The 45,536-nt window shown below is 64.8% G+C and carries 41 protein-coding genes, 3 tRNA genes and 1 pseudogene; 30 read left to right on the forward strand and 15 right to left on the reverse strand.

Features of this window, described 5'->3' with window-relative positions; genetic code table 11:
• Nucleotides 1-105 (forward strand): annotated as a pseudogene (locus tag Q0082_RS16935) (IS5/IS1182 family transposase); the annotation flags it as partial.
• On the opposite strand, the gene Q0082_RS16940 reads toward Q0082_RS16935, so the two are convergent.
• From Q0082_RS16940 to Q0082_RS16955, 4 genes are all read right to left on the reverse strand, one after another.
• Nucleotides 95-544: a hypothetical protein gene (locus tag Q0082_RS16940; RefSeq protein WP_298194789.1), complete on the reverse strand. Its 450-nt coding sequence runs from the start codon at nucleotides 542-544 to the stop codon at nucleotides 95-97. The pseudogene Q0082_RS16935 and the gene Q0082_RS16940 sit on opposite strands and share 11 nt — an antisense overlap.
• Nucleotides 545-678: 134 nt before the next feature.
• A complete protein-coding gene (mfd, locus tag Q0082_RS16945; protein ID WP_298194790.1) occupies nucleotides 679-4,176 on the reverse strand; it encodes a transcription-repair coupling factor in 3,498 nt (1,165 codons plus the stop codon).
• 20 nt (nucleotides 4,177-4,196) lie between these two features.
• Nucleotides 4,197-4,502, reverse strand: coding sequence for a succinate dehydrogenase assembly factor 2 (locus Q0082_RS16950; RefSeq protein WP_298194791.1), 306 nt, complete (start codon nucleotides 4,500-4,502; stop codon nucleotides 4,197-4,199).
• Nucleotides 4,503-4,572: 70 nt separating this feature from the next.
• Complete coding sequence (locus Q0082_RS16955) at nucleotides 4,573-4,974, reverse strand: host attachment protein (RefSeq protein ID WP_298194792.1); 402 nt, start codon at nucleotides 4,972-4,974, stop codon at nucleotides 4,573-4,575.
• 142 nt (nucleotides 4,975-5,116) lie between these two features.
• Between Q0082_RS16955 and recG the strand changes: the two genes are divergently transcribed.
• Together recG and Q0082_RS16965 are read left to right on the forward strand one after the other, a co-directional pair.
• Nucleotides 5,117-7,186, forward strand: a complete 2,070-nt coding sequence (gene recG / locus Q0082_RS16960; RefSeq protein ID WP_298194793.1) for an ATP-dependent DNA helicase RecG — start codon at nucleotides 5,117-5,119, stop codon at nucleotides 7,184-7,186.
• A 17-nt stretch (nucleotides 7,187-7,203) separates the two neighbouring features.
• On the forward strand, nucleotides 7,204-7,656 hold the full coding sequence (locus tag Q0082_RS16965) for a DUF3429 family protein (RefSeq protein ID WP_298194794.1): 453 nt from the start codon (nucleotides 7,204-7,206) through the stop codon (nucleotides 7,654-7,656).
• A 49-nt stretch (nucleotides 7,657-7,705) separates the two neighbouring features.
• Here Q0082_RS16965 and Q0082_RS16970 read toward each other — a convergent pair.
• The 3 genes from Q0082_RS16970 to Q0082_RS16980 all read right to left on the reverse strand — a co-directional run bounded on the left by Q0082_RS16970 (nucleotide 7,706) and on the right by Q0082_RS16980 (nucleotide 9,754).
• Nucleotides 7,706-7,782, reverse strand: a tRNA-Pro gene (locus Q0082_RS16970).
• 117 nt (nucleotides 7,783-7,899) lie between these two features.
• Entirely contained in the window at nucleotides 7,900-9,432 is a 1,533-nt protein-coding gene (locus Q0082_RS16975; RefSeq protein WP_298194795.1) for a methyl-accepting chemotaxis protein, read from the reverse strand.
• The gene (locus Q0082_RS16980; protein ID WP_298194796.1) at nucleotides 9,425-9,754 is read right to left on the reverse strand and encodes a hypothetical protein; all 330 of its coding nucleotides are present in this window, start codon (nucleotides 9,752-9,754) and stop codon (nucleotides 9,425-9,427) included. The genes Q0082_RS16975 and Q0082_RS16980 overlap by 8 nt, the downstream gene beginning before the upstream one ends.
• Before the next feature lie 108 nt (nucleotides 9,755-9,862).
• Here Q0082_RS16980 and thyA point away from each other — a divergent pair, with 108 nt between their 5' ends.
• The 4 genes from thyA to Q0082_RS17000 all read left to right on the forward strand — a co-directional run bounded on the left by thyA (nucleotide 9,863) and on the right by Q0082_RS17000 (nucleotide 14,494).
• On the forward strand, nucleotides 9,863-10,825 hold the full coding sequence (thyA, locus tag Q0082_RS16985) for a thymidylate synthase (protein ID WP_298194797.1): 963 nt from the start codon (nucleotides 9,863-9,865) through the stop codon (nucleotides 10,823-10,825).
• A gap of 99 nt (nucleotides 10,826-10,924) precedes the next feature.
• A complete protein-coding gene (locus Q0082_RS16990) occupies nucleotides 10,925-12,214 on the forward strand; it encodes a thiamine pyrophosphate-dependent enzyme (protein WP_298194827.1) in 1,290 nt (429 codons plus the stop codon).
• A complete protein-coding gene (locus Q0082_RS16995; RefSeq protein WP_298194798.1) occupies nucleotides 12,193-13,242 on the forward strand; it encodes an alpha-ketoacid dehydrogenase subunit beta in 1,050 nt (349 codons plus the stop codon). The genes Q0082_RS16990 and Q0082_RS16995 overlap by 22 nt, the downstream gene beginning before the upstream one ends.
• A gap of 4 nt (nucleotides 13,243-13,246) precedes the next feature.
• Nucleotides 13,247-14,494, forward strand: a complete 1,248-nt coding sequence (locus Q0082_RS17000) for a dihydrolipoamide acetyltransferase family protein (RefSeq protein ID WP_298194799.1) — start codon at nucleotides 13,247-13,249, stop codon at nucleotides 14,492-14,494.
• Here Q0082_RS17000 and Q0082_RS17005 read toward each other — a convergent pair.
• The 6 genes from Q0082_RS17005 to Q0082_RS17030 form a co-directional block, all read right to left on the reverse strand.
• On the reverse strand, nucleotides 14,491-14,979 hold the full coding sequence (locus tag Q0082_RS17005) for a hypothetical protein (protein WP_298194800.1): 489 nt from the start codon (nucleotides 14,977-14,979) through the stop codon (nucleotides 14,491-14,493). The genes Q0082_RS17000 and Q0082_RS17005 overlap by 4 nt on opposite strands.
• A 172-nt stretch (nucleotides 14,980-15,151) precedes the next feature.
• Nucleotides 15,152-15,228, reverse strand: a tRNA-Asp gene (locus Q0082_RS17010).
• Nucleotides 15,229-15,330: 102 nt separating this feature from the next.
• On the reverse strand, nucleotides 15,331-15,555 hold the full coding sequence (locus Q0082_RS17015; RefSeq protein WP_298194801.1) for a DUF2842 domain-containing protein: 225 nt from the start codon (nucleotides 15,553-15,555) through the stop codon (nucleotides 15,331-15,333).
• 11 nt (nucleotides 15,556-15,566) lie between these two features.
• Nucleotides 15,567-16,163: a 5-formyltetrahydrofolate cyclo-ligase gene (locus Q0082_RS17020; protein ID WP_298194802.1), complete on the reverse strand. Its 597-nt coding sequence runs from the start codon at nucleotides 16,161-16,163 to the stop codon at nucleotides 15,567-15,569.
• Nucleotides 16,164-16,406: 243 nt separating this feature from the next.
• Complete coding sequence (locus tag Q0082_RS17025; protein ID WP_298194803.1) at nucleotides 16,407-16,739, reverse strand: cell division protein ZapA; 333 nt, start codon at nucleotides 16,737-16,739, stop codon at nucleotides 16,407-16,409.
• Entirely contained in the window at nucleotides 16,736-16,939 is a 204-nt protein-coding gene (locus tag Q0082_RS17030; protein WP_298174800.1) for a hypothetical protein, read from the reverse strand. Before Q0082_RS17030 ends, Q0082_RS17025 begins: the two co-directional genes overlap by 4 nt.
• Before the next feature lie 161 nt (nucleotides 16,940-17,100).
• Here Q0082_RS17030 and tkt point away from each other — a divergent pair, with 161 nt between their 5' ends.
• From tkt to thiE, 6 genes are all read left to right on the forward strand, one after another.
• The gene (tkt, locus tag Q0082_RS17035; RefSeq protein ID WP_298194804.1) at nucleotides 17,101-19,083 is read left to right on the forward strand and encodes a transketolase; all 1,983 of its coding nucleotides are present in this window, start codon (nucleotides 17,101-17,103) and stop codon (nucleotides 19,081-19,083) included.
• 23 nt (nucleotides 19,084-19,106) lie between these two features.
• Nucleotides 19,107-20,114, forward strand: a complete 1,008-nt coding sequence (gene gap, locus Q0082_RS17040; protein WP_298194805.1) for a type I glyceraldehyde-3-phosphate dehydrogenase — start codon at nucleotides 19,107-19,109, stop codon at nucleotides 20,112-20,114.
• Nucleotides 20,115-20,159: 45 nt separating this feature from the next.
• A complete protein-coding gene (locus tag Q0082_RS17045; RefSeq protein ID WP_366522576.1) occupies nucleotides 20,160-20,588 on the forward strand; it encodes an MOSC domain-containing protein in 429 nt (142 codons plus the stop codon).
• Entirely contained in the window at nucleotides 20,585-21,781 is a 1,197-nt protein-coding gene (locus Q0082_RS17050) for a phosphoglycerate kinase (RefSeq protein WP_298194806.1), read from the forward strand. Before Q0082_RS17045 ends, Q0082_RS17050 begins: the two co-directional genes overlap by 4 nt.
• Nucleotides 21,782-21,883: 102 nt before the next feature.
• Nucleotides 21,884-22,780: a fructose bisphosphate aldolase gene (locus tag Q0082_RS17055; RefSeq protein ID WP_298194807.1), complete on the forward strand. Its 897-nt coding sequence runs from the start codon at nucleotides 21,884-21,886 to the stop codon at nucleotides 22,778-22,780.
• Between the two features lie 229 nt (nucleotides 22,781-23,009).
• Nucleotides 23,010-23,639, forward strand: a complete 630-nt coding sequence (gene thiE, locus Q0082_RS17060; RefSeq protein WP_298194808.1) for a thiamine phosphate synthase — start codon at nucleotides 23,010-23,012, stop codon at nucleotides 23,637-23,639.
• Nucleotides 23,640-23,644: 5 nt separating this feature from the next.
• Here thiE and Q0082_RS17065 read toward each other — a convergent pair whose 3' ends face one another.
• Nucleotides 23,645-24,034 (reverse strand): hypothetical protein, encoded by a 390-nt coding sequence (locus Q0082_RS17065; protein WP_298194809.1) that lies wholly within the window; start codon nucleotides 24,032-24,034, stop codon nucleotides 23,645-23,647.
• A gap of 120 nt (nucleotides 24,035-24,154) precedes the next feature.
• Here Q0082_RS17065 and efp point away from each other — a divergent pair, with 120 nt between their 5' ends.
• The 12 genes from efp to Q0082_RS17125 all read left to right on the forward strand — a co-directional run bounded on the left by efp (nucleotide 24,155) and on the right by Q0082_RS17125 (nucleotide 37,004).
• On the forward strand, nucleotides 24,155-24,718 hold the full coding sequence (gene efp / locus Q0082_RS17070) for an elongation factor P (protein WP_298194810.1): 564 nt from the start codon (nucleotides 24,155-24,157) through the stop codon (nucleotides 24,716-24,718).
• Between the two features lie 5 nt (nucleotides 24,719-24,723).
• Nucleotides 24,724-25,548 (forward strand): inositol monophosphatase family protein, encoded by an 825-nt coding sequence (locus Q0082_RS17075; protein WP_298194811.1) that lies wholly within the window; start codon nucleotides 24,724-24,726, stop codon nucleotides 25,546-25,548.
• Between the two features lie 36 nt (nucleotides 25,549-25,584).
• A tRNA-Leu gene (locus Q0082_RS17080) sits at nucleotides 25,585-25,668 on the forward strand.
• A gap of 66 nt (nucleotides 25,669-25,734) precedes the next feature.
• The gene (gene radA, locus Q0082_RS17085) at nucleotides 25,735-27,102 is read left to right on the forward strand and encodes a DNA repair protein RadA (RefSeq protein ID WP_298194812.1); all 1,368 of its coding nucleotides are present in this window, start codon (nucleotides 25,735-25,737) and stop codon (nucleotides 27,100-27,102) included.
• A gap of 11 nt (nucleotides 27,103-27,113) precedes the next feature.
• Nucleotides 27,114-27,737, forward strand: coding sequence for a CvpA family protein (locus Q0082_RS17090; protein WP_298194813.1), 624 nt, complete (start codon nucleotides 27,114-27,116; stop codon nucleotides 27,735-27,737).
• Nucleotides 27,734-28,153, forward strand: coding sequence for an iron-sulfur cluster assembly scaffold protein (locus Q0082_RS17095; protein WP_298194814.1), 420 nt, complete (start codon nucleotides 27,734-27,736; stop codon nucleotides 28,151-28,153). The genes Q0082_RS17090 and Q0082_RS17095 overlap by 4 nt, the downstream gene beginning before the upstream one ends.
• 194 nt (nucleotides 28,154-28,347) lie before the next feature.
• Nucleotides 28,348-29,973, forward strand: coding sequence for an MFS transporter (locus Q0082_RS17100; protein ID WP_298194815.1), 1,626 nt, complete (start codon nucleotides 28,348-28,350; stop codon nucleotides 29,971-29,973).
• Nucleotides 29,963-31,021 carry an alanine racemase gene (gene alr / locus Q0082_RS17105; protein WP_298194816.1) on the forward strand — a complete coding sequence of 353 codons (1,059 nt, stop codon included), beginning with the start codon at nucleotides 29,963-29,965 and terminating at the stop codon, nucleotides 31,019-31,021. Before Q0082_RS17100 ends, alr begins: the two co-directional genes overlap by 11 nt.
• Before the next feature lie 88 nt (nucleotides 31,022-31,109).
• Nucleotides 31,110-31,670, forward strand: a complete 561-nt coding sequence (phaR, locus tag Q0082_RS17110; RefSeq protein WP_298194817.1) for a polyhydroxyalkanoate synthesis repressor PhaR — start codon at nucleotides 31,110-31,112, stop codon at nucleotides 31,668-31,670.
• 53 nt (nucleotides 31,671-31,723) lie between these two features.
• Nucleotides 31,724-33,274 (forward strand): aminoacyl--tRNA ligase-related protein, encoded by a 1,551-nt coding sequence (locus Q0082_RS17115; RefSeq protein ID WP_298194818.1) that lies wholly within the window; start codon nucleotides 31,724-31,726, stop codon nucleotides 33,272-33,274.
• Nucleotides 33,275-33,349: 75 nt separating this feature from the next.
• Nucleotides 33,350-34,672, forward strand: coding sequence for a M20/M25/M40 family metallo-hydrolase (locus Q0082_RS17120; protein ID WP_298194819.1), 1,323 nt, complete (start codon nucleotides 33,350-33,352; stop codon nucleotides 34,670-34,672).
• A gap of 37 nt (nucleotides 34,673-34,709) precedes the next feature.
• Nucleotides 34,710-37,004, forward strand: a complete 2,295-nt coding sequence (locus Q0082_RS17125; protein WP_298194820.1) for a VacB/RNase II family 3'-5' exoribonuclease — start codon at nucleotides 34,710-34,712, stop codon at nucleotides 37,002-37,004.
• A 6-nt stretch (nucleotides 37,005-37,010) separates the two neighbouring features.
• Here Q0082_RS17125 and Q0082_RS17130 read toward each other — a convergent pair whose 3' ends face one another.
• The gene (locus Q0082_RS17130; RefSeq protein WP_298194821.1) at nucleotides 37,011-37,520 is read right to left on the reverse strand and encodes a universal stress protein; all 510 of its coding nucleotides are present in this window, start codon (nucleotides 37,518-37,520) and stop codon (nucleotides 37,011-37,013) included.
• 245 nt (nucleotides 37,521-37,765) lie between these two features.
• Here Q0082_RS17130 and Q0082_RS17135 point away from each other — a divergent pair, with 245 nt between their 5' ends.
• From Q0082_RS17135 to Q0082_RS17155, 5 genes are all read left to right on the forward strand, one after another.
• Complete coding sequence (locus tag Q0082_RS17135; protein ID WP_298194822.1) at nucleotides 37,766-39,085, forward strand: pyruvate dehydrogenase complex dihydrolipoamide acetyltransferase; 1,320 nt, start codon at nucleotides 37,766-37,768, stop codon at nucleotides 39,083-39,085.
• Nucleotides 39,086-39,151: 66 nt separating this feature from the next.
• Complete coding sequence (gene lpdA / locus Q0082_RS17140; RefSeq protein ID WP_298194823.1) at nucleotides 39,152-40,564, forward strand: dihydrolipoyl dehydrogenase; 1,413 nt, start codon at nucleotides 39,152-39,154, stop codon at nucleotides 40,562-40,564.
• A gap of 10 nt (nucleotides 40,565-40,574) precedes the next feature.
• A complete protein-coding gene (locus tag Q0082_RS17145; protein WP_298194824.1) occupies nucleotides 40,575-41,777 on the forward strand; it encodes an NAD(P)/FAD-dependent oxidoreductase in 1,203 nt (400 codons plus the stop codon).
• Nucleotides 41,778-41,886: 109 nt separating this feature from the next.
• Nucleotides 41,887-44,079 carry a M10 family metallopeptidase gene (locus Q0082_RS17150; RefSeq protein WP_298194825.1) on the forward strand — a complete coding sequence of 731 codons (2,193 nt, stop codon included), beginning with the start codon at nucleotides 41,887-41,889 and terminating at the stop codon, nucleotides 44,077-44,079.
• Nucleotides 44,080-44,252: 173 nt separating this feature from the next.
• Nucleotides 44,253-45,404: a calcium-binding protein gene (locus Q0082_RS17155; RefSeq protein ID WP_298194826.1), complete on the forward strand. Its 1,152-nt coding sequence runs from the start codon at nucleotides 44,253-44,255 to the stop codon at nucleotides 45,402-45,404.
• Nucleotides 45,405-45,536: the final 132 nt, after the last annotated feature.

A 45,536-nucleotide genomic window follows, 5' to 3' on the forward strand; every position in this document is an offset into this window, starting at 1 on the left:
CTCAAGGACTGGCGACGCATCCATACCCGCTACGACCGATGCGCCCACACGTTCATGTCCGCCATCTGCATCGCCGCAACCGTCATCTTCTGGCTCAATCAATGAGTCCTGAGCCTAGAACGCGCTTTGCTGTCCCACGATGCAAGAATGTTCCACTGATATTCCAGAGTTTTACAAGTTCCTCCTTTGTAAGCTGGGGCACCGGATGATCGCCTAGCCGGACGCCTGTCGGCTCAAACCTGAAGCGTACACCTTTTGGGAAAAAATCTGGGTTGAGGGCCTCTAGCCGAGCAATCAACACGGCGGGTTCGTATCGCTTCTGAATGTTAGTGCCAGTGACATCACCGTGGGCAACCATGCACCCTAATGCTACCGTTTCGCACAATAAACGAAGCTGAAGGTAACAGAACTCTTGGATCATGCGAGGTGCCCAATTTTCGCGATCGTCTATTGCTCGCTCGAGCGAAAATATTCTTATTCTAGCTTCATCCATGAGATTGGCATAAATCTGATGCTCGGCTTTCAGTTTTGGAGCCTCTTTCATGCTTCCTGACTCCAGCCACTAAAATGAAGGCTACCTAGATCTAACCGAACGATTGCACTCAGCTTGACGTTCTCATAGCAAGGGCCCCCAAGTCGGTAAGAGCTGGGAGCTTATCGGTACGATCCAAAGAGAACTCACCCCCGCTTCGCCCGCTTCGCCACCGCGCTAAGCCCCTTCGTCAGCTGCACCAGCCCATTCAGCCGCGCTTCGGGCGTGCCCCATGCGCGGTTGATTACCAGCTTGTTGTCCGGGCGCAGTTTGGCGGTTCCCTTCAACCGGTCGATATAGGCGAAGAGGCCGGCGGGTTCGGGGAAGCTGTCATTGTGGAACGAGACGAGCGTGCCCTTGGCGCCGACGTCGATCTTGGCGATGTGGGCGGCGATGGCCTGGCGTTTGATTTCGATGAGCTTGAGGAGGTTCTGCGTCGGGCCGGGGAGGGGGCCGAAGCGGTCGATCATTTCGGCAGCGAGGGCTTCGACGGCGTCTGCGCCTTCGGCATCGTTCATGCGGCGGTAGAGCGCCATGCGGACGGCGAGATCGGGGACGTAGTTTTCCGGGATCATGATCGGCGCATCGACGGTGATCTGGGGGCTTAGAGCGCTGCGTTCGCGGGCGAGGCCGATTTCGCCGGCCTTGGCGGCGACGATCGCGTCTTCGAGCATCGACTGGTAGAGCTCGAAGCCGACTTCGCGGACGTGGCCGGACTGTTCGTCGCCGAGGAGGTTGCCTGCGCCGCGCAGATCGAGGTCGTGGCTGGCGAGCTGGAAGCCGGCGCCGAGGGAATCGAGGTCGCTCAGCACCTTAAGGCGCTTTTCGGCTACTTCGGAGAGGGCCTGATTTTCAGGATAGGTGAGGTAGGCGTAGGCGCGCAGCTTGCCGCGCCCGACGCGGCCTCTGAGCTGGTAGAGCTGGGCGAGGCCGAAGCGGTCTGCGCGGTGGAGCACGATGGTGTTGGCGCTGGGGATATCGAGGCCGCTCTCGACGATGGTGGTCGAGAGGAGGACTTCGTAGCGCTTCTCGTAGAAGGCGCCCATGCGGTCTTCGACCTCGGTGGGGCTCATCTGGCCGTGGGCGGAGACGTAGCGGATCTCGGGCACGTTGAGGCGGAGCCATTCCTCGAGATCGGGCATGTCGGCGATGCGCGGGACGACGATGAAGCTTTGGCCGCCGCGCTGGTGCTCGCGCATCAGGGCCTCGCGCATGGTGACGTCGTCCCACGGCATGACGTAGGTGCGCACGGCGAGGCGGTCGACCGGCGGGGTCTGGATCGTGGAAAGCTCGCGCAGGCCGGACATCGCCATCTGCAGGGTGCGCGGGATCGGCGTGGCGGTGAGGGTGAGGACGTGGACGTCGGCCTTGAGCTCCTTGAGGCGCTCCTTGTGGACGACGCCGAAGCGCTGTTCTTCGTCGACAATGACGAGGCCGAGCCGCTTGAATTCGAGGCCCTTGGAAAGGAGCGCGTGGGTGCCGATGACGACATCGACGGTGCCGGCCGCAAGGCCCTCCTTGGTGGCGGCAGCTTCCTTGGCGGGCACAAGGCGCGAGAGGCGGCCGACTTCGAGGGGGAAGCCGCTGAAGCGCTCGACAAAGGCGGTGTAGTGCTGGCGGGCCAGGAGGGTGGTCGGCGCGATGACGGCGACCTGCTTGCCTGCCATGGCCGCGACGAAGGCAGCGCGCAGGGCGACTTCGGTCTTGCCGAAGCCGACATCGCCGCAGACGAGGCGGTCCATCGGCTTGCCGCTGGCGAGATCGCCGAGGACGTCCTCGATGGCGCGTTCCTGATCGTCGGTCTCGGCCCAGGGGAAGCGGTCGACGAAGGGGCCGTAGCTGGCGGGATCGGGGGCGAGGGTATCGGCTTCGCGCAGGGCGCGCAGGGCGGCGGTCTGCATGAGCTGGCCGGCGATCTCGAGGATGCGCTCGCGCATCTTCGCCTTGCGGCGCTGCCATGCCTCGCCGCCGAGCTTGTCGAGCTGGATGCCTTCGGCATCGTGCCCGTAGCGCGAGAGGACGTCGAGGTTTTCGACCGGGATGTAGAGCTTGTCGCCGCCGGCGTATTCCAGTTGGACGCAGTCGTGCGGGCTGTCGCCCACCGCGACCGGCACGAGGCCGATGTAGCGGCCGATGCCGTGCTCCATGTGGACGACGAGATCGCCGGTGCCGAGCGCGGCGAGTTCGGCGAGGAAGGCGTCGGCATCCTTGCGCTTGCGCTTGGGGCGCACGAGCCGGTCGCCGAGGATGTCCTGCTCGGTGAGGACTTCGACATCGCCGCTGGAGAAGCCCTGTTCGAGGGGCAAGACGACGGCGGCGGGCTTGCCGGTGGCGGCGGCGCCGAGGGCTTCCTGCCAGGTATCGGCGAGGATCGGAGGCGCTTTGCCGGCATCGCCCAGCAGCGAGGCGAGGCGGCTGCGCGAACCGGCGGAGTAGGCCGCGATGATCGCCTTGTGGCCGCGCGTGGCGAGGGCGGCGAGGTGCTTGGCGGCGGCTTCGTAGATATTGGCGCCGGACGCGCGTTCTGGGGCGAAATCGCGCGGGGGGCCGAAGCCGAAATCGAGGACGCGGGTGCTCTCGGGCTCGGCGAACTGGCTCATGCGGTGGACGGGCCAGCCGATGAGGGCGCGGTCGAATTCGTCGCGGCTGAGGTAGAGCGCGGTTTCAGCGAGCGGGCGGTAGGTGGTGCTGCCGCCGCGTGCGCTGCTTTCGGCGCGGGCCTGGCGGTAGTCGGCGATGTCGGCGAGGCGTTCCTCGGCGGCCTTGGCGGCGGCGGCGTCGAGGAGAATGAGGTCGCCGTCAGAAAGGTGATCGAAGAGCGTGACGAGGCGGTCTTCGAGGAGGGGGAGCCAATGCTCCATGCCGGCGAGGCGGCGGCCGTCGCTGACTGCCTGATAGAGCGGATCGGCGGTGGCGTTGGCGCCGAACAGCTCGCGGTAGCGGGTGCGGAAGCGGCGGATGGACTCTTCGTCGAGCAGGGCCTCGCTGGCGGGGAGCAGCAAGTGCGACTGGACGGGCTGGACCGAGCGCTGGGTGGCGGGATCGAAGAGGCGCATCGTCTCGATCTCGTCGCCGAAGAAATCGAGGCGCAGGCCGTGGGAAAGGCCGCTGGGGTAGAGATCGAAGACCGAGCCGCGCACGGCGTATTCGCCGGAATCGACGACGGTATCGACGCGGGAGTAGCCTTGGCGCTGGACGAGGGCGATCAGGGCGTCGCGGGCGATTTCCTGACCGACGCGCAGCGCACGGACCGATTCGCGCACGCGGAACGGCGTGAGCGTCCGCTGGAGCAGCGCGTTGATCGTGGTGACGAAGAGCTGCGGGCCCTCGAGCGGCTGCTGCAGTGCATGAAGCGCGGCGAGGCGGCGCGCGCTGACCGACATGGCGGGCGAGGCGCGGTCGAAGGGGAGGCAGTCCCAAGCGGGGTATTCGGCGACGTCGAGCTCGGGCGCGAAGAACTGGGCGCTCTGTGTGACGGCGCGCATGGCGGCATCGTCGGCCGCGATGAAGATCGTGCGCTTGGGTGTTTTGCCGGTGGCAGCGGCGCGGGCGAGGTCGGCGAGGACAAGGGGCTGCGCCCCGCGGGCGATCGAAGCGAGGGTGAGCGGCGTCGTGGCCGACAGGATGCGGGACGGATCGGGCATGCGGGAAAAGGGTCGCTAGGTCAGCGCGGGATATCGACGTAGTCGAGGCGGCGCATGGCGTCCATCTCTGCGCCAGCGAAGGCTTCGGGAACAGGCTGGGTGCCAAGCGCCCAGGCCATGACGTCGACGTCGTCTTCCTCAAGCAGGCGCTCGAACCAATCGAGCGCGGCTTCATTCCAGCCTTTGTGGCGCGTGTCGAAGAAGCAGCCGATCATGTAGTCCGCCTCGCGCGTGCCGCGATGCCAGGCGCGGAACTTCATCCGGGCGAGGCGGTGGCTGAGGCCAGAGTCGCCCCCAGAGTCGCTATGCGTGTCGTTGTCGTTCATTCGGGCGCCGATACGCCTTGTGGGCCGGGCGGGGCAAGCGCGAAGCCGGACGCCCGAAAGGACGGCTATCTCAGGCCCGGAGCGCTGCGAGCACTTCGGTGCCGGACCGGCCCACCATGTCCTTGGCGAGTTCGCCCCGCAGAACGGCTGTCAGCTGGCCATGGTAGTGCGGACGCAATTCACCCAACGCGCGCGGTGAGGCGATGATCACGAGATCGTGGATGCGGTGCGCCAGCACTTCAGCATTGAGCCATTGGACGACCGCCGCGCCGTGCTGGGCCTCGATCACCTGGCTGGCCGGATCATGGCCGCTCATATGCCCGTGCTGCCCGCCCGAGGCATGGCCGTGTAGATCGAGCGCGGGCACAGCCTGAGCTTCGAGGACGGGTTCGCTTTCGGTGCCGCTGTTGCGCATCAAGGCAAAGTGCGCGCCATCGACGATGACGACAATGGTTCCGTGGGGGACATGCATCTGCGTGGGTTCCTGCGCTGTGAAGGTTCAGTCTGAACGTTCGAGGGGCCGTGATGGGCCCGGAGAAAGCCCGCATCCATGTGCTTGATCAAATGGTCCGGGGTGTGGCGCTTCGCGGTGGGCGTGACTATGGATGGTGGTGATGCGTCCCGATCTGCTCAATCCGCTGTTTGCCGAGACCGAGGGCCTCAAGGGCGTGGGGCCGGGGCTGGCGCGGCCTTTGGGCAAGCTGGGCCTGACGCGGGTCCGGGACCTTGTCTATCACCTGCCGGACCGGTTCGTGGCGCGGCGAGCGGTCGGCGATCTCGATGAGGCGGCGGTCGGCGAGCAGATCGTGATAGCATTGACGGCGCGCGAACACCGGTCGAGCACGGGGCGCGGGCCTTACCGGATCATGGCCGAGGACGCGCTGGGTAACTACGTGGCACTCGTTTGGTTCGGGCGGGCTTCGTATACGGCAAAGAAGCTGCTGCCGGTGGGCGAGAAGCGCTGGGTGGCCGGGCGGCTCGATCAGTACGGGCAGTCGTGGCAGATCGTCCACCCCGAGCACATTGCCGAGGACAGCGCCGCGCTAGCGGGGACGCTCAACGAAGCGGTCTATCCGCTGACCGAGGGGCTGACGCAGGGACGGATCGGTGCGCTGGTCGGGCAGGCGATGGCGATGGTGCCCGAACTGCCGGAGTGGATCGAGCCGGGACTCCTCGCGAAGGAAGGCTGGCCAAATTGGAAGGACGCGCTAGGGCGGGCGCACAAGGGCGCTGATGCGGTGGCGCGCGACCGGCTTGCCTATGATGAACTGCTGGCGAACAGCCTTGCGCTGATGCTGGTGAAGGCGAGCAACCGGTCGCGGCGGACGGTGCCGCTGCGGGGCGATGGGCGGCTGCGCGAGAAGCTGCGGCTGCCGTTTGCGCTGACGGGGGCGCAGGCGCGCTCGGTGGCGGAGATCGAAAGCGACATTGCGCAGGACGCGCCGATGCTGCGGCTGCTGCAGGGCGATGTGGGTTCGGGCAAGACGGCGGTGGCGCTTCATGCCATGTTGATTGCGGTGGAAGCGGGGGCGCAAGCGGCGCTGCTGGCGCCGACCGAGATTCTGGCGCGGCAGCACGCGGAGACGTTGCAGCGCATGGCGGCGGGGACGGGGGTGCAGATTGCGCTCCTCACCGGCAAGACCACGCAGCGCGGCGGCGCGAAGGCGCGCGAGGCGATCCTGATGGGGCTACTGGACGGCACCATCGATATCGTGGTGGGTACCCATGCCATCTTTCAGGAGAGCGTGAGCTACCGCAATCTCGCGCTTGTAGTGATCGACGAGCAGCACCGCTTCGGCGTCGGCCAGCGGCTGATGCTGACACAGAAGGGCAAGGCTACTCCGCATTGCCTTGCCATGACCGCAACGCCGATCCCGCGAACGCTGACGCTCGCGCAATATGGCGAGATGGAGGTTTCCAAGCTCGACGAGATGCCGCCGGGACGCCAGCCGATCGACACGCGTGTGGTCGCGGTGGAGCGCATGCCGGAGGTTGTCGAGGGGCTGGCGCGGCATCTGGCGACCGGCGCGCAGGCCTATTGGGTCTGCCCGATGGTGCGTGAGAACGAGAGCGCCGATCTTGCCGCGGCGGAAGCGCGCTTTGCCGAGATGCAGTTGCGGTTCGGCGATCAGGTCGTGCTGGTCCACGGGCAGCTCAGGCCCGAGGTAAAGGACGCCGCAATGGAGCGCTTCGTGCGCGGCGAGGCGAAGCTGCTGGTGGCGACCACGGTGATCGAGGTCGGCGTCGATGTGCCCGCGGCCAGCCTGATGGTAATCGAGCAGGCGGAACGGTTCGGCCTGGCGCAATTGCACCAGCTGCGGGGCCGCGTGGGGCGCGGGTCGGCAAAATCGACCTGTCTGCTGCTGCGCGGCGAGGCGCTTTCGGAAGTGGGGCGCGAGCGATTGGCGCTGATGCGCGAGACGCAGGACGGATTTCGCCTTGCCGAGGAGGACTTGCGCCTGCGCGGTGGAGGCGAACTGCTTGGCACACGGCAATCGGGCGATACGCCCTTTCGGGTAGCAGACTTCGAACAGATTGCCCGGCTGCTCCCGCTCGCGCATGACGACGCGCGGCTGCTGATGGAGCGCGATGGCGGGCTGGACTCCCCGAGAGGGCAGGCGGCGCGGGCGCTGCTCTATCTGTTCGAGCGCGATTGGGGTGTGCAGCTGCTGCGCGGTGGATAGTTCTGGAAGGACTGAGTTTGAAGCGTGTTTCTGAAGCAGCCCGGGCGCTGGGCTATGCGGGACTTCTGCCGCAAGTCGCGGCGCTGCTGGCGGTGTTCAAGGGCGCAGAATGGGCATGGACCGCGCTGGCGCTTGCTTATGCCTATGCGGCGCTGATCTTCAGTTTTCTTGGCGGTGTGTGGTGGGGCATCGGGATTGCCCGACCGGAAAGCCCGCGCTGGATTTTCCTTGCCGGCGTCTCGCCCTCGCTGATCGCACTGGCACTGTGGTGGCCGTGGATGGCGGGCTGGAGCTGGCCGGGGCCGGAGCTGATTGCGCTGGGCCTGTGCATTGCCGCATCGCCGCTGGTCGATCTCGCCATCGGGCTGAAGCCGGACGGGTGGCTGGCACTGCGGCGCAATCTCTCGATCGGCCTTGGCGGGCTCAGCGTGCTGATTGGGCTGATGGCGGAGCGTGCTGCAGGCGTTTGAGGAAAGACGGGGCCTGAGGCGGCCCACGCAGCTTGTGATGGAAACGAAGTGGTCGGGGAAAGAGGATTCGAACCTCCGGCCCCTGCCTCCCGAAGACAGTGCTCTACCAGGCTGAGCTATTCCCCGACCGATCGTTCACCTCCGAAAGCCCAAGGATGGGCGCCCGGAAGCAAGGCAGGGGCGCGCTATAGGCGGGGGATTTGAGGGTGACAAGCACCCTTTTGCAGGATTTTGCGCAGCCGCTTAAGCGGCGCGGCTCAGCATGGAGGGCGCGGCCTGCCCGATGCTGGAAATGCGGAAACGGGCGACGAGGTCGCGAAGTGTTTCAGCCTCGCGCATCAGGCTGTGCGCTGCCGCGTTGCTTTCCTCCACCATTGCGGCGTTCTGCTGGGTGAACTTGTCGATCCGGGAGAAACTGGCGTTCACGCTACTCAGGTCGTCGGCCTGCTGTGCAGCTTCCTCCGTAATCTCGCCAATCGCGCCACTGATGTCCGTGATCTGGTCCACGATCCGGCGCAAGGCTGTGCCAGTCTCGCCCACGAGTTCGACGCCTGTGACAACCTGCGCCGACGATGCGTTGATGAGCGTCTTGATCTCGTGTGCCGCATCGGCGCTGCGTTGGGCAAGTGCGCGCACTTCAGTGGCGACCACGGCAAAACCCTTGCCTGCTTCTCCGGCGCGGGCCGCTTCGACCCCGGCGTTGAGCGCAAGGAGATTGGTCTGGAAGGCAATGCCGTCGATGATCGTGACGATCTGAGAGATCTCGTTCGAGGACTGTTCGATCGCGGTCATTGCCGAGACGGCGCGCTGAACCACGGCTCCCCCGATCATTGCGTCATCCCGTGCCGCCGCGGTTGCGCGGTTGGTTGCGTCGGCGCGTTTGGCTGAGTTGCGGATAGCCGCTGAGAGACGATTCGTATCTTCACTGTTTTGGGCAATGGCATTTGCCTGCTCTTCTGTCCGGCGGGCAAGGTCATCTGACGCGGTGCGGATTTCGCCCGAGCCTGTCGCCATCTGGGTTGCCGCTTGGACAACACGGCCAAGCAGGCGATCGAGATCTGCAGCCGCGCTGTTCAATGAGGTCCGCAGCGCTTCATATGCTGGCGGGAATGAGCGTTCGATACGCGCTGCAAGATCGCCATCGGCAAGCGCATCCAGCCGGGTACCGAGTGCTTCGATGACAACGGCCTGTTCAGCGGCGATCCGATTGCGTTCTGCGGCCGATTCTGCCTCCAGTCGCGCCCGTTCTGCATTCGCCAAGGCCTGGTTGACGACGAGACGCGCAACCTGTTCGCACAGAATGACGAGGATGGCTGTCTCCAGCACCACGACTGCGGCGTGAAAGAGCACGCGCCCGAATTCGCTGCTACCGGTCCAGATTATGCCGGGCGCAAAGATGTTCCCGAGCAGGTGATGTACCGCCGTCAGTGCAGCGGCGCATACAACGGGCTTCCAATCCGCCATGACCGCAATCATGGCGAGTGCGGCAAAGAAGACCATGTGGATATCGACCATGAGCGGCGCGCCAGCCCATTGATAGAGCAGGATCATGGGCATCGCGGCAACCGCGCTGCCCATGGCGAGGCGGGTTGCAACATCGGCATGTCCCTGCATTACAAGCCACAACGGGATTGCCGCCACCGCGAGCGCCAGCAGGAGCGGCATCACACCGCTCGACGCGGCTACGCAGCCGCCGCCGATGATGATCAGTGCCAGGAAACACGTGGCAGCAAGGACCTTGAGGCCATTGCGGCGGACGGCGAGGAGTTCATCCATGGGGCGAGGCTTTCGGGGGCTGGCAAAGAAATGACGGGATGGCGACGGCAAGCGCACCTTCGCGCATGGCGCGCATGCCGAGGCCGGGCGGCGGGGATATCAGGATCAGGCCGCCGAAGGGGCCTGCGCCGTTCAGTTTAGCGCCGTTCTCGAGCGCCCAATCGAGCGCGGCACGCGGGCTGCCGGGAACAAATGGTACGTAGAGCGCAGCAAGGCCGGGGCGTGGGGCAAGTTCGGCCACGGCGACCACACCTGCCAGCACGGCGCATTGCACGGCGAGCGCAAAACGGGGACTGACGAAGATGGACGGAGCGGCGGGCATTCCATGAGCTTAGTCCGATGCGGACTTAAACGCTGGAAGGACGGGATTAAGGTTAACTGCGTATTCCTGGTGCTGGTCAGTTCGGCGGGACATGGCTAGACAGAGGGCATGGCCACAGCCGCTTCCCCTTCGCGAGTCCCCGCGCCATCAGCGCATCCCGAACAGCAATATCTCGATCTGATGCGGCGCATCTGGGAAGAGGGTGACGAGCGGGTGGACCGCACGGGCATCGGCACACGCAGCGTTTTCGGCGCGCAATTGCGGTTTGATCTGGCGGGCGGCGCGATGCCGCTGCTGACGACCAAACGCGTCTATTGGAAGACAGCGACGCGCGAGTTCCTGTGGTTTCTGACCGGGCGCACCAATATCCGCGAGCTATGCGCGCAAGGCGTGGAAATCTGGACGGATTGGCCGCTCGACCGCTATCGGCGCGAGACCGGGGAGCAGATCTCACGCTCGGACTTTTCGGCGCGGATCGTGGCGGATGCGGAATTCGCCGAGGCGTGGGGCGATCTGGGGCCGGTCTACGGCAAGCAGTGGACGGACTGGCCGGTTTATGAGCCGGCGGGGGACGGGCTCTATGCGCGGCGCGCATCGGGTGTGAACCAGGTGGCTCAAGTGGTCGAAAGCCTCAGGAAGAAGCCCGGCAGCCGGCGCCATATCGTCGAAGGCTGGAACGTGGCGGAGCTGGACCGGATGGCACTGCCGCCGTGCCACAAGACCTATCAGTTCCATGTCGCGGACGGGAAGCTTTCGGGGCTGCTTTATCAGCGCAGCTGCGACGTTGCGCTGGGGCTGCCGTTCAATCTGTGGGGCGGCGCGCTGTTCATCCGGATGCTGGCCCAGCAGTGCGATCTGGAGCCGGGTGAGCTGGTGTGGATGGGGGGCGATACGCACCTCTATCTCAACCATGCCGAGCTGGTGGAAGCGCAGTTGGCGCGGGTGCCGGCGGGTAGCCCGAAGCTGGAGATTGTGCGGCGACCGGAGAGCATTTTCGATTACCGGATCGAGGACTTCGAAGTGCCCGGTTATGCCCCGCAAGCGCACATTGCTGCGCCGGTTGCGGTTTGATTGACTCGGAAAGTGCGTTGTAATAATATTATGCGATGAGCTAATAATGCGTCTCCGACAAAGGAGGCGCCGGGAGTGTCCGATGCTGGCGTCCTTCGCATGACCGATACCAAGCGCAGCAATCTTCCGCCGCTGCAGTTGCACGTTCCCGAACCGCGCTTCCGCCCTGGCGATGCGGTCGATTACCGCCATCTGGTGATCCCCGCGCCGGGTGTTCAGCCAAAGCCGGACGAGACGTGCGCAGCGAGCGAAACGCACCCGCTGTGCCTCGATCTGGTGCGCGTGCTAGGCGAAGATCACAAGGCGGTCGGGCCATGGGATCCAAAGCTAGACCCCGAGACGCTGCGGCGGATGCTGCGGCTGATGGCGCTGACGCGGGCCTTCGATGACCGGATGTATCGCGGGCAGCGGCAGGGCAAGACAAGCTTCTACATGAAATGCACCGGTGAGGAGGCGACCTCAATCGCGCCCGCGATGGCGCTCGCTAGCGACGACATGGTGTTCCCCAGCTACCGCCAGCAGGGCATCCTGATCACGCGCGGCTATCCGATGGTCGACATGATCAACCAGATCTATTCGAACAAGGCCGATAAGCTGAAGGGGCGCCAGCTGCCGATCATGTATTCGGCAAAGGAAGCCTCGTTCTTCTCGATCTCGGGCAACCTTGCCACGCAATATCCGCAGGCGGTGGGCTGGGCGATGGCCAGCGCGATTCGAGGTGATACCCGGATTGCGGCGGCGTGGTTGGGCGAGGGATCGACTGCGGAAGGGGACTTCCATTCGGCGATGACGTTTGCCGCGGTCTACAACGCGCCGGTGGTGTTCAATGTCGTCAACAACCAGTGGGCGATCTCGAGCTTTTCAGGGTTTGCGGGCGCGGAGCGGACGACCTTTGCAGCGCGGGCCATCGGCTATGGCATTGCGGGGTTGCGCGTGGATGGCAACGATCCGCTCGCTGTTTATGCCGCTACGCGCTGGGCGGCGAACCGGGCGCGGGCCAATGGCGGGCCGACGCTGATCGAGCATTTTACTTATCGTGCGGAGGGGCATTCGACCTCGGACGATCCGGGCCAGTACCGTTCGGTGCAAGAGCGCAGCGAGTGGCCGCTGGGCGATCCGATCGCGCGGCTTGCGGCGCATCTGGAAGCGCTCGGCGAATGGACGCCGGAAGCGCATGCCGCGATGGATCTTGAGCTTGCCGAACAGGTAAAGGCGGCAGCCAAGGCGGCGGAGGCCAACGGCGTGCTGGGGCACGGCTTGCACCACCCGTTCCGCACGCTGTTCGAGGACGTGTTCGAGGAACTGCCCTGGCACCTCAAGGAACAGAGCGAGCAGGCGATCCGCGAGCGCCGTATCAAATGGCCCGAATGGAAGGAGGAGGACTCGTGAGCGAGCAGCCTTCCGTGAAGAAGCTCAACATGATCGAGGCGATCAACGACGCGCTCGATGTGATGATGGGGCGGGACAGCAACATCGTCGTGATGGGCGAGGACGTCGGCTATTTCGGCGGCGTGTTCCGCGCGACGGCGGGGCTGCAGAAGAAGTATGGCCGCACGCGCGTGTTTGATACGCCGATTAGCGAATGCGGGATCATCGGCGTGGCGGTGGGCATGGGGGCCTATGGTCTGCGCCCGGTGCCCGAGATCCAGTTCGCCGACTATATCTATCCTGGGCTCGACCAGCTCGTTTCCGAGGCGGCGCGGCTGCGATATCGCTCGGCAGGCGAGTTCACCGCGCCGATCACGGTGCGCTCGCCCTTCGGTGGCGGCATCTTCGGTGGTCAGACGCACAGCCAGAGCCCGGAGGCGCTGTTCACGCACGTATCGGGTATCAAGACCGTGATCCCGAGCACGCCGCACGATGCCAAGGGCCTCCTGATCGCGGCTATCGAGGACAACGATCCGGTGATCTTCTTCGAGCCCAAGCGCATCTACAACGGGCCGTTCAACGGCTACTACGACAAGCCGGTCGAGCCATGGTCGCGGCACAAGGATGGCGCGGTGCCGGAAGGGTACTACCGCATCCCGCTCGGCAAAGCGCGCGTCGTGCGCGAGGGCGAGGCGATGACGGTGCTCGCCTATGGCACGATGGTCCATGTGGCCGAGGCGGTGCTCGCCGAGAAGGGCGTCGATGCCGAGATCATCGACCTGCGCACACTCGTGCCGCTCGATATCGAGACCATCAAGGCCTCGGTCGAGAAGACGGGCCGGTGCCTGATCGTACATGAGGCGACGCGCACGTCCGGCTTTGGTGCGGAGCTTTCCGCGCTGGTGCAGGAACGCTGTTTCTACCACCTCGAGGCGCCGATCGAGCGCGTGACGGGCTTCGACACGCCTTATCCGCACAGCCTTGAGTGGGCGTATTTTCCTGGTCCGGTCCGCATTGGCGAGGCTGTAGACCGTCTTCTGAAGGCCTGACGCCATGGGTACATTCACATTTCGCCTGCCCGATATCGGCGAAGGCATTGCCGAGGCCGAGATTGTCGCGTGGCACATCAAGGTGGGCGATATGGTGGCCGAGGACGGGCGCGTCGCCGATCTGATGACGGACAAGGCGACTGTCGAGATGGAAAGCCCGGTGAGCGGCCGGATCGTCTCGGTTGCTGGCGAAGTGGGCGATGTGATTGCGATCGGCTCGCCGCTCGTGGTGATCGAGACAGACGGGGATGAGGAGGTTGCGCCTGAGGCTGCGGTGATCCCGGATGTGGTTGAAGCGTCGGTGGTTGCCGAGGAGCCGGTTGTGGCCACTGTTCTGCCGGTGGAGCCCGAGACGATTGCTCCGCCTGTCGTGCTGGCTTTGAAAGTCCTTGCAAGCCCGGCCGTGCGTGCGCGGGCCGAGGCACTGGGGATCGATCTGGCAGACGTGAAACCTTCGGAAGAAGGGCGCGTGCGGCATGCGGATCTGGATCAGTTCCTTGCTTACAATGCCGGCGGTGGTTTCCGTCCTGCCGCGACCAAGCGGGCTGACGAAACAGTCAAGGTTATCGGCCTCAGGCGCCGGATTGCCGAAAACATGGCCGCAGCAAAACGGCATATTCCGCATTTCACCTATGTCGAGGAATGCGATGTCACTGTGCTGGAGGAGATGCGCGCACAGCTCAACGAGGCACGAGGGACGAAGCCCAAGCTGACCATGCTGCCGCTGCTGATCACCGCGATCTGCAAGACGCTGCCAGAGTTCCCGATGCTCAACGCGCGTTATGACGACGAGGCGGGCGTGGTGACCCGCCATGGAGCGGTGCATCTGGGCATGGCGACGCAGACACCGGGCGGGCTGATGGTGCCGGTTATCCGCGATGCGCAGGACCGCAATCTGTGGCAATTGGCGAACGAGATCGCGCGGCTTGCGGATGCGGCTCGCAGCGGAACGGCGAATTCGGCGGAGCTTTCGGGTTCGACGATCACGATCACGTCACTCGGCGCGCTGGGCGGGGTGGCGACGACACCGGTGATCAACCGGCCGGAAGTGGCGATCATCGGCCCCAACCGGATTGTCGAGCGGCCGATGTTCGTGCCTGACGGGATGGGCGGCGAGCGTGTGGCCAAGCGCAAGCTGATGAACATTTCCATCAGTTGCGATCACCGCGTGGTCGATGGCTGGGATGCAGCGAGCTTTGTCCAGTCGCTCAAACGGCTGATCGAGACGCCGGTTCTGCTGCTGGCGGATTAACGCACCACGCCGCGCCAGGTCATCTGGCCGTTGCCGGCGAGCGCGAGTTCGCTCGGGATGCGCCAGCGCAGGTGGGTAACGTCCTCGGCATGCGCGGGACGGCTGCGGCCATCTCGACCGCGAACCGTAAGCGCTTCGAGCGCGCCCCAGGTGCGGCCGCCATCGACTGAGACTTCCTGCGTCTCGTCCGTCGCGCCGGCAAAAGCGATCGTGCGCGGGAGCGGGTTGGTGACGGTGAAGCCGCCGTCCTTGCGACCTGACCAGTTGACCACGAAAATCACGCGGTCACCCGGCCGGAGCTGATCGGCGCGTTCCAGGATGCGCGCGGTGCGGCCACCAGGGGCAGGCTGGAAGCGTTCGATGAAGACATCGCTGGCGAACTGCACCCCGCCAAAGTTCGGAGCCGTGGCATGGGCTGCGACCGGCACGAGTGCCGCGCTTGTCGCGCCTGCGACCACGAGTGCCGGAAGGACCGCCCTGTACATCGTTTCAACTGCCCCCAATGGGCGCTGCCTGCGCCGATAGGACCAGAAATGGCACAAGGGCCGATAAAGTTTGGTTAATGTCGGCTTGCGGGCACTGCGCTGGCGCACCGGGATGAAAGCGCGGAGCAGACAAAGAAAAAGGCACCCGAAGGTGCCTTGATCGATTTCCCAATGGCGCGAGTGACGGGACTTGAACCCGCGACCCTCGGCGTGACAGGCCGATACTCTAACCAACTGAGCTACACCCGCTCGCCTTGGGAGCGCCGCATTTATGGGAGGAGTCTCTGGCTGTCAACGCCCTAGATCGGCAAAATTGAGGCAATTTTTGTAGCCCCGGATTTTCCTTTGAAATCAGCCCCAGCGGCCGGTTTCCATCCAAATCAGGAAACGCCGCAGCGGCAGAAGCCAGACTGTTCCGAGAATCACGTAGATGAGTGTCTGCGCGATAACCGGTTGCTTGCTTATGGGCCCGGAAAGGCCCGCCACGATCAGCGCGTAGCCAAACAGGCCAAGGATCAGCGCAAGGATGCCGAAAGGCTTGCGCCAGGTTGGCTTGTAGGTTTCGGGTTCGTCCATCGTGCGTCCGATCAGAAGGGGCCGTATAGCCGCGTGGGCGTTACCACCGCCGCGAGCGGCCTGTCATGCGCCTCGGTGGGCAAGTCCTCGGCAAGCTGGCTATCCCACGCCATGCCGATGGCAGGAACGTGGGGGTGCTTCTCCAGCCAACGATCATAATGACCGCCACCCTGGCCGAGCCGCCAGCCCTCGGCGGTGAAGCCGATGAGGGGGACGAACAGGATATCGGGCGCCAGCGGATCCGCATCGGCAAGCGGCTGCGCAGCGCCATAGGGGCCGGGCTCCAGCAGTTCGTCCAGATGAGGCGAGGCCCAGTGGCGGAACTCCATCGGCGCGTCGCGCCCGGCAAACCATGGCATCGCAATCGAATGGCCGGCCTCATGGAAATGGCGCGCATAGGCGGCCGTAGGCGCCTCGTCACCGACCGCGGCATAGAGGCCGATCGTCGCGCCCGCCGGAACCAGCGCCGAGAGCGCGGCGGGCGGGCGCAAGAATAGGAGCGCCTTGATGCGCGGTTCGAGCGCGGCGACGTGTTCGCGCCGGGCCTTGCGCAGCACCTTGCGCAAGGCGGCCTTGGCGCTGGCTGTGTCGGAAGGGTCCAAGGTCATCTCTACACTTCTGGCCTTGGCGAAAGGGCACCGTGCCGGGGTGACGGGACCACCATGGGTCGTTTCCAGGAGAATCCTCTGACGCGTTCACGTCAGGTGGGGACCATATACCAGGGCCAGGGCCCGGGCAGGGACAGCCCCCAAGGATTTGCTTATAGCCTCAGGGATTTCATGTGGCACGTGCCGGGCAGTACCCGTCGCTCTCTATCTAGGGAACGTGCGCCATTTTCTCAAGTGCCGGACTTAGCTGTCCGTTTCTTCGAGATGGGCGGCGAGCTTTTCGACGCGGGCGGCCAGCGTTTCAATCCTGGCGAGCACCTCGGCGGCGGGCGGGGCCGGGGAGACTGGCGTGGCCTCTTCCGGCGGCGGCATCTGTCGGTGCAGTTCGTGCAGTTCGTCTGCCAGCATGAGCGCGGCGAAGAGAAGCATGCGGGTTTCGCTCTGCCCGGGGCCGCCGCCGCCATTGGCGACGCGTTCGGCAACCATACGGCCGAGCATCTCGACATGCGATTCCTCGCCGTCCGGCGCGGAGACTGTGTAAGGGCGGCCGCCGATGCTGAGCGTGACGTTGGTCATTGCGGCAGATTGGCCAGCAGGAGATCAAGTTGCTGGATTTCCTGGCTTACCCGCTCCTTCAGCTTGCGGTGGCGGCTGCGCAGCTCGGCCACTTCGGCAGGGGCGGGGGCAGCGGCCACGGCAGCCTCTAGCCGGGCAATCGCCTGCTCGATCCTGTCGAGCGCCGCATCGAGCGGGGAATCCTGCGCCTCGGTCGTCATGGAGCTACTCGCTAGCAGAAATGCCTCGCCTCGCAAGCCGGGAACGGCCAGCCTTTCCCCAACCTTGACGCTACGGAGTGCCGCTCCCAAAGAGAGCCCGCTGCCGAATCGGCCGCGCGCGTGAGCGGCCCTTGCCGCAGGATCGAAAGCTGGGACAGACGATGACGTTGGCTGGGGAACGGGATCAGGCCGTACTGGCACCGATGGCGAATGCCATCCGGGCGCTGGCGATGGATGCGGTAGAGGCCGCGAATTCGGGACACCCCGGCATGCCGATGGGCATGGCAGATGTGGCGACCGTGCTGTTCACCGAATTTCTCAACTACGATCCCAGCGCGCCCAAATGGGCCGACCGCGATCGCTTCGTGCTTTCGGCGGGCCACGGCTCGATGCTGATCTACGCGCTGCTGCACCTCACGGGCTATGCCGCGCCTACGATCGACGACATCCGCAATTTCCGCCAGCTGGGCAGCCCCTGCGCGGGCCACCCCGAAAACGACATGCTGGAAGGCGTGGAGTGCACCACCGGTCCGCTGGGGCAGGGCCTTGCGATGGCAGTTGGCATGGCGATTGCCGAGCGCCACCTCAATGCGACGTTCGGCAGCGAGCTTGTCGATCACCGGACCTGGGTGATCGCGGGCGACGGCTGCCTGATGGAAGGCATCAACCACGAAGCAGTCGGCCTCGCGGGAACGCTGGGGCTGGGCCAGCTCAATGTCTTGTGGGACGACAACAAGATCACGATCGACGGCGACACCTCGCTTTCGACCACAGAGGACATTCTGGCGCGCTATGCTGCCAGCGGATGGCACACCGCGAGCTGTGACGGACATGATTTTGCCGATATTGCCCGCGCGCTGGCTGAAGCGGCTGCCGATCCGCGGCCTTCGCTGGTTTCGTGCAAGACAGTGATCGGCAAGGGTGCGCCCAACAAGCAGGGCGGGCACAATGTCCACGGGTCGCCGCTCGGCAAGAGCGAGATCGAAGCCGCGCGCGAGTACCTGGGCTGGACGGCGGCGCCGTTCGAGATCCCGGCAGAGATACTGGCCAACTGGCGTGCTGCCGGGGCCAAGGGTGCCGCTGCTCGCGCGGCATGGGAAGCCCGCGCAGCAGCCCACCCGCAGGGCGCTGAACTCGCACGGCGCATGGCGGGAGATCTCCCCGCCGATGTCGGCGCCAAGAACGCCTATATCGAGAGCCTGATCGCCAATCCGCCGACGGTCGCAACACGCAAGTCAAGCGAGATGGCGCTGGAGGCAATGACTGCGGTGATCCCCGAGATGGTCGGTGGTTCGGCCGACCTGACAGGCTCGAACAACACCAAGACCAAGTCGACCGGCCCGCTGACCAAGGACAGCTACGGCGGGCGCTATGTCTATTATGGCATTCGCGAGTTCGGCATGGCGGCTGCGATGAACGGCATGGCGCTTCACGGCGGCGTGATCCCCTATGGCGGCACGTTCCTCGTGTTCTCGGACTACTGCCGCAATGCCGTGCGCATGTCCGCGCTGCAGCACACCCGCGTCATCTATGTCTTCACGCATGACTCGATCGGTCTGGGTGAAGACGGCCCGACGCACCAGCCGGTCGAACATGTCATGTCGCTGCGCATGATCCCCAATTTGCTCGTGTTCCGCCCGGCGGATGCGATCGAGACGGCGGAGGCATGGAGCCTCGCGCTTGCCAATGCGCACCGCCCGACGGTGCTGGCGCTGACACGGCAGAACCTGCCGCCAGTCCGCTTTGACACCGAGTTCAAGACCGCGAAGGGGGCCTACCGCCTCGTCGCGGCAACCGCGCCGCGCAAGGTCGTGCTCATGGCGACGGGTTCGGAAGTGGCGATTGCCATGGATGTGGCCAAGGCGCTTGAAGCCGAAGGCGTGGGCGCGGATGTCGTCTCGTTTCCGTGCTGGGAGCTGTTTGACGAGCAGGACGCGGCCTACCGCGCCGATCTGCTGCCGGCGGACGTGCTCAAGGTCTCGGTCGAGGCGGGCGTCACGCTGGGCTGGCAGAAGTATGTCGGTGATGGCCTGACCATCGGCATTGACAGCTTTGGAGCATCGGCCCCCGCGCCGGTGCTTTATGACCACTTCGGCCTGACGGTTGAAAAGATCCTGCCGCGCATCAAGGCGCGGCTTTCGTAAGCCATACGTAGGAGAACAGTATCATGGCGACCAAGGTTGCGATCAACGGGTTCGGGCGCATCGGGCGCAATGTGGCGCGCGCCATCCTCGAGCGGCCCGACTGCGGCCTGGAGCTGGTTTCGATCAATGACCTCGCCAGCGCGAAGGACAATGCGCTGCTGTTCAAGCGGGACAGCGTACACGGCGCCTACAAGGGCACGGTCGAAGTGGACGGCAACGACCTCGTGATCGACGGCAAGCGCATTGCGGTAACCGCCGAGCGCGATCCCGCGAACCTTCCGCACGGCGCGCAAGGCATCGACATCGTGCTTGAATGCACCGGCTTCTTCACCGACCGCGCTTCGTGCGAAAAGCACATCGCGGCGGGCGCCAAGAAGGTGCTGATCTCGGCGCCGGGCAAGAATGTCGACCTCACTGTTGTCTACGGCGTGAACCACGACAAGCTGACGGCGGAGCACACCATCGTCTCGAACGCTTCGTGCACCACCAACTGCCTCGCGCCGTTCGCCAAGGTGCTGAACGACAGTATCGGCATCGTGCGCGGGCTGATGACCACGGTCCACGCCTATACCAACGATCAGAAGATCCTCGACCAGATCCACAGCGATCCGCGCCGTGCGCGTGCGGCAGCGATGAGCATGATCCCGACCACGACGGGTGCAGCCCGCGCGGTGGGTGAAGTGCTGCCCGAACTGAAGGGCAAGCTCGACGGTTCGGCGATCCGCGTGCCGACCCCGAACGTCTCGGTGGTGGACCTCACGTTCCAGCCCGGCCGCGACACGACCAAGGAAGAGGTCAACGCGCTGCTCAAGGCGGCTTCGGAAGGCGCGCTCAAGGGCGTGCTGGGCTTCAGCGACGAGCCGCTGGTTTCGATCGACTACAACCACGATTCGCACAGCTCGACCATCGACAGCCTCGAAACCTCGGTGATCGACGGCAAGCTGGTGCGCGTGCTTTCGTGGTACGACAACGAGTGGGGCTTCTCCAACCGCATGGTCGATACCGCCGGCGTGATGGGCGGGCTGCTTTAAGCCATGGCTAAAGCGGGACATCTTGACGGGATTGCCCGGCACAAGGTGTCCCGCGGGCCCATGGAGACGTTGGACCGCGCCCGCGTGACCCCCGACATGGGGCTGGAGGGCGATTGCCGGGGGCCGGTGCCGGAAGGCAAGAAGGGCAACCGGCAGATCACGGTCATCGAGGCCGAGAGCTGGGAAGCGGCGATGAGGAACCTTGGCGGGGCCGATGGCCTCGTTTGGTCCGACCGACGTGCCAATCTGCTGGTTTCAGGCGTGCGCCTGCCGCGCGAAGTGGGCAAGGTGATCGCCATCGGCAAGAGCTTGCGCATCGAGGTGCGCTGCGAGTGCGATCCATGCAGCCGCATGGACGCACTGCGCGACGGGCTGCGGGCAGCGCTTACGCCCGACTGGCGCGGCGGGATCTGCGGACGCGTGATCAGCGAGGGTGAGATTGCCCTGGGCGATGAAGTGAGGATCGAGGAATGAGCTTCCGTACGCTGGACGATATCGGTGATGTGCGCGGCAAGGTCGTGCTGGTGCGTGTCGATCTCAACCTCCCCATGCAGGACGGCGCGGTGACCGATGACACCCGCGTCCAGGCCGCCAAGCCCACGATCCTCGAACTCGCCGACAAGGGCGCGAAGGTGCTGCTGCTGGCCCACTTCGGGCGGCCCAAGGGCGAGCGCGTCTCGACCCAGTCGCTGAGCATGGTGATCGGCGCTGTGGAGCAGGTTCTGGGCCGCGAGGTCATGTTTGTCTCCGAGATCGCCGGGCCGGTGGTGAAGCAGGTTGTTGGCATTCTGCCCGAAGGCGGCATTGCCTGCCTTGAGAACACGCGGTTCTGGAAAGGCGAGGAGAAGAACGATCCCGCGCTCGTCAAGGCGATTGCCGAGCACGCAGACATTTATGTGAACGACGCTTTTTCAGCCGCGCACCGTGCGCATGCGACGACCGAGGGGCTGGCGCATGTGCTACCGGCCTATGCAGGCCGTTCGATGCAGGCCGAACTCGAAGCGCTCGGCAAGGCGCTGGGCGAGCCCGAAAGGCCGGTTGCAGCAGTTGTCGGCGGGGCGAAGGTTTCTTCCAAGCTCGATGTGCTCAAGCACCTCGTCGGCAAGGTCGATCACTTGATCATCGGTGGCGGCATGGCCAACACGTTCCTGGCGGCGCGCGGGGTCGATGTCGGCAAGTCGCTGTGCGAGCATGATCTGGCGCCTACTGCCGAGGCGATCCTTGATGCGGCGGATGCTTCGGGCTGCACCGTTCATTTGCCCTATGACGTTGTGGTCTCGAAGGAATTCGCGGCCAATCCGCCGTCCTTGCGCACCTGCAATGTGCATGAAGTGGCCGCCGATGAGATGATCCTCGACGTCGGCCCGGCGGCAACCGAGGCGCTCGCCGATGTGCTCAAGGTTTGCAAGACGCTGGTGTGGAACGGGCCACTCGGCGCGTTCGAGACGCCCCCGTTCGACACCGCAACGGTGGCGCTGGCGCGCACGGCGGCGGCGCTGACCCGAGAGGGTTCGCTGGTTTCGGTGGCAGGCGGCGGTGATACCGTCGCGGCGCTGAGCCATGCCGGCGTGGCGGGCGATTTCTCCTACATTTCGACTGCCGGCGGGGCCTTCCTGGAATGGATGGAAGGCCGCGTGCTGCCGGGCGTGGCGGCGCTCGAAGCGTAACAGACCTGAATAAAACGCGCGCGGGCTGCGCTGCTATATTGCGGTGCGGTACAAACCGCATTAAGGGCCGCGCATACGAATGCACACCAATGGGGGCACACCATGAACTTTGCCGAGATGAAGTCCAAGATCGCAGCGGGACAGGGCTTTATCGCAGCATTGGACCAGAGCGGCGGGTCGACCCCCAAGGCCCTCGCGGGCTATGGCATCGAAGCCGGCGCGTGGAGCAACGACGAGGAAATGTTCGGCCTGATCCACGCGATGCGGGCGCGGATTATCCGTTCGGCTGCGTTCACTGGCGAGAAGGTGATCGGCGCCATCCTGTTCGAGCGCACGATGGATGGCGACGTTGACGGGACGCCGGTCCCCGAGGCGCTTATCGCCAAAGGCGTGGTGCCGTTCATCAAGATCGACAAGGGCCTCGAAGACGAGGTGAACGGCGTGCAGCTGATGAAGCCAATGCCGACGCTTGACGCACTGCTTGAGCGGTCGAAGGCGCTTGGTGTGTTCGGGACCAAGGAGCGTTCGGTGATCAACTCGGCGAACCGCGAGGGCATTGCGGCCGTCGTCGCGCAGCAGTTCGAGGTGGGCCGGCAGGTCCTTAGCCATGGCATGATGCCGATCATCGAGCCCGAGGTGAACATCAAGAGCGAAACGCGCGCCGCGTGCGATACGATTCTGCTCGAAGAGACGCTGAAGCAACTTGATGCCTTGGCCGAGGGCGAAGAGGTGATGCTCAAGCTTTCGCTGCCGGTGGTGCCCGGCACGTTCGATCCGCTGGTGGCGCATCCGCGCGTGCTGCGCGTTGTTGCGCTTTCGGGTGGTTACAAGCGGCCCGAAGCCTGCGTCGAGCTTGCCAAGAACAACGGCATTATCGCAAGCTTCAGCCGCGCCCTGCTCGAAGACCTGCGCGCGCAGATGAGCGATGACGCGTTTGATGCCTCGCTCGGCGCTGCGATCGACGAGATTCATCGCGGTTCGACGGTGAAGACGGCCTGACAGCGTTGCGGGGCGCCAAGTAAGCCCAACCTTCGTCATTGCGAGGAGTGTAACGACGAAGCAATCCAGAGCGCGGCGCACTACCGCTCTGGATTGCTTCGCTCCGCTCGCAATGACGAAGGGTGGGTTTGTTTGTTCGGGTTTCTTTCTGCACCGCGTCGGCTGGCAGCGACTGCGTTGGCTCGCCGCCCCATTTGCGCTCATGGACCCGGCTCGCTAAGGCACAGGAATGTCTGATCTTGCCTGCCAGCTTTACCTGATCTCGCCGCTCGAAGTAGGTGGCCTGTTCCCCGACCGGCTTGCCCGCGCGCTTGATGCGGGGCCGGTCGCGGCGTTCCAGTTTCGCGTGAAGGGTCTAGACGAGCACGAGGCGGCGCGTCTGGCCGATCCTCTCCAACGCATCTGCGCAGACCGCGATGTGGCCTTCATCGTCAACGACTCGATCAGCCTCGCCAAGCGGCTCGGCGCGGATGGCGTGCATCTAGGGCAGGACGACGGCAGCGTGGCGGACGCCCGCGCGCGGCTCGGCAAAGCGGCTCAGATCGGCGTTACTTGCCATGCAAGCCGGCACCTTGCCATGGAAGCGGGCGAGGTGGGCGCCGACTACGTTGCCTTCGGGGCATTCTTCCCAAGCGCGACCAAGGACACCAAGCATGTCGCCGAGCCGGAACTGCTGGAATGGTGGTCGCGGCTGTTCGAGCTGCCTTGCGTCGCGATCGGCGGGATTACTGCGGCCAATTGCGGACCGCTGGCTCAAGCAGGCGCCGATTTCCTTGCGGTCAGCCATGCCGTTTGGGGCGGCGACGAAGCTGCAGGCGTCCGCGCCCTCAACGATGCCATCGCGAGAGCGGCGGGCTGAGCGACTTATTCGGCCGAAGCGCCTTCGCCTGCGCTGTATTCATCACGCACGGCGCCCGCCCGCACGCAGCGTAGCCCGTCGCGCTTGCCATCCGGTCCAAGCTTGAGAAGCGAAAGGCCGACCTTTTCGAAGCGGCGCCCGGCGAGGGGCCCTGAGGTCATCGTGAAGGTCTTGCCGAGCAGGAGATAGGTGCCCCGCACACCGCCTGTCAGATAGCTGGAATCGGGCACGATGCTGAAGTTGCTCTCCGGCTGCGGGACGGGCGGCGTTGTGGCATCGCCCGGAAGCTCGCAGGTCCACCGGCCTTGCGGTACCGTCCACATCGCACCGCCGGGTGCGGCCATCGCGGGGGCGGCAGCGAGGAGCACGAGGGCGGGGAGCGCAATGCGGATCATGGCGCAGGGGCTAGCATGCGACGGCGGCTTGAAGCAATCGCCGCTTGGCGCTAAGGGCCGCGCTCCCGCACCCTTTCGGCGTGCATCCCAATTCCTCCATTCACTGGGGCTCTTTCCATCATGAAGATCAGCGGCGTGGACATCCGTCCGGGCAATATCCTGGAATACGAAAAGGGCATCTGGAAGGTTGCCAAGACCCAGCACACGCAGCCCGGCAAGGGCGGCGCGTTCATGCAGGTCGAGATGAAGAACCTGATCGATGGCCGCAAGACCAACGTGCGCTTCCGCAGTGCCGACACGGTCGAGCGCGTTCGCCTCGATACGAAGGACTTCCAGTTCCTCTACAAGGAAGGCGACGACCTGATCTTCATGGACGTGGAAACCTACGACCAGATCACGCTGCCGGCTGACCTTCTGGGCGAAGCCGTGGCCTTCCTGCAGGACGGCATGACCGTGCTGCTCGAAATGTGGGAAGAGCGCCCGATTTCGGTGCAGCTGCCCGAGCAGGTCGAGGCGACGATCGTCGAGGCCGATGCCGTCGTGAAGGGGCAGACCGCTTCGTCCAGCTTCAAGCCCGCGATCCTCGACAACGGTGTGCGCGTGATGGTGCCGCCGCATATTGCAAGCGGGACGCGGATCATCGTTGACGTCTACGAGCGTACTTACGTCGGCAAGGTGGGCTGAGGCGCATGTCAGCCATTTCAGGCCTGATGCGGGTGATGGAGAAGGCGGCCCGCAAGGCTGGTCAGCGGTTGCGCCGTGATTTCGGCGAAGTCGAGCATCTCCAGGTGAGCCGCAAGGGGCCGGCGGACTTCGTTTCCAAGGCCGATCAGGCCGCCGAGCGGACGCTGTGGGACGAGCTGCGCGCGGCGCGGCCCGGTTGGGGCTTCGTACTTGAAGAGGGCGGCACGATCGAAGGCGAGCCGGGCAAGCCGCGCTTCATCATCGATCCACTCGACGGCACCAGCAACTTCCTTCACGGCATCCCGCATTTCGCGATTTCGATCGCGGTGCAGGAGCCGACGCTGGACGGCAAAGGCTGGGGCGAGGTGACCGCAGGCATCGTCTACCAGCCGATCACCGATGAAAGCTTCTGGGCCGAGAAGAGCCGCGGCGCGTGGCTGCAGGACCGGCGTCTGCGCGTTTCGGCGCGGCGTTATCTCGATGAAGCGCTGATCGCCACCGGCATTCCCTTTGCGGGGCGCGGCGACATGGGCGAGTGGACACGGATCTATCACGAGCTGGGGCCGCGCGTGGCGGGGATCAGGCGGCATGGTTCGGCGGCACTTGACCTTGCGTGGGTCGCGGCCGGTCGGTTCGACGGGTTCTGGGAAAGCTCCTTGCAGCCGTGGGATACGGCCGCCGGGTGCCTGCTGGTGCGTGAAGCAGGCGGGTTCGTTTCCGACTATCGTGGCCGCTCGCAGCCGATCTGCGACGAGACCGTGCTAGCCGGCAACGATGCGCTGCATTCCAAGCTGCACAAGCTGGTGGTCGGCGCGATCAAGACGGCTTGATGCCCCGGGCGGGGGCAGTTAAACCCCTGCGAGAGTGCCCCTGTGGTGGAATGGTAGACGCGACCGACTCAAAATCGGTTATCGAGAGATGTGCCAGTTCGAGTCTGGCCAGGGGCACCATTTCCGTATCAATTGGCTGCGTAGCGGGTCTTGTGTTCCTGCTATGTTCACGTTAGGCCTTGCCTCATGGCCAAACCTAAACGCCGATATGTCTGCCAGGCCTGCGGCGGGGTTTCGCCCCGTTGGCAGGGCCAGTGCCCGGATTGTTCCGAGTGGAGCACCTTGCAGGAGGATGCTCCGGAGACGGTGTTTTCCTCCAAACATGACCTCTCCAGCGGTGGGCGGCCGGTCGCCTTTGTCGCGCTCGATCAGCCGGTAAAGCTGCCGGAGCGACGCAAGACGAGACTGGCGGAGTTTGATCGGGCGCTGGGCGGCGGGCTGGTGCCCGGTTCAGCTATCCTGATGGGCGGCGATCCCGGAATCGGGAAATCCACGCTGCTGCTGCAGGCGGCGGCAAAGGTCGCAGTGGCTGGGGGCGATGCGGTCTATATCAGCGGCGAGGAAGCGGCCGATCAGGTGCGACTGCGCGCGGACAGGCTCGGTCTCGGCGGCGCGCCGATCCGGCTCGCGGCGGCGACTTCAGTGCGCGATATCCTCACCACGCTCAACACGATGGACCCGCCCGCGCTTGTAGTGATCGATTCGATCCAGACGATGTATTCCGACCAGATCGAAGGCGCGCCGGGGACGGTAAGCCAGGTGCGCGGCTGTGCGTTCGAGCTGATCCGCTATGCCAAGGCGAGCGGCGCGGCATTGGTGCTGGTTGGGCACGTGACCAAGGATGGCACGATCGCGGGCCCGCGCGTGCTGGAGCACATGGTCGACGTGGTGATGAGCTTCGAAGGCGAGCGCAGCCACCAGTACCGCATCCTGCGCGCGCTCAAGAACCGTTTCGGCGCGGTGGACGAGATCGGCGTTTTCGCGATGGCAGGGGCAGGGCTGGAGGAAGTCGGCAATCCTTCGCTGCTGTTCCTTTCGGGGCGCGAGAGCCCGGTGCCTGGAAGCGCGGTGTTTCCCGCGCTGGAAGGAACGCGGCCGGTGCTGGTCGAGATCCAGGCGCTGACGGTGCGGCTGCAAAGCGGGGCGACCCCGCGCCGCGCGGTTGTGGGATGGGACAGCGGACGGCTCGCGATGCTGCTGGCGGTGCTCGAAGCGCGCTGCGGGCTCAACTTCTCCAGTGCGGAGGTATACCTCAACGTTGCTGGAGGTTACCGTCTTACCGATCCTGCGGCGGATCTGGCGGTCGCGGCGGCGCTTATTTCGGCGCTTTCGGACCGGCCCCTTTCAGGGGCCTCGGCGTGGTTCGGTGAGATCTCCCTCGCCGGAGAAGTCCGCCCGGTTGCGCATTCCTCGATCCGGCTGCGCGAGGCGGCAAAGCTGGGATTCGACAAGGCACATGGCCCGGCGGGCAGTCAGGAGAGGGTGCCGGGGATCTCTTACGCGCCGATCACACTGCTGCCGAACCTGGTTGACCGGGTGATGGGCGGCTCGTAGATTTCCCCGCGATGACCGGCTTCGATTATGTTGTTTTCCTGATCGTTGCGGTCTGCGCGATCGGCGGGTTCTTTCGCGGCTTTGTCGAGGAAGTCCTTTCTCTGCTCGCGTGGTGCGTTGGCCTGTTCGCCGTGCGCTACGGCCATGAACCGCTGACGCATCTGCTTGCGCCCTATCTCAAGAATGAGACCGGCGCAGGTGTGCTGGCCTTCGCGATCCTGACCATCATCCCCTATTTTGCCGCCAAGATGATCGCCGCATCGATCGGCAGCGCGAGCAGGAGTTCGGTGCTGGGGCCGATCGACCGCGTGCTCGGGTTCGGCTTCGGGGCGATCAAGGGCTTTGTGATCATGGTCCTCGGGTTCTCGCTGCTGGTGTTCGGTTATGACATCGTCTGGGGCGCAGACGGGCGGCCGACCTGGATTACCGCGGCGCGCACCTATCCGTTCCTGAATGCGGCAAGCGAGGAACTCATGACGATCATCGACGGTCGCCGCGAGGAAGCCGCCAAAGCCGCAAAGAAGGCAGAGGCGGACAAGGAAAGCGCGCTGGAGAAGGCGGCGCGCGATGCGGCAAGGAAGGCTGCACGGCGCGAGTTGCAGCGGCGCCTCAGCAAAGCGGCGAACGGCGAATGACCGCGCCGGCCCGCACGCTTTACACGCCCGAAATCCTTGGCGCGGCGACGGCGCTCGCCGATTTCGGATGGGACGAGACCCTGCCGCTGCGGGGTGAGGCTCGCTCGCGCAGTTGCGGCAGCACGCTGGCACTCGGGCTGGCGGTGGACGGCGAGGGACGGATCAGCGCGCTAGGCCTGCGCCCGCATGCCTGCGCGATCGGGCAGGCGGCCGCCTTTGCCTTTGCCAGCGCGGCTAAAGGGCGCACCCAGGCGGATATTGCCGAGGCGCGTGAGGACCTTGCGGACTGGCTGGCCGGGACGGGCACCACACCGGATTGGCCCGGGATTGCGCTAGTCGAGCCGGCGCTCGGTTATCCGGCACGGCATGGGGCAATCATGCTGGCATGGGATGCGGCATTGGCCGCGCTTGGGTGAGCGCTGGCTGGCGCCTCTATCGCTTGTCGAGGGTTGCTTCGTTGCTTCGCGCTGCACGATGACGAAACAGGCGGCAAGATTTCTTTGTATTGGCGCACTTTCCCGGCAGGCTTTGCTTCGCTACAGCCCGCGCTTCAGGGTGAAGCGTCAGACAGTCTCAAGACTGCTGGCAAGGGGATGGGAAACAGTTGGGCATGCATGAGGTGAATGGCGCACCCGAACCGACCGCGGCGGAGATCCGCCTGGTGGTTGCGGCCTCGTCGGTCGGCACCGTGTTCGAGTGGTACGACTTCTTCATCTACGGTACGCTGGGTGCGATCCTTTCCAAGGCGTTTTTCCCGACTGGCAATGCCACGCTGGAGATGCTGCTGTTCTGGCTGGTCTTCGCGGTCGGCTTCGGCTTCCGCCCGATGGGCGCAGTGCTATTCGGCTATCTTGGTGACAAGCTCGGGCGCAAATACACCTTCCTTGTCACCGTCACGCTGATGGGCATTGCGACCGCTGGCGTCGGGCTTATCCCGCCGGCTTCGCAGATCGGCTATGCCGCGCCTGCACTCGTCATCCTGTTGCGCGTGCTGCAGGGCCTGGCGCTGGGCGGTGAATATGGCGGGGCGGCAGTCTATGTGGCCGAACATGCCGCCCCGGCGCGGCGCGGGTTCTTTACCAGTTTCATCCAGTCGAGCGTGGTCGGCGGTTTTGTGCTGAGCCTTGTCGTGGTGCTGGCCTGCAAGGGCGCGATGAGCAAGGAGGTCTGGGAAGCCTGGGGCTGGCGTGTGCCGTTCCTGCTCAGCCTTGCGCTGCTGGCGGTTTCGCTGTGGATGCGGCTAAAGCTTTCGGAAAGCCCGGTGTTCAAGGCGATGAAGGAAAGCGGCGAGGTCGCCGGCAATCCCTTCATCGAGAGCATGACGTATCCCGGCAATGGCAAGCGCCTTTTCATCGCGCTGTTCGGCGTGGCGGCGGGGCTGACGGTGATCTTCTATACCTCGATGTTCACCGGCCTTTCGTTCCTCAAGGGGCCGATGCGGGTGGACGACATGACCGCCGAACTGCTCGTGGGCCTTTCCTGCGTGATCGGCATGCCCTTTGCCGTGCTGTTCGGCCATATCTCGGACCGGGTGGGCCGCAAGCTCCCGATCGTGCTTGGCTATGTGGTGACGCTGCTGCTGCTATTCCCGATTTTCTGGATGATCGGCAATGCTGCCAATCCCGGTCTTGCCGATATGGCCAAGCGCGAGCCTGTCGTGGTGATCGGCCCCGATTGCAGCTACAATCCCTTTGCTGCCGAGCAGGCAACGCAGTGCGGCAAGCTGCTCGCAGACCTTTCTGCCTCGGGGGTGCACTATTCGCTTCGCGATGGCTCGGCGCTGGACATGACAATCGGAGCCGACAGCGCCTCGCTGGGCGACTATCCCTGGGCCGAAAAGAGCGCCGTACGCGGCAAGGTGCTGCAAGCTAAGCTTGCTGCACGAGGCTATGATTTCGCCAAGGTCAAACCCGGTTTTGCAAACGCGGCGATCATCGTGCTCGGTCTCGTCGCGCTGATGGCGCTGACGGGGGCGACGTATGGTCCGGTTGCGGCCGTGCTGTCCGAGATGTTTCCCGCGCGTATCCGCTACAGCTCGATGTCGATCCCCTATCACATCGGCACCGGCTATCTCGGCGGTTTCTTGCCGCTGATCTCCTCGCTGATCGTGGCCCGGACGGGCGATCCCTATGCCGGGCTTTGGTATACGTGGTTGGTGGTGCTGGTGGCGCTGATCGTCTCGGCATGGGGCCTCAAGGGCGGAATGCCGCGGGACTTTGCGGACGATGATGCCTGACGACCTGCCGCTGCCACCCGCAGCGCTGCGGCTGCGCCTGGATACAGCGGCACTGGCGTCAAATTGGCGCGCGCTGGATGCGCTCTCGGGTAGGGCGCGGGCCGGTGCGGCGATCAAGGCCGATTGCTATGGGCTGGGCATGAGCGCGGCGCTGCCGACGCTCGCCGCTGCAGGGTGCCAGGACTGGTTCGTGGCGCATTGGCAGGAAGCAGCTGCGGCAGTTCGCCATGTGCCCGCGGCGCAGGTCTCCATGCTGCATGGTCCGATGACCGATGCCGAGGCCGTCTATGCACGCGCACTTGGCGTGCGGCCGGTGCTGAATTCGCTGGAGCAGGTGCGGCGCTGGCTGCGGGCAGGCGGGGGGGCGTGCGAACTGATGGTCGATACCGGGATGAGCCGGCTCGGGCTACCGCTGGGCGACATCCTCGATCCGGCCATCGCCAAGCTCGAAATCGAGACCTGCATGAGCCATCTTGCCAGTGCGGACGAGGACAGTGGGCAGAATGCAGCGCAACTGGGGCGGTTTCGCGACGTGATGCGCGCGGTGCCGGCGCGGCGCTACAGCTTCGCTAATAGCGCCGGGATCGCGCTGGGGCCGGACTATCACTGCGACCTCACGCGGCCCGGGCTCGCGCTTTATGGTGGCGTGCCGCGCGGCGAACTGGCGGGCAAAATTGCGCAAGTGGCCTATCCGGAAGCCGCCGTGATCCAGGTGCGCCAACTCGCGGCCGGCGACTCGGTTGGGTACAATGCGACGTTCACGGCCGACCGGGCCATGCGCGTTGGGGTAATCGCAATTGGTTACGCAGATGGTTACCTGCGCTGCTGGTCGGGCCGGGGGTACGTGCTCTGGCACGGGCAGCGGCTACCGGTCCTTGGCCGCGTGTCGATGGACATGACGATTGTTGACCTTACGGCCGCGGAAAACTGCGGCGAAGGGGACTGGCTGGCGCTCGAATACACGCTGCCAGAGGCAGCGGCTGCAAGCGGATTGTCGCAATACGAGCTGCTCACGCTGCTGGGCCGAAGGTTTGCCCGCTGCCAATGAATTGTTGTTATCCCTTCAAGGTTTATTGCGCTGCACATACCGCATCTGCTAATAGCAACTGCATAAACCCAGCAGGGCGCGATAAAAAATGGCAAACGCAGCGAAGGACGGTGATACCGTCATTATCAAGAAGTACGCGAACCGGCGGCTCTACAACACCCGCACCTCAAGCTATATCACCCTTGATCACCTCGCTCAGATGGTTAAGGAAAACATTGAATTCAAGGTCTTGGACGCCAAAACTGGCGCCGATCTGACCCACACGATCCTCACCCAGATCATCATGGAAGAGGAAGCCAGCGGCGAGCAGATGCTGCCGACGAACTTCCTGCGCCAGCTGATTGCCATGTACGGCAACTCGATGCAGGCGCTTCTACCGAGCTATCTCGAAGCCTCGATGGAGCACTTCCGCGAGAACCAGGCCAAGCTCAGGAAGGCGATCGAGGACAGCATCGGGGCCAATCCGCTGGCCCAGATCGCGCAGCGCAACATGGAGCTTTTCAAGGCCGCTACGGCTGCGTTCGTGCCGGGCGCCGTGCAGGCGGCAGAGGCCGAGAAGAATGCGGCGGCCCCGGTGGAGGACGAACTCGCGGTTCTGCGCAAGCAGATGGCCGACATGCAGAAGAAGCTGGACCAGCTGGCAGGGTAAAGCCGTACCCAAGCGGGATTGCCCGAATCCCGTTTGGGCCCTAACCGGCCCCTATGAGCCAGAACGCATCGATCAAGCACGCGCTGCCCGTCCTCAGGCAGGACGACTTCGCCCAGTGGTACCAGGCGGTCATCGCCGAAGCCGAACTCGCCGAGGAATCGGGCGTGCGCGGGTGCATGGTGATCAAGCCCTGGGGCTACGGCATCTGGGAACGCATCCAGAAGCTGATGGACGAACGCATCAAGGAAGCGGGCGTCGAGAACTGCTACTTTCCGCTTTTCATTCCGCTCTCGTACTTCGCGCGTGAGGCCGAGCATGTCGAAGGCTTTGCCAAGGAAATGGCGGTCGTCACGCATCACCGCCTGATCGGCGATGGCAAGGGCGGGCTTATCCCCGATCCCGAAGCAAAGCTTGAAGAGCCGCTGATCGTGCGGCCGACCTCTGAGACCGTGATCGGCGCAGCGATGGCGCGCTGGATCCAATCCTGGCGCGATCTGCCGCTGCTCACCAACCAGTGGGCCAATGTTGTGCGCTGGGAAATGCGCACGCGCATGTTCCTTCGCACGAGCGAGTTCCTCTGGCAGGAAGGCCATACTGCGCACGCCGACGAGGCTGATGCGATGGCTGAGACGCTGCGCGCGCTCGAGATGTATCGCAGCTTTGCTGAAGACGTGCTGGCGATGCCGGTCGTTGCGGGCCCCAAGCCTGAGAACGAGCGCTTTCCCGGCGCAGTCGAGACTTTCTCGATCGAGGCGATGATGCAGGACGGCAAGGCGCTGCAGGCCGGCACTTCGCACTACCTTGGAACCACGTTCTCCGAGGCTGCGGGCATCCGCTATCAGGACAAGGAAGGCCAGCAGACGCTGTGCCACACGACAAGCTGGGGCGTTTCCACCCGCATGATCGGCGGCGTGATCATGACCCATGGCGACGATGACGGGCTGCGCACGCCGCCGCGCATAGCGCCGCAGCAGATCGTGATCCTGCCAATGCTTCGCGATAATGATGGCGATGCGGCGCTGCTAGACTATTGCGCCGCCCTGCGCGCCAAGCTGGCGGCACTCTCGGTGTTCGACGAGAAGGTGCGCGTGCTGCTCGACAAGCGTCCGGGCAAGGCAACTGCCAAGCGCTGGGGCTGGGTGAAGAAGGGGGTGCCGCTGATCCTCGAGATTGGCGGGCGCGATGCGGAGGGCGGGCAAGTCTCGATGCTGCGCCGTGACCGGCTGTGGCGCGAGGATGGCAAGGCCAATTTCGTCGGCATGGCGCAGGATGACTTCGTTGCCTCGGCGGTGGGCGAACTGGAGGCGATCCAGAGTGCGCTGTTCCTAGAGGCGCGGGACCGGCGCGACGCGCAGATCGAGCGCGGGATCAGCGATCTGGCAGGGCTGGCGTCCTACTTCTCGGACGACAAGGACTTTCCGGGCTGGGTAGAGCTGTGCTGGTCGCGGCCTACGGGCGCGGCGCTCGACAAGGTGGTCGAGCAACTGAAGGCACTCAAGCTGACCATCCGCAACACGCCGATGGATGCGGCGCCGGCGGAGGGGCTGTGTCCGTTTACGGGCGCGCCGGCGGTGGAGCGCATTCTGGTGGCGCGCGCGTACTGACCTCTTGGGGAAGGCATGACGCGGCGGGCCTCGACTTCGCTCGACACGAACGGCGGTTGGGGTATGAATTGGAGCATGAAAAAGTTCCTCTCGTTCGCCTTCCTCGCTCTGCCCACTGCAGCTTCTGCCGCGCCCGACGAGAGCGTCTCGCAGAGCCGGCTCGAGGCCGATATCGCGCGGCTTGTTTCGTTCGGAACGCGGCATACCCTTTCATCGCAGGACGATCCCAAGCGCGGGATCGGTGCTGCACGGCGCTGGGCGGAAGCCGAGTTTCGCAAGACCGGTGCGGCCTGCGGCAGTTGCCTCGAGATCGTATTGCCTGAGACTACGGTGCAGGGCGAGCGGGTTCCCGCACCGACGCGGCTTGTCGATGTTGTCGCGATCCAGCGCGGCACCGTGCGGCCGAACGAAGTCGTGATCGTGCAGGGGCATATCGACAGCCGTAATTCCGATCCGCTCGACGCCAAAGGCGATGCGCCGGGTGCGAACGATGATGGTTCGGGCACGGCGCTTGTGCTGGAAGCAGCGCGGGTGCTTTCGCAGCAGAAGTTTGCGGCGGGCACGATCGTCTATGCCGTGCTCTCGGGCGAGGAGCAGGGGCTCTATGGTGGCAAGCTGCTGGCGGACTATGCCAAGGCGCAGGGCTGGACAGTGAAAGCCGTGCTCAACAACGATATCGTCGGCAATTCACGCGGGTCGGATGGGCTGGTGGACGATGCGCATGTGCGCGTGTTTTCCGAAGGGCCGCGCGACGATGCCAGCGAGAAGGCGCGCGAAGCGCAACGTTCTATCGGGGGTGAGAATGACAGCCCCTCGCGCAATCTTTCGCGCTGGCTGGCAGGACTGGACGATCCGGCCTTGGAAGTGCGGCAGGTCTGGCGCGCCGACCGCATGGGGCGCGGCGGGGACCATCTGCCGTTTCAGGCCATGGGCTATCCGGCGGTGCGCTTTACCGTGGCGGTTGAGAATTACGAGCGGCAGCACCAGAACGTTCGGAGCGAAGCCGGACGGCCATTCGGCGATACGATGGAAGCGATGGACTTTGCTTACCTCGCCAAAGTGACGAAGCTCAACGTGCGGGCGCTGGCGGCGCTTGCCGGGGCACCGATGCCGCCAGCCGCTAAGGTGACCGCAGCAGTGCAGACCTTTACCGACGTCGATTGGACTGCCGTACCCGGCGCTTTGCGCTACCGCGTGTGGCAGCGGCGCACCGATGCGGCGGGCTGGGACGCGAAGCCGCTGGCTGAGACGAGTGAGACCCATTTGCGGCTTGAAGGTGTGAGAGGGGATGACTGGTTTTTCGGTGTTAGCGCGGTGAGCGCCGATGGCGCGGAGAGCCCGGTGGCTTCTGCCGTGCCGGGCGGCGCGTTCGCTCCAGAAGCTGCGGCCAGACCCTGACCTTGCTATTGCGCGCCGCAGCCGTCACAGGTCGGTGATGGCAATTCGCAAGCAGACGCCCAATGGCCCCGACGGGCTTCCTACCCGGCAGCAAGTGCTCGACTTCATCGCCGCGAGCGAAGAGCCGGCCGGCAAGCGCGAGATTGCCAAGGGCTTCGGCCTCAAGGGCACCGAAAAGATTGCGCTGAAGGCGCTGCTCAAGGACATGGCCGAGGAAGGCCTGATTGATGGAAACCGCAGCGCGTTCCACCGCATGGGCGGCGTTCCCAAGGTGACGGTGCTGCGCGTGCTGGAGATCGAGGACGGGCAGCCGCTGGCTATTCCCGATACCTGGCAGCCCGATGATGGTGCGCCGCCGCCGCGGGTGCGGATCATCGAACCGAAAGGCAAGGGGCGCGCGCAGGCTGCGCTCAAGGTGGGCGACCGCGTACTGGCGCGCACCGAGGAAGCGGGCCGGGGTCTCATCGCACATGTGATGAAAAAGCTGCCAACGCGGACCGAGCAACTGCTCGGCGTTGTCGAGTTTGACGGCGCGGGCAAGCCGTGGCTCGCGCCTGTGGACAAGCGTGTGCGCAACGCTGTGGCTATCGCGGATCTGGGCGGGGCAGCGGAAGGCCAGCTCGTCCTCGGCGAGCCGGTCAGCAAATCGCCGCGCGCGGGGCTCAAGGTGACGGAGGTGCTGGGCGATCCGTTGGCGCCGCGCGCGTTTAGCCTGATAGCGATCCACAAGCATGGCATTCCGTTTGTCTTCCCGCAGGAAGCACAGGATGAGGCTGTGTTGGCCGCCAAAATGGCGCTCTCGCACGAACATCGCGAGGACTTGCGCGCGCTACCGATCGTCGCAATTGATCCAACCGACGCGCGCGATCATGACGATGCGATCTGGGCCGAGCCTGATGGCGAGGGCGGTTTCCGCGCCGTTGTCGCGATTGCGGATGTCAGCTTCTATGTGCGTCCGGGCGGCGCGGTCGACCGCGAGGCAAGGAAGCGCGGCAATTCGGTCTACTTCCCGGACCGTGTGGTGCCGATGCTGCCGCATGTGCTGAGCTCTGATGTCTGCTCGCTGAAAGTCGGTGCAGACCGCGCAGCGATGGCCTGCCACCTGACGATCGATGCTGAAGGACGGATCACCGCGTGGCGCTTCACCCGCGCGCTGGTGCGGATTGCCGAAGTGATTGCCTACGAAGAAGCGCAGCGGCGGATCGACGCGCGCGAGGCCGCACCGCATCTCGAGAACCTCTGGGCGGCGTGGCGGCTGCTGGAGAAGGCTCGCAGCAACCGGGATCCGCTGGAATTGGAGTTGCCCGAGCGGCGGGTGGTCCTCGACGAAAAGGGCAAGATCGCCGAGATCGCGCTGCGCGAACGGCTCGATGCGCATCGGGTGGTCGAGGATTTCATGATTGCGGCGAACGTGGCGGCGGCGAAGGCGCTGGAGGCCAAGGTCGCGCCGGTGGTCTACCGCATCCACGAGCCGCCGAGCCGCGAGAAGCTGGTGGCGCTGAAGGACTATCTCGCCACCTTCGGACGCAAGCTGGCGTTGGGGCAGGTGATCACGCCGGGTCTGTTCAACCGCATGCTGAAGGATGTGTCCGACGAAGCCGAGAAGGCACTCGTCATGGAAGCGGTGCTGCGGAGCCAGACGCAGGCGTACTACGGGCCGCGCAACGCCGGGCATTTCGGTCTTGCGCTGGGAAGCTACGCGCACTTCACGTCGCCGATCCGGCGCTATTCGGACCTCCTGGTGCACCGGGCTCTGGTCGATGCGTATCATCTCGAGCAGCCACGTCCCGAGGCGCGCGAGATTCCGGCGACGTCCGGCCTGTCGGATCGCGACCGCTCTGACCTTGCGCGGATCAGCGACGCCATTTCGAAGGCCGAGCGGCGCGCAATGGAAGCCGAGCGCGAGACTATCGACCGCTATGTGGCTGCCTGGCTTTCTGGTCGGGTGGGCGAGGTGTTCGATACGCGGATCACTGGCGTGCAGAAGTTCGGCCTCTTTGCGACGATCATTGGGCTTGGCGGCGACGGGCTGGTGCCGGTCTCTACGCTTGGGGCCGAGCGCTTTGCCCATGACGAGAAGCGACAGGTGCTGGTCGGCGAGGAGACCGGCGAGGAGTTTGCCATGGGGATGATCCTCAAGCTCAGGCTTGCCGAGGCTAATCCGCTCACAGGGGCGCTGAAGTTCGAGCCGGTGGATTTGCCGGAAGGCGCCAGGCGGATCGAGCCGCGTGGAGGCAGGCCCCAGCAGGGCGGGCCGAGAAAAGCTGGTGGTTTCATGCAGGGGCCACGTGGACGGCCGCGCAACATCCGGCATCAGGGGCGGAAGCGGTAAGGGGCCCTAACTAAACGAATCGATGCCGCGTTCGTCGATGCCGCCGGGGACGATCATCAGCACGCACGGCAATTGGCCGAGGTGCGAGGTGAAGTGGGTGACGAGCGGGCCCGGATTGCTGTCTGCCGCCGCGCCGAGGACGAGCGCGGAGACTTCGGGGTGTTCGCCAAGGTATTCGCGCACGACTTGCGGACCGCTGCCGGTGCGCACTGCGACCGCAGGCTCGAGGCCGGATTCGCTGGCGAGACTTCCAGCGGCGGTGCGGGCGAGCTCTTCGGCGCGTTCGCGAGCTTCGGCTTCGATGGTTGCTTGGATGCTGCCGAAGACGACAAACTCCTGACGGGGCACAAGTGCGAGAATGTGCACGGTACCGCCGGTGCGCACGGCGCGGCGCGCGGCAAAGCGCAGCGCGCGGGCGGCTTCCTCGGTATCGTCCATGATGACGAGATAGACGCGCTGCGTGCCGGGCGCATCAGCGCCGGGCGCGTGTTCCGCCTCGCTTGCCATGCCAACCATGCCTTCCCCCTTGCGACAAGGCCACTTTCCACACCGATCGCAATGCCTGTCATATGGCAGGGTTATGCGTATTGGCCTAATTCGTATGCGGGGCAAGCGCCAAGAGACTTGACCCGCCTTGTCCGGGTGGCGAAATGGCGCCCCATGTGCCAAGGGGCGTTCGCGGCGCGGGGGTGGTCTGATGGTCCCTCCCGGCCAGCGTCCCGATATCGAGGCCCCGGTAACCATTAGGGAAAAGAGCTGCCATGCCGATCCAGATCAAGATGCCCGCGCTGTCGCCCACCATGGAGGAAGGCACGCTGGCCAAGTGGCTGGTGAAGGTTGGCGACAAAGTTTCCTCGGGCGACATCATGGCCGAGATCGAGACCGACAAGGCGACGATGGAGTTTGAGGCGGTCGACGAAGGCACCGTGGTGGCCATCGATGTCGCCGAAGGAACCGAAGGCGTGAAGGTCGGCACCGTGATCGCGACGATTGCGGGCGAGGATGAGGGCGATGCGGCCCCGGCTGCCCCGGCGGCGGCTCCGACCCCTGCGCCGGTTGCGGCGACGCCTGCACCATCCCCTGCACCGGTTGCGGCTCCGACGCCAGCGCCTGCGCCAGTGGCAGCGGCTCCTGCGCCGGCACCGGCTCCAGCTGCTGCTGCGGGTGATCGCATCGTGGCGAGCCCGCTCGCCAAGCGCATTGCCAGCGAGAAGGGTATCGATCTCGGCACCGTCACCGGCAGCGGCCCGCATGGCCGGATCATCAAGGCGGACCTAGATGCCGCAACGCCAGCAGCGGCTAAGGCTCCGACGGCGGTGGCCGCTCCGGTCGCCGCTGTGCCCGCGCCCGTTGCGGCTCCCACAGCGGCCCCCGCGCCTTTCAGCACCGATATTCCGCACGAGGCGGTCAAGCTTTCTTCGATGCGCAAGACGATCGCGCGCCGGCTGACCGAGGCCAAGGCGACGGTGCCGCATTACTACCTCACGGTCGACATCAGCCTCGACAAGCTGCTGAAGCTGCGCGCGGAGCTCAATGCGGCGTTGGCGGGCGAGGGTGTGAAGCTCTCGGTCAACGACCTCCTCATCAAGGCACTTGGCAAGGCGCTGATGCTGGCGCCCGACGCGAACGTGAGCTTCGCGGGCGACAATCTGATCCGCTATTCGCGCGCCGACATTGCCGTGGCGGTCTCGATCCCGGGCGGGGTTATCACGCTGATCGTGACCGGGGCCGACGTCAAGTCGATCTCCACGATCCAGAAGGACATGGCGGACCTTGCCGCGCGGGCGAAGTCGGGCAAGTTGGCGCCGCACGAGTACCAGGGCGGCACGGCCAGCCTTTCGAACCTCGGCATGTTCGGGATCAAGCAGTTCGAGGCGGTGATCAATCCACCGCAGGGCATGATCATGGCGATCGGCGCGGGCGAGAAGCGCCCCTATGTGATCGACGATGCGCTGGGGATCGCGACCGTCATGTCCGCCACCGGCAGCTTCGACCACCGCGCCATCGACGGGGCGGAAGGCGCGCAGCTGATGCAAGCGTTCAAGACGCTGATCGAAGCGCCGCTGGCGCTTGTTGCCTGATCATATTGAGAGCGGCGCGACTGCCCCAGCGGGCTAAACAGGACGCCGACCTGAAGGAGCATACACGTGGCTGACCAATACGATCTTCTCGTCCTCGGCTCGGGCCCCGGTGGCTATGTCGCGGCAATCAGGGGGGCGCAGCTGGGCCTCAAGGTCGGCATTGTCGAGCGAGAGCTGCTCGGCGGCATCTGCCTCAACTGGGGCTGCATCCCGACCAAGGCGCTGCTGCGCTCGGCCGAAGTGTTCAATCAGATGAAGCATGCGGCGGCTTATGGCCTCGCCGCGGACAATATCCGTGCGGATATCGACGCGGTGGTGAAGCGCTCGCGCGGGGTGGCCAAGCAGCTCAATCAGGGCGTGACGCACCTGATGCGCAAGAACAAGATCACCGTGCATATGGGCACGGGTGTGCTGAAGGGAGCGGGGCAGGTCGAGGTGACCGGCGACAAGGGCACCGAGATGCTTTCGGCCAAGCACATCATCGTCGCGACGGGCGCGCGGGCGCGTGATCTGCCGTTTGCCAAGGCCGACGGGGACCGCATCTGGACCTATCGCCACGCCATGGTGCCCCCTGCCATGCCGACCAAGCTGCTGGTGATCGGTTCGGGCGCCATCGGCATTGAATTTGCGAGCTTCTACAACGATATGGGCGCGGATGTTACGGTCGTCGAGATGATGGACCGCATTGTGCCGGTGGAAGATGCCGACGTCTCCGCCTTCCTCGAGAAGTCGCTGACCAAGCAGGGGATCAAGATCCTCACTGGCGCGGGCGTCGAGAGCATCACGACGAGTGCGGCGGGCGTGAAGGCCAAGATCAAGGGCAAGGACGGCGCTGCGGCCGAGCATGATTTCAGCCATGTGATCGTGGCGGTGGGCATTGTGCCCAACACCGAGAACATCGGCCTCGAAGCGCTGGGCGTTGCCGCCGAGCGCGGCATTATCGCCATCGATGGCTATGGCCGCACCAATGTTCCGGGTGTGTGGGCCATCGGCGATGTGACGCCGGGACCGTGGCTGGCACACAAGGCAAGCCATGAGGGCGTGATCGCCGCTGAGTCTATCGCGCAGGCGCTAGGCAACACCGAAGTGCACCCGCACCCGATGGACCGGCTCAATATTCCGGGCTGCACCTACTGCCACCCGCAGGTGGCGAGCGTGGGCCTCACCGAAGCCAAGGCCAAGGAAGCCGGGCACGAAGTCAAGGTCGGCACTTTCCCGTTCATCGGCAACGGCAAGGCGATCGCGCTGGGCGAGGCCGAGGGCTTCATCAAGACGGTCTTCGACGCGGCAACGGGCGAACTCCTTGGCGCACACATGATCGGCGCGGAAGTGACCGAGCTGATTCAGGGCTATGTCGTGGGCAAGACGCTCGAGACGACCGAGGCCGAACTGATGCACACAGTCTTCGCGCATCCGACGCTTTCGGAAATGATGCACGAGAGCGTGCTGGCGGCATACGGGCGCGCACTTCATATCTGATCCTGTTCCCATGGCGCCGACGCATGACGTCCCAACCCATGACGTTATCGTGCTCGGCGCCGGAGCGGCGGGGCTGTTCTGTGCGGGGCTGGTGGGGCAGCGCGGCAAGCGCGTTGCGCTGCTCGATCATGCCGATGAACCGGGCAAGAAGATCCTGATTTCGGGGGGAGGGCGGTGCAATTTCACCAATCTCCATACCGCGCCGGACCGCTATCTTTCAGAGAACCCCCATTTCGCGCGCTCGGCGCTGAGCCGGTACACGCCGGCCGACTTTATCGCGCTGGTTGAGCGGTATGGCATTGCCTGGCACGAGAAGACGCTGGGGCAGCTGTTCTGCGATGGCTCGGCGAAGCAGATCGTTGCGATGCTGGTGCAGGAATGCCGCGCTGGCGCCGTTGACTTGCGATGCGGCGAACCGGTGGGCGCAGTGGAGCATGGAGACGGCCTGTTCCGCGTGACGTATGGTGCGCAGATTCTCGCGGCACCTGCGCTGGTCATCGCGTGCGGCGGGCCTTCGATCCCCAAGCTGGGTGCGACCGGCTTTGCCTACGACCTCGCGCGGCGCTTTGGCCTCAAGGTCGTGCAGCCGCGCCCGGCGTTGGTGCCGCTGACGCTTGCGGGCGAGGAAGCGCTGTTTCGCGAGCTTTCGGGCGTCTCGGCGGACGTGGTAGCGCGCGCGGGCAAGGCGGCGTTTCGCGAGGCCGCATTGTTTACGCACCGTGGCCTGTCCGGGCCGGCGATCCTGCAAGTCTCCTCCTATTGGCGGCCGGGCACTGCAGTGGATATCGATTTCCTTCCCGACCAGCCGCAGGACTGGCTGCTGATGACCAAGCGGGAACGACCGCGTACAGGCCTCGCGCGGGTGTTGGGCGCGGCGCTGCCCGAGAGGCTTGCGGTGCGGCTTGCCGAGCGGATCGGGCTTGATGGCGAGCTTGGCCAGAAGCAGGACAAGGCGCTACGCGCGGCCGAGGCGCAGCTGCGACGCTGGACGTTCATGCCGAGCGGCAGCGAGGGTTTTGCCAAGGCTGAAGTGACCGCAGGCGGGATCAGCACGGCCGGGCTTTCCTCGCGCACGATGGCCGCGACCGCCGTGCCCGGCCTCTTCGCCATCGGCGAGGCAGTCGACGTCACAGGGTGGCTGGGCGGGTACAACTTCCAGTGGGCCTGGGCGAGCGCCCATGCGGCTGCGACGGCGCTCGCCGATTTTCCATGAAGGCGATCGCGGCCTAGCGGGTTATGCTTAGGGTGGAGCGATTCCCGCATGGATTGGCCTGACAAGCTGTCCTGCAACCGGGCTCGAGCGTCAGCGAGGGGAGTGCACGATGACTCTGTTCAGCGATATTGCGCCCGCGGCGGGGTTCGGGCTCTCGGGCGATCCCTTCATCGACTCGCTGTACTCGCCGGAGGACTACTTCCGCACGAAGTGGGCGACTGTGTCCGGCGGCAAGACCCAGATCAGCTATAGCTTCGCTTTCCTCAACGGCGTCGCATCAAAATTCACCAGCGATTATGGCAATGAGCCCACCGCTGCGCAGCATTTCGGCGTGTCCAATGCGCAGATCCCAGGGATCGACCAGGCCTTCCAGCGCTGGGCGGACGTCGCCAACGTGAACTTCACCAAAGTGGCGGAAACCGCAGCCGGGGTTGTGGGCGATATCCGCATCGCGTTCTCCTCCGAAGTCTCCAGCGACTTCTGGGGCTATACCAAGATTTTCAGCGACGGCAGCGATCCCTCGCAAGGGGATATCTGGATCGAACCCTCGATCAAGGACGGAACTTTCCAGCCCTTTACCTACGACTTCCTCGCGATGATGCACGAGATCGGCCACGCGCTTGGCCTCGATCATCCCTTCGAGGGCAACATCATTCCAGCCGGATACGACAACGCCCGCTACACGATCATGTCCTACACCCAGCCCAAGGGGGTGTTCTACTTCAAGCCGGGCGCGACCGAGGCGCAATACATTCTCGTCACGCCGATGGTCTATGACATCGCCGCGGTTCAGAAGATCTATGGTGCGAACATGTCGTACCATACCGGCAATGACGTCTATGCGTTCCAGCAGAACCAGCCAGTCTACCAGACAATCTGGGACGCTGGCGGGAACGACACGATCGACGTGTCATCGTTCAAGTATGGCTGCACGATCTCGCTGACGGCGGGAACCTATTCGCAGCTCGCCTATGGCGACACGACGCTCGATCCCAATCTCGGCATTGCCTTCAATTGCACGATCGAAAATGCGCGCGGTGGTTCGGGCGATGACGCGTTGAATGGCAACGATGCCGCGAACCAGCTTTTCGGCAATGGCGGGATGGATACGCTGATCGGCAGCGGCGGCAACGACATCCTTGATGGCGGTGCGGGCGACGATGCCGAAGTCGGCGGGGATGGCAATGACATCTTCATGGGAGGGACCGACACCGGCCGGGACAGCTTCGATGGCGGTAGCGGCACCGATACGATCACCTATGCGGCGGCCAAGGCAGCGGTCACCGTCAAACTGGCGGCGGGAACTGCGGCAGGTAGCGCTGCGGGCGACGCCGCCGGGATCGGCAGCGATGTGTTCGCATCCATCGAAACCGTGATCGGCAGCGCGTTCAACGACACGCTGATCGGCAGCACCGGCGCCGACACCTTCATCGGCGGTGCGGGTAACGACACGATCAACGGTGGCGGCGGGTTCGATACGGCGAGTTATGTCGGGGCGAAGTCTGCGGTGACGGTGAACCTTGCGCTGACGACGGCGCAGAACACCCTTGGTGGTGGAACGGATACGCTGAGCGCGATCGAGAACCTCATCGGCACGGCGTTCGCTGACACGCTGACCGGCAGTCAGGGCGCCAACGTGCTTGACGGCGGGGCAGGCGCCGACACGATGGCAGGCGGTCTCGGCAACGATACCTACCGTGTTGACGCGGCCGGCGATAAGGTGACGGAGGCAGCGGATGCCGGAAGAGACATCGTCATTGCCACTGTGAGCTTCACGCTAGGTGCGAACGTCGAGAACCTCACGCTCGCAGGCACGGCAGCGATCAATGGAACCGGGAACGATCTGGCGAACACGATCCGGGGGAATGCCGGTGCCAACGTGCTTTCGGGTGGTGGGGCAAGCGACCAGCTGATCGCCGGAGCGGGTGCTGACACCCTCATCGGCGGCACTGCGCGGGACTTCCTGACTGGCGGGACGGGCGCGGACGTGTTCCGCTTCGCTAGTGGCGATTTCGGCGGCACGACCACGGCTACCTGTGATCTCATCTACGATTTCAGCCACGCCGAGGGCGACCGGATCGATCTTTCGGCCATCGATGCCAATGCAGTTGGCGGGGCTGCCAACGATGCCTTTGCCTTCATCGGCAGCGCTGCCTTCGGCAATGTTGCAGGGCAATTGCGCGTAGCCACGATTTCAGGGCTCAGTGTGGTGCAGGGCGATACCAACGGCGACGGGCTCGCCGATTTCTGGATCCGCTGCAACGGTGCGCCTGCCCTCGCTGCGGCCGATTTCGTGCTGTAGGGGCAGCCGCGTCGGATCTCCCCGTATTGCAGCGGTACGGCCTGATCATCACCACGGCGCTGTAGTCCTTCTGAAACAATCGCGGGGCAGGGCGTGGACTGAGGGTTACCCCGTCGTTTGCCTTATGGGCACGTGCGGAACCCCTGCCAGCCCTGAGCGCGAAGGATTGCACGGTGCCCAAGACGATCAAGGGGACAAAAGCAGGCGAAACCCTGGACGGGAGCGCGGGTGCCGACCTCATCTATGGTCTCGGCAGCAAGGATATCCTGAACGGACTTGGCGGCAATGACCTTCTGGATGGCGGCGTCGGCGCAGACCGAATGTTCGGCGGCGATGGCGACGACCGTTATGTTGTCGACAGCGTATCCGACAAGGTGATCGAGGCCGCCGACGAGGGCAATGATCTCGTCCTCGCCGCGCTTTCTCGATACAAGATCCCCTCGCAGGTCGAGAACCTGACGTTCACGACGCGCGCATCGCATTTCGGCATCGGCAACGGGCTGAACAACGTGATCACCGGTAATTCCGGCACAGACAGACTGTTCGGCGGTGGCGGCGACGACACGCTGATTGGCGGAAATGGCAACGACTACCTTTCCGGCGGCCGTGGGCGGGACACGCTCCTGGGTGGCAACGGCGACGACACCCTCAACGGGGGGGCAGGCAACGACCTTCTCGACGGCGGGATTGGCGCGGACAACCTGTTCGGCGGGCGTGGCAACGACATTTACATCGTCGACAATGCGCGTGACACGGCTGTCGATGTCGCCAATGGCGGTATCGATGAAGTGCGCACACGGGTTGATTTCAAGCTGAGCGGCAACATCGAAAGGCTGACGATCACCGGTGCCAACTCGGCGGATGGCACGGGCAACATGCTCGACAACGCGCTCACCGGCAACGACCAGCGCAATGTGCTCGATGGCGCAGGCGGGAACGATATCCTTGATGGCGGGAAGGGCAACGATGTGATGACCGGCGGGCTCGGAGTCGACCGCTTCGTATTCTCGTCAGCGCCTAACCGTCTCACCAACTCGGACCTGATTACCGACTTTTCGCGCGACCAGAAGGACAAGATCGTTCTTTCGCTGGACGTGTTCACCGATTTCGATGGCGATGGCCGAATCAGTCCTGATGCATTTCACGCCGAAGGCGGCGCGACGCGTGCGACCGAAGATGGACAGTTCCTCATCTATGACACCGCGAGCGGGGCGCTCTACTACGATGCGGAAGGTCCCGACGGTCGCGGCGCGATCCAGATCGCTCAGCTTGGCGAGACCGACCACCCTGCGCTGTTCTGGAGCGATTTCCTGATCGTCGGCTGAAGGTGCGTCGAGTTCACAGCCCTGCGCCCGCCCGCATTTCCTCGATCAGTTCGAAGTGGAATGCGAGCATGCGTTCATCCGGCTGTTGCGGCCCGAAGAAGTCCATTTCCGGATCGACGACTTCGGTGCGGA

Origin of the sequence: Novosphingobium sp., assembly GCF_027489515.1 — a bacterium.
In the GTDB taxonomy this organism is placed as follows: Bacteria; Pseudomonadota; Alphaproteobacteria; order Sphingomonadales; family Sphingomonadaceae; genus Novosphingobium.

What these genes read in the sequence shown, in the direction of transcription:
- Q0082_RS16955 (WP_298194792.1), bottom strand. Translation starts at nt 4,974, where the DNA reads ATGCATGTCCCCCACGGAACCATTGTCGTCATCGTCGATGGCGCGCAC.
- Q0082_RS17115 (WP_298194818.1), top strand. Translation starts at nt 31,724, where the DNA reads ATGAGCCAGAACGCATCGATCAAGCACGCGCTGCCCGTCCTCAGGCAG.
- Q0082_RS17135 (WP_298194822.1), top strand. Translation starts at nt 37,766, where the DNA reads ATGCCGATCCAGATCAAGATGCCCGCGCTGTCGCCCACCATGGAGGAA.
- thyA (WP_298194797.1), top strand. Translation starts at nt 9,863, where the DNA reads ATGGCCACAGCCGCTTCCCCTTCGCGAGTCCCCGCGCCATCAGCGCAT.
- Q0082_RS16975 (WP_298194795.1), bottom strand. Translation starts at nt 9,432, where the DNA reads ATGGATGAACTCCTCGCCGTCCGCCGCAATGGCCTCAAGGTCCTTGCT.
- mfd (WP_298194790.1), bottom strand. Translation starts at nt 4,176, where the DNA reads ATGCCCGATCCGTCCCGCATCCTGTCGGCCACGACGCCGCTCACCCTC.
- Q0082_RS17120 (WP_298194819.1), top strand. Translation starts at nt 33,350, where the DNA reads ATGAAAAAGTTCCTCTCGTTCGCCTTCCTCGCTCTGCCCACTGCAGCT.
- Q0082_RS17015 (WP_298194801.1), bottom strand. Translation starts at nt 15,555, where the DNA reads ATGGACGAACCCGAAACCTACAAGCCAACCTGGCGCAAGCCTTTCGGC.
- tkt (WP_298194804.1), top strand. Translation starts at nt 17,101, where the DNA reads ATGACGTTGGCTGGGGAACGGGATCAGGCCGTACTGGCACCGATGGCG.
- radA (WP_298194812.1), top strand. Translation starts at nt 25,735, where the DNA reads ATGGCCAAACCTAAACGCCGATATGTCTGCCAGGCCTGCGGCGGGGTT.
- thiE (WP_298194808.1), top strand. Translation starts at nt 23,010, where the DNA reads ATGTCTGATCTTGCCTGCCAGCTTTACCTGATCTCGCCGCTCGAAGTA.
- Q0082_RS17130 (WP_298194821.1), bottom strand. Translation starts at nt 37,520, where the DNA reads ATGGTTGGCATGGCAAGCGAGGCGGAACACGCGCCCGGCGCTGATGCG.
- Q0082_RS16995 (WP_298194798.1), top strand. Translation starts at nt 12,193, where the DNA reads ATGGAAGGAGGAGGACTCGTGAGCGAGCAGCCTTCCGTGAAGAAGCTC.
- Q0082_RS16980 (WP_298194796.1), bottom strand. Translation starts at nt 9,754, where the DNA reads ATGCCCGCCGCTCCGTCCATCTTCGTCAGTCCCCGTTTTGCGCTCGCC.
- Q0082_RS17000 (WP_298194799.1), top strand. Translation starts at nt 13,247, where the DNA reads ATGGGTACATTCACATTTCGCCTGCCCGATATCGGCGAAGGCATTGCC.
- Q0082_RS17065 (WP_298194809.1), bottom strand. Translation starts at nt 24,034, where the DNA reads ATGATCCGCATTGCGCTCCCCGCCCTCGTGCTCCTCGCTGCCGCCCCC.
- alr (WP_298194816.1), top strand. Translation starts at nt 29,963, where the DNA reads ATGATGCCTGACGACCTGCCGCTGCCACCCGCAGCGCTGCGGCTGCGC.
- Q0082_RS16940 (WP_298194789.1), bottom strand. Translation starts at nt 544, where the DNA reads ATGAAAGAGGCTCCAAAACTGAAAGCCGAGCATCAGATTTATGCCAAT.
- Q0082_RS17020 (WP_298194802.1), bottom strand. Translation starts at nt 16,163, where the DNA reads ATGACCTTGGACCCTTCCGACACAGCCAGCGCCAAGGCCGCCTTGCGC.
- Q0082_RS17050 (WP_298194806.1), top strand. Translation starts at nt 20,585, where the DNA reads ATGAGCTTCCGTACGCTGGACGATATCGGTGATGTGCGCGGCAAGGTC.
- efp (WP_298194810.1), top strand. Translation starts at nt 24,155, where the DNA reads ATGAAGATCAGCGGCGTGGACATCCGTCCGGGCAATATCCTGGAATAC.
- Q0082_RS17100 (WP_298194815.1), top strand. Translation starts at nt 28,348, where the DNA reads ATGCATGAGGTGAATGGCGCACCCGAACCGACCGCGGCGGAGATCCGC.
- Q0082_RS17075 (WP_298194811.1), top strand. Translation starts at nt 24,724, where the DNA reads ATGTCAGCCATTTCAGGCCTGATGCGGGTGATGGAGAAGGCGGCCCGC.
- recG (WP_298194793.1), top strand. Translation starts at nt 5,117, where the DNA reads ATGCGTCCCGATCTGCTCAATCCGCTGTTTGCCGAGACCGAGGGCCTC.
- Q0082_RS17025 (WP_298194803.1), bottom strand. Translation starts at nt 16,739, where the DNA reads ATGACCAACGTCACGCTCAGCATCGGCGGCCGCCCTTACACAGTCTCC.
- Q0082_RS17055 (WP_298194807.1), top strand. Translation starts at nt 21,884, where the DNA reads ATGAACTTTGCCGAGATGAAGTCCAAGATCGCAGCGGGACAGGGCTTT.
- Q0082_RS17030 (WP_298174800.1), bottom strand. Translation starts at nt 16,939, where the DNA reads ATGACGACCGAGGCGCAGGATTCCCCGCTCGATGCGGCGCTCGACAGG.
- Q0082_RS17125 (WP_298194820.1), top strand. Translation starts at nt 34,710, where the DNA reads ATGGCAATTCGCAAGCAGACGCCCAATGGCCCCGACGGGCTTCCTACC.
- Q0082_RS16990 (WP_298194827.1), top strand. Translation starts at nt 10,925, where the DNA reads ATGACCGATACCAAGCGCAGCAATCTTCCGCCGCTGCAGTTGCACGTT.
- Q0082_RS17150 (WP_298194825.1), top strand. Translation starts at nt 41,887, where the DNA reads ATGACTCTGTTCAGCGATATTGCGCCCGCGGCGGGGTTCGGGCTCTCG.
- gap (WP_298194805.1), top strand. Translation starts at nt 19,107, where the DNA reads ATGGCGACCAAGGTTGCGATCAACGGGTTCGGGCGCATCGGGCGCAAT.
- Q0082_RS16950 (WP_298194791.1), bottom strand. Translation starts at nt 4,502, where the DNA reads ATGAACGACAACGACACGCATAGCGACTCTGGGGGCGACTCTGGCCTC.
- Q0082_RS17095 (WP_298194814.1), top strand. Translation starts at nt 27,734, where the DNA reads ATGACCGCGCCGGCCCGCACGCTTTACACGCCCGAAATCCTTGGCGCG.
- Q0082_RS17005 (WP_298194800.1), bottom strand. Translation starts at nt 14,979, where the DNA reads ATGTACAGGGCGGTCCTTCCGGCACTCGTGGTCGCAGGCGCGACAAGC.
- Q0082_RS17145 (WP_298194824.1), top strand. Translation starts at nt 40,575, where the DNA reads ATGGCGCCGACGCATGACGTCCCAACCCATGACGTTATCGTGCTCGGC.
- phaR (WP_298194817.1), top strand. Translation starts at nt 31,110, where the DNA reads ATGGCAAACGCAGCGAAGGACGGTGATACCGTCATTATCAAGAAGTAC.
- Q0082_RS17090 (WP_298194813.1), top strand. Translation starts at nt 27,114, where the DNA reads ATGACCGGCTTCGATTATGTTGTTTTCCTGATCGTTGCGGTCTGCGCG.